59 protein-coding genes (2 of these 59 cut by a window edge) are annotated in these 55,235 nt (G+C 64.9%); 15 read left to right on the forward strand and 44 right to left on the reverse strand.

Annotated features, from left to right (window positions below):
- The 16 genes from AC1DW2_RS25945 to blaBJP form a co-directional block, all read right to left on the reverse strand.
- A protein-coding gene (locus tag AC1DW2_RS25945; RefSeq protein WP_063981953.1) for a hypothetical protein crosses the window boundary here: on the reverse strand, nt 1-719 show its 5' portion. Its footprint begins 412 nt before the window's first position; only the first 719 of its 1,131 coding nucleotides appear in the window; it begins with the start codon at nt 717-719; the stop codon falls past the left edge of the window.
- 14 nt (nt 720-733) lie between these two features.
- Nucleotides 734-1,084 (reverse strand): hypothetical protein, encoded by a 351-nt coding sequence (locus AC1DW2_RS25950; RefSeq protein WP_063986204.1) that lies wholly within the window; start codon nt 1,082-1,084, stop codon nt 734-736.
- An 11-nt stretch (nt 1,085-1,095) separates the two neighbouring features.
- A complete protein-coding gene (locus AC1DW2_RS25955; protein WP_063981954.1) occupies nt 1,096-1,761 on the reverse strand; it encodes a hypothetical protein in 666 nt (221 codons plus the stop codon).
- Nucleotides 1,758-2,306, reverse strand: coding sequence for a hypothetical protein (locus tag AC1DW2_RS25960; RefSeq protein ID WP_063981955.1), 549 nt, complete (start codon nt 2,304-2,306; stop codon nt 1,758-1,760). The genes AC1DW2_RS25955 and AC1DW2_RS25960 overlap by 4 nt, the downstream gene beginning before the upstream one ends.
- A 3-nt stretch (nt 2,307-2,309) precedes the next feature.
- Entirely contained in the window at nt 2,310-4,655 is a 2,346-nt protein-coding gene (locus AC1DW2_RS25965; protein ID WP_063981956.1) for an eCIS core domain-containing protein, read from the reverse strand.
- Nucleotides 4,652-4,885, reverse strand: a complete 234-nt coding sequence (locus AC1DW2_RS25970; protein ID WP_063981957.1) for a hypothetical protein — start codon at nt 4,883-4,885, stop codon at nt 4,652-4,654. The genes AC1DW2_RS25965 and AC1DW2_RS25970 overlap by 4 nt, the downstream gene beginning before the upstream one ends.
- The gene (locus AC1DW2_RS25975) at nt 4,882-6,855 is read right to left on the reverse strand and encodes an ATP-binding protein (protein ID WP_231142752.1); all 1,974 of its coding nucleotides are present in this window, start codon (nt 6,853-6,855) and stop codon (nt 4,882-4,884) included. Before AC1DW2_RS25975 ends, AC1DW2_RS25970 begins: the two co-directional genes overlap by 4 nt.
- The gene (locus AC1DW2_RS25980) at nt 6,852-8,201 is read right to left on the reverse strand and encodes a Pvc16 family protein (protein ID WP_063981958.1); all 1,350 of its coding nucleotides are present in this window, start codon (nt 8,199-8,201) and stop codon (nt 6,852-6,854) included. Before AC1DW2_RS25980 ends, AC1DW2_RS25975 begins: the two co-directional genes overlap by 4 nt.
- Nucleotides 8,198-8,728, reverse strand: coding sequence for a KAR9 family protein (locus AC1DW2_RS25985; protein WP_187387983.1), 531 nt, complete (start codon nt 8,726-8,728; stop codon nt 8,198-8,200). The genes AC1DW2_RS25980 and AC1DW2_RS25985 overlap by 4 nt, the downstream gene beginning before the upstream one ends.
- 113 nt (nt 8,729-8,841) lie before the next feature.
- Nucleotides 8,842-9,546 (reverse strand): hypothetical protein, encoded by a 705-nt coding sequence (locus tag AC1DW2_RS25990; RefSeq protein WP_199877126.1) that lies wholly within the window; start codon nt 9,544-9,546, stop codon nt 8,842-8,844.
- Between the two features lie 8 nt (nt 9,547-9,554).
- Nucleotides 9,555-10,079 (reverse strand): phage tail protein, encoded by a 525-nt coding sequence (locus AC1DW2_RS25995; protein WP_063981960.1) that lies wholly within the window; start codon nt 10,077-10,079, stop codon nt 9,555-9,557.
- Between the two features lie 24 nt (nt 10,080-10,103).
- Entirely contained in the window at nt 10,104-11,624 is a 1,521-nt protein-coding gene (locus AC1DW2_RS26000; protein ID WP_063981961.1) for a phage tail sheath family protein, read from the reverse strand.
- A gap of 36 nt (nt 11,625-11,660) precedes the next feature.
- Nucleotides 11,661-12,029: a hypothetical protein gene (locus tag AC1DW2_RS26005; RefSeq protein ID WP_063981962.1), complete on the reverse strand. Its 369-nt coding sequence runs from the start codon at nt 12,027-12,029 to the stop codon at nt 11,661-11,663.
- A 244-nt stretch (nt 12,030-12,273) separates the two neighbouring features.
- Nucleotides 12,274-13,056 carry a LuxR C-terminal-related transcriptional regulator gene (locus AC1DW2_RS26010; RefSeq protein WP_063981963.1) on the reverse strand — a complete coding sequence of 261 codons (783 nt, stop codon included), beginning with the start codon at nt 13,054-13,056 and terminating at the stop codon, nt 12,274-12,276.
- 245 nt (nt 13,057-13,301) lie between these two features.
- Nucleotides 13,302-15,311: a putative bifunctional diguanylate cyclase/phosphodiesterase gene (locus AC1DW2_RS26015; protein ID WP_477007436.1), complete on the reverse strand. Its 2,010-nt coding sequence runs from the start codon at nt 15,309-15,311 to the stop codon at nt 13,302-13,304.
- Nucleotides 15,312-15,646: 335 nt separating this feature from the next.
- A complete protein-coding gene (blaBJP, locus tag AC1DW2_RS26020; RefSeq protein ID WP_063981965.1) occupies nt 15,647-16,531 on the reverse strand; it encodes a BJP family subclass B3 metallo-beta-lactamase in 885 nt (294 codons plus the stop codon).
- Between the two features lie 272 nt (nt 16,532-16,803).
- On the opposite strand from blaBJP, the gene AC1DW2_RS26025 reads away from it, so the two are divergent.
- A complete protein-coding gene (locus AC1DW2_RS26025) occupies nt 16,804-18,120 on the forward strand; it encodes an alpha/beta hydrolase (RefSeq protein WP_063981966.1) in 1,317 nt (438 codons plus the stop codon).
- A 19-nt stretch (nt 18,121-18,139) separates the two neighbouring features.
- On the opposite strand, the gene AC1DW2_RS26030 is transcribed toward AC1DW2_RS26025, so the two are convergent.
- Both AC1DW2_RS26030 and AC1DW2_RS26035 read right to left on the reverse strand, forming a co-directional pair.
- Nucleotides 18,140-18,418, reverse strand: coding sequence for a Plug domain-containing protein (locus tag AC1DW2_RS26030; RefSeq protein ID WP_187387984.1), 279 nt, complete (start codon nt 18,416-18,418; stop codon nt 18,140-18,142).
- Between the two features lie 63 nt (nt 18,419-18,481).
- Nucleotides 18,482-19,834 carry a hypothetical protein gene (locus AC1DW2_RS26035; protein ID WP_063981968.1) on the reverse strand — a complete coding sequence of 451 codons (1,353 nt, stop codon included), beginning with the start codon at nt 19,832-19,834 and terminating at the stop codon, nt 18,482-18,484.
- Nucleotides 19,835-19,959: 125 nt separating this feature from the next.
- Here AC1DW2_RS26035 and AC1DW2_RS26040 point away from each other — a divergent pair, with 125 nt between their 5' ends.
- Both AC1DW2_RS26040 and AC1DW2_RS26045 read left to right on the forward strand, forming a co-directional pair.
- Nucleotides 19,960-20,367, forward strand: a complete 408-nt coding sequence (locus AC1DW2_RS26040) for a hypothetical protein (RefSeq protein ID WP_187387985.1) — start codon at nt 19,960-19,962, stop codon at nt 20,365-20,367.
- A 179-nt stretch (nt 20,368-20,546) separates the two neighbouring features.
- A complete protein-coding gene (locus AC1DW2_RS26045) occupies nt 20,547-21,356 on the forward strand; it encodes an ABC transporter substrate-binding protein (RefSeq protein ID WP_063981970.1) in 810 nt (269 codons plus the stop codon).
- Here the strand turns inward: AC1DW2_RS26045 and AC1DW2_RS26050 are convergent.
- The 3 genes from AC1DW2_RS26050 to pstS form a co-directional block, all read right to left on the reverse strand.
- Nucleotides 21,330-22,028: an ABC transporter permease gene (locus AC1DW2_RS26050; protein WP_063981971.1), complete on the reverse strand. Its 699-nt coding sequence runs from the start codon at nt 22,026-22,028 to the stop codon at nt 21,330-21,332. The two genes, AC1DW2_RS26045 and AC1DW2_RS26050, sit on opposite strands and share 27 nt — an antisense overlap.
- A complete protein-coding gene (gene arsC / locus AC1DW2_RS26055; RefSeq protein WP_063981972.1) occupies nt 22,025-22,393 on the reverse strand; it encodes an arsenate reductase (glutaredoxin) in 369 nt (122 codons plus the stop codon). The genes AC1DW2_RS26050 and arsC overlap by 4 nt, the downstream gene beginning before the upstream one ends.
- 182 nt (nt 22,394-22,575) lie before the next feature.
- A complete protein-coding gene (gene pstS / locus AC1DW2_RS26060) occupies nt 22,576-23,631 on the reverse strand; it encodes a phosphate ABC transporter substrate-binding protein PstS (protein WP_187387986.1) in 1,056 nt (351 codons plus the stop codon).
- 244 nt (nt 23,632-23,875) lie between these two features.
- Between pstS and AC1DW2_RS26065 the strand changes: the two genes are divergently transcribed.
- The 4 genes from AC1DW2_RS26065 (at nt 23,876) to AC1DW2_RS26080 (ending at nt 28,150) form a co-directional block, all read left to right on the forward strand.
- Nucleotides 23,876-24,787 carry a 3-hydroxybutyryl-CoA dehydrogenase gene (locus tag AC1DW2_RS26065; RefSeq protein ID WP_354102673.1) on the forward strand — a complete coding sequence of 304 codons (912 nt, stop codon included), beginning with the start codon at nt 23,876-23,878 and terminating at the stop codon, nt 24,785-24,787.
- A gap of 135 nt (nt 24,788-24,922) precedes the next feature.
- Nucleotides 24,923-25,387, forward strand: a complete 465-nt coding sequence (locus AC1DW2_RS26070) for a group III truncated hemoglobin (protein WP_063981973.1) — start codon at nt 24,923-24,925, stop codon at nt 25,385-25,387.
- Nucleotides 25,388-25,651: 264 nt separating this feature from the next.
- Entirely contained in the window at nt 25,652-26,305 is a 654-nt protein-coding gene (locus tag AC1DW2_RS26075) for a QcrA and Rieske domain-containing protein (protein WP_063981974.1), read from the forward strand.
- A gap of 117 nt (nt 26,306-26,422) precedes the next feature.
- Nucleotides 26,423-28,150, forward strand: a complete 1,728-nt coding sequence (locus AC1DW2_RS26080) for a methanol/ethanol family PQQ-dependent dehydrogenase (RefSeq protein WP_231142740.1) — start codon at nt 26,423-26,425, stop codon at nt 28,148-28,150.
- A gap of 221 nt (nt 28,151-28,371) precedes the next feature.
- Here the strand turns inward: AC1DW2_RS26080 and AC1DW2_RS26085 are convergent, their stop codons facing one another.
- The 7 genes from AC1DW2_RS26085 to xoxF5 form a co-directional block, all read right to left on the reverse strand.
- Nucleotides 28,372-28,632 (reverse strand): hypothetical protein, encoded by a 261-nt coding sequence (locus tag AC1DW2_RS26085; protein ID WP_028151274.1) that lies wholly within the window; start codon nt 28,630-28,632, stop codon nt 28,372-28,374.
- Nucleotides 28,633-28,687: 55 nt separating this feature from the next.
- On the reverse strand, nt 28,688-31,000 hold the full coding sequence (locus AC1DW2_RS26090; protein WP_063981976.1) for a xanthine dehydrogenase family protein molybdopterin-binding subunit: 2,313 nt from the start codon (nt 30,998-31,000) through the stop codon (nt 28,688-28,690).
- Between the two features lies 1 nt (nt 31,001).
- Entirely contained in the window at nt 31,002-31,454 is a 453-nt protein-coding gene (locus tag AC1DW2_RS26095; RefSeq protein WP_014493612.1) for a (2Fe-2S)-binding protein, read from the reverse strand.
- 649 nt (nt 31,455-32,103) lie between these two features.
- A complete protein-coding gene (gene gfa / locus AC1DW2_RS26100) occupies nt 32,104-32,667 on the reverse strand; it encodes an S-(hydroxymethyl)glutathione synthase (RefSeq protein WP_063981977.1) in 564 nt (187 codons plus the stop codon).
- A gap of 33 nt (nt 32,668-32,700) precedes the next feature.
- A complete protein-coding gene (locus tag AC1DW2_RS26105; RefSeq protein ID WP_014493614.1) occupies nt 32,701-33,810 on the reverse strand; it encodes an S-(hydroxymethyl)glutathione dehydrogenase/class III alcohol dehydrogenase in 1,110 nt (369 codons plus the stop codon).
- 57 nt (nt 33,811-33,867) lie between these two features.
- A complete protein-coding gene (locus tag AC1DW2_RS26110) occupies nt 33,868-34,389 on the reverse strand; it encodes a c-type cytochrome, methanol metabolism-related (RefSeq protein WP_084795040.1) in 522 nt (173 codons plus the stop codon).
- An 81-nt stretch (nt 34,390-34,470) separates the two neighbouring features.
- Complete coding sequence (gene xoxF5 / locus AC1DW2_RS26115) at nt 34,471-36,282, reverse strand: lanthanide-dependent methanol dehydrogenase XoxF5 (RefSeq protein ID WP_063981978.1); 1,812 nt, start codon at nt 36,280-36,282, stop codon at nt 34,471-34,473.
- Nucleotides 36,283-36,795: 513 nt separating this feature from the next.
- Between xoxF5 and AC1DW2_RS26120 the strand changes: the two genes are divergently transcribed.
- The gene (locus tag AC1DW2_RS26120; RefSeq protein WP_014493617.1) at nt 36,796-37,764 is read left to right on the forward strand and encodes a helix-turn-helix domain-containing protein; all 969 of its coding nucleotides are present in this window, start codon (nt 36,796-36,798) and stop codon (nt 37,762-37,764) included.
- A gap of 40 nt (nt 37,765-37,804) precedes the next feature.
- Here the strand turns inward: AC1DW2_RS26120 and AC1DW2_RS26125 are convergent, their stop codons facing one another.
- The 6 genes from AC1DW2_RS26125 to AC1DW2_RS26150 form a co-directional block, all read right to left on the reverse strand.
- Complete coding sequence (locus AC1DW2_RS26125) at nt 37,805-38,230, reverse strand: hypothetical protein (protein WP_063981979.1); 426 nt, start codon at nt 38,228-38,230, stop codon at nt 37,805-37,807.
- Between the two features lie 134 nt (nt 38,231-38,364).
- Nucleotides 38,365-39,354, reverse strand: a complete 990-nt coding sequence (locus tag AC1DW2_RS26130) for a Bug family tripartite tricarboxylate transporter substrate binding protein (protein ID WP_477007437.1) — start codon at nt 39,352-39,354, stop codon at nt 38,365-38,367.
- 100 nt (nt 39,355-39,454) lie between these two features.
- The gene (locus AC1DW2_RS26135; protein WP_231142734.1) at nt 39,455-40,444 is read right to left on the reverse strand and encodes an FUSC family protein; all 990 of its coding nucleotides are present in this window, start codon (nt 40,442-40,444) and stop codon (nt 39,455-39,457) included.
- A 259-nt stretch (nt 40,445-40,703) separates the two neighbouring features.
- Nucleotides 40,704-41,633 (reverse strand): substrate-binding periplasmic protein, encoded by a 930-nt coding sequence (locus AC1DW2_RS26140; protein ID WP_063981982.1) that lies wholly within the window; start codon nt 41,631-41,633, stop codon nt 40,704-40,706.
- A complete protein-coding gene (locus tag AC1DW2_RS26145) occupies nt 41,630-41,986 on the reverse strand; it encodes a c-type cytochrome (protein ID WP_063981983.1) in 357 nt (118 codons plus the stop codon). The genes AC1DW2_RS26140 and AC1DW2_RS26145 overlap by 4 nt, the downstream gene beginning before the upstream one ends.
- 10 nt (nt 41,987-41,996) lie before the next feature.
- Nucleotides 41,997-43,661 carry a methanol/ethanol family PQQ-dependent dehydrogenase gene (locus AC1DW2_RS26150; RefSeq protein WP_063981984.1) on the reverse strand — a complete coding sequence of 555 codons (1,665 nt, stop codon included), beginning with the start codon at nt 43,659-43,661 and terminating at the stop codon, nt 41,997-41,999.
- Nucleotides 43,662-44,000: 339 nt separating this feature from the next.
- Between AC1DW2_RS26150 and AC1DW2_RS26155 the strand changes: the two genes are divergently transcribed.
- The 4 genes from AC1DW2_RS26155 to AC1DW2_RS26170 all read left to right on the forward strand — a co-directional run bounded on the left by AC1DW2_RS26155 (nt 44,001) and on the right by AC1DW2_RS26170 (nt 45,906).
- Complete coding sequence (locus AC1DW2_RS26155) at nt 44,001-44,393, forward strand: EF-hand domain-containing protein (protein WP_063981985.1); 393 nt, start codon at nt 44,001-44,003, stop codon at nt 44,391-44,393.
- 171 nt (nt 44,394-44,564) lie between these two features.
- A complete protein-coding gene (gene pqqA / locus AC1DW2_RS26160; protein WP_012029362.1) occupies nt 44,565-44,645 on the forward strand; it encodes a pyrroloquinoline quinone precursor peptide PqqA in 81 nt (26 codons plus the stop codon).
- A gap of 24 nt (nt 44,646-44,669) precedes the next feature.
- Nucleotides 44,670-45,572 carry a hypothetical protein gene (locus tag AC1DW2_RS26165; RefSeq protein WP_063981986.1) on the forward strand — a complete coding sequence of 301 codons (903 nt, stop codon included), beginning with the start codon at nt 44,670-44,672 and terminating at the stop codon, nt 45,570-45,572.
- 124 nt (nt 45,573-45,696) lie between these two features.
- Complete coding sequence (locus tag AC1DW2_RS26170) at nt 45,697-45,906, forward strand: hypothetical protein (protein WP_014493627.1); 210 nt, start codon at nt 45,697-45,699, stop codon at nt 45,904-45,906.
- A gap of 10 nt (nt 45,907-45,916) precedes the next feature.
- On the opposite strand, the gene AC1DW2_RS26175 is transcribed toward AC1DW2_RS26170, so the two are convergent.
- The 5 genes from AC1DW2_RS26175 to AC1DW2_RS26195 are packed head-to-tail and all read right to left on the reverse strand — an operon-like array spanning nt 45,917 to nt 49,551.
- Nucleotides 45,917-46,264: a hypothetical protein gene (locus AC1DW2_RS26175; protein WP_187387988.1), complete on the reverse strand. Its 348-nt coding sequence runs from the start codon at nt 46,262-46,264 to the stop codon at nt 45,917-45,919.
- A 26-nt stretch (nt 46,265-46,290) separates the two neighbouring features.
- Nucleotides 46,291-47,088 carry a pentapeptide repeat-containing protein gene (locus AC1DW2_RS26180; RefSeq protein ID WP_085405673.1) on the reverse strand — a complete coding sequence of 266 codons (798 nt, stop codon included), beginning with the start codon at nt 47,086-47,088 and terminating at the stop codon, nt 46,291-46,293.
- 46 nt (nt 47,089-47,134) lie between these two features.
- The gene (locus AC1DW2_RS26185) at nt 47,135-47,875 is read right to left on the reverse strand and encodes an ABC transporter ATP-binding protein (RefSeq protein WP_085405674.1); all 741 of its coding nucleotides are present in this window, start codon (nt 47,873-47,875) and stop codon (nt 47,135-47,137) included.
- Nucleotides 47,865-48,602 (reverse strand): ABC transporter permease, encoded by a 738-nt coding sequence (locus tag AC1DW2_RS26190; protein WP_038957639.1) that lies wholly within the window; start codon nt 48,600-48,602, stop codon nt 47,865-47,867. Before AC1DW2_RS26190 ends, AC1DW2_RS26185 begins: the two co-directional genes overlap by 11 nt.
- A gap of 1 nt (nt 48,603) precedes the next feature.
- A complete protein-coding gene (locus AC1DW2_RS26195; RefSeq protein ID WP_085405914.1) occupies nt 48,604-49,551 on the reverse strand; it encodes an ABC transporter substrate-binding protein in 948 nt (315 codons plus the stop codon).
- A 135-nt stretch (nt 49,552-49,686) separates the two neighbouring features.
- Between AC1DW2_RS26195 and AC1DW2_RS26200 the strand changes: the two genes are divergently transcribed.
- On the forward strand, nt 49,687-50,046 hold the full coding sequence (locus tag AC1DW2_RS26200; protein ID WP_014493633.1) for a hypothetical protein: 360 nt from the start codon (nt 49,687-49,689) through the stop codon (nt 50,044-50,046).
- A 158-nt stretch (nt 50,047-50,204) separates the two neighbouring features.
- Here the strand turns inward: AC1DW2_RS26200 and AC1DW2_RS26205 are convergent, their stop codons facing one another.
- Nucleotides 50,205-51,023 carry a quinoprotein dehydrogenase-associated SoxYZ-like carrier gene (locus AC1DW2_RS26205; protein ID WP_477007438.1) on the reverse strand — a complete coding sequence of 273 codons (819 nt, stop codon included), beginning with the start codon at nt 51,021-51,023 and terminating at the stop codon, nt 50,205-50,207.
- A 76-nt stretch (nt 51,024-51,099) separates the two neighbouring features.
- Nucleotides 51,100-52,026, reverse strand: coding sequence for a quinoprotein relay system zinc metallohydrolase 2 (locus AC1DW2_RS26210; protein ID WP_085405675.1), 927 nt, complete (start codon nt 52,024-52,026; stop codon nt 51,100-51,102).
- 129 nt (nt 52,027-52,155) lie between these two features.
- On the opposite strand from AC1DW2_RS26210, the gene AC1DW2_RS26215 reads away from it, so the two are divergent.
- Both AC1DW2_RS26215 and AC1DW2_RS26220 read left to right on the forward strand, forming a co-directional pair.
- The gene (locus tag AC1DW2_RS26215) at nt 52,156-53,037 is read left to right on the forward strand and encodes a substrate-binding domain-containing protein (protein WP_085405677.1); all 882 of its coding nucleotides are present in this window, start codon (nt 52,156-52,158) and stop codon (nt 53,035-53,037) included.
- A complete protein-coding gene (locus tag AC1DW2_RS26220) occupies nt 53,034-53,591 on the forward strand; it encodes a PQQ-dependent catabolism-associated CXXCW motif protein (protein ID WP_085405678.1) in 558 nt (185 codons plus the stop codon). Before AC1DW2_RS26215 ends, AC1DW2_RS26220 begins: the two co-directional genes overlap by 4 nt.
- A gap of 129 nt (nt 53,592-53,720) precedes the next feature.
- Here AC1DW2_RS26220 and AC1DW2_RS26225 read toward each other — a convergent pair whose 3' ends face one another.
- From AC1DW2_RS26225 to AC1DW2_RS26235, 3 genes are all read right to left on the reverse strand, one after another.
- A complete protein-coding gene (locus AC1DW2_RS26225) occupies nt 53,721-54,020 on the reverse strand; it encodes a copper-binding protein (RefSeq protein ID WP_477007439.1) in 300 nt (99 codons plus the stop codon).
- A gap of 139 nt (nt 54,021-54,159) precedes the next feature.
- Nucleotides 54,160-54,768 (reverse strand): hypothetical protein, encoded by a 609-nt coding sequence (locus AC1DW2_RS26230; RefSeq protein WP_063981996.1) that lies wholly within the window; start codon nt 54,766-54,768, stop codon nt 54,160-54,162.
- A protein-coding gene (locus tag AC1DW2_RS26235; RefSeq protein ID WP_085405679.1) for an ABC transporter permease crosses the window boundary here: on the reverse strand, nt 54,765-55,235 show its 3' portion. Its footprint extends 378 nt past the window's final position; 471 of the gene's 849 nt are visible here — the last part of the coding sequence; its start codon lies off the right edge, out of view; the stop codon is at nt 54,765-54,767. The genes AC1DW2_RS26230 and AC1DW2_RS26235 overlap by 4 nt, the downstream gene beginning before the upstream one ends.

Raw genomic sequence — 55,235 nt, forward strand, 5'->3', positions numbered from 1 at the left:
ACCTTGCGTTCCTTGTCGAAGTTGAACGAGATTTCCTCGACATTGGTGAGCGCGTCCATGTTGGTGGTGAGTGCCGGCTGCGGCGCGCCAAAGCGGATTTCCGGTCCCCAATAGGCCTTGGAGGCACCGGGCGCGGGACCGGCTTCGAGATAGAAGACGTAGCCGGCTTCACCCGCGAGCTTCTTGACGTAGGCGTAGTCGCTGCCCTTCTGCTGCGGGATCTGCTGGACCGGGATCGGCGGGATATCGAGCACGCTCGGGATCACCATCGGGATCACGCCGAGTGCTGCGTATTTGGCAAGGATGGCCAGCACGCGCACCGAGGGCGGCATCGCCGGGAAGGGCAGGCCCGGCAGCTCGATGATGTCCATCAGCGCCGACATGTCCTTGCCCTTGATCACCAGCTTGCCGACGCCGCCGCTGCCCGGCTGTGTCTCGACATTGGTGACCATGCCGTCGATGACGGACTCGGCCATGCCGTTGATGGTGACGATCAGCACCACGCGCAGCAGCGGCGGCAGCGCGCCGCCGCCGGCAAGCAGGAAGATGGTGCGCAGCGGCGAGCGCACCGGCAGGTCGAAAGTCAGCTCGAATCCGCTCTGCGCATCGCCCGATCCGATCTCGATCTTGGCATGGGTCAGCGTCTCCAGCACCTCGCGCGGCGCCGGCACCGGCGCCGGGCCGATCTGGAGCGAGAGCTGGACGCCACCCTGCATCATCGGGAATCGTCTCCCTAAAGCCCGTTCGGGCGCGGGATCTGCACGCGCTCACCGGGCGTGTCGGTGAGTTCGAGCGGATCGGTCACGACATTGGCGTCGGCGATCCGCCAATACAGTTCGGGGTCGCCAAGCGTTGCGGAGGCGAGCGTGTCGGGCCGGGCGCCGGCATTGACGATGTGTTCGCCGGCGATGCCGATGTCGCGCCCCTGGGGGATGAAGCGGCGCAGCACATAGGCGACACCGGGATCGTCGGCGCTGCGCTTGAGCCGTCCGATCGCGGTGCCGTGATAGCGGCTGTTCGGCGGAAAACTATTGTCCGGAAACGCGCCGGCATCGATCAACATCTGGACGGGATCCGAGGACATCATGTGCTCCGTCAGGGCAGGCTGGAAAGACCAAGCGAGGCCAGTGAGGCGCTCCCGGTCAGGCCGGCAAGCGTCTCGCGATTGCGCAGGTAATTGAGGAAGATGGTGCCGCCACGATGCGAGAAGCCGAGATCGTCGGTGCTCATCACATGCAGCCCGAGCGAGACCTTTGCGCGGATCGGATTGAGCGCGGGATCGAACGCTTCCTCGACGATGGAGAACTCGGCGACGCGCACCGGCGCGACCCGGTTCTTGCTCCAGACGAACAGAGTGAGCGGCGCCTCCGGCGGCAGGATCTCGAGCGTGCCGCCATCGGCCTGGCTTGCGATGCCGAGCAGATCGTCGACGCTCGGATTGACGAGCGCCTCGAGCACCGCGAGCTGCGGCGCGATGCCGAAGGCGACCGCATTGGCGTGCGCGTCGGGATCGGCGAGCTGGTCGGTAGCGTCGATCTCGGCGTCGAGCTTGATGGTCTCGATCGCGGGCCCTTTCAGCCGGAACGGTTGCGCCCGCCCGCCGGCCGAGCCGTCGCCGCCGGTGCCCTGCACCTGGTAGCTGCGGCTCAGCGTGTCCGGATTGTACTGGAGCGCGATCTGCCGTCGCACCGTGCCGCCGCCCGGCGCCAGCACCACGAGGCCGCCCTTGATCAGTTTTGGGGACGAGGTGAGGCCGGTCATGGCAGGCGATCCCCCGATGGGCCGCGCGACGGTGGCAGCCGTTTCATCTGAAGGTCGAGCCGCAAGTCGCGCTGATAGCGTTCAAGACTGCCCGGTGCGAACGCGGCAATCCGGAGCGTCGTATCGACGGCGCGGTTGACGTAGAGCGTCAGGCCCCGCTGCGCGTACACGTATTCATTGGCTTCGACCTCGAACGTCCCCTGGAACGAATTGAGCCTTGTCTCCGGCTCGCCGAGTGCGTCGAGCAACGACGGCAGCGGCTCGACGAGGACGACGTCGGTCGCATCGATCAGCACCACCGTGCCGTCGTTTGCCCATACCCGCGCGCCTCGCGCGAAGCCTGCGGCCGCGGCGTTGAACCAGTCGGTCCGGTGCCTGGCGCTGCCGAGCGCGCCCTGTCCATGCCAGGAGCGGTCGAGATCGAACACGGCTGCGACGTCGTCGAGGGAGGTCGGGTGCGCGAGGCCTGCGAACGAACGCAGGTCGCGGCCGGCGAGCAGCCGCAGCGGTGACAGAGCGAGATCCGACGGGCGCGCGGCTTGCATCGCTCAGCCTCCGATCTTCTTGACGTCGCCCTGGAAATAGGCGGCGTAGAGGTTGCGGATGCCGACGACGTTGACGAGCTTCACCGCCTCCGCATACGAGGAATAGCGTCGGCGTGATGCCGGCTGCACGGTGATCGGTTTGAGCTTTGCATATGCGGGGCCCTCAACCGCCTCGCGCAGCTTGGGATCGTTGACCCGCGGTGCGACATTCTCCCAGGCGATCTCGTCGAAGAGCGAATCGACGCCTTCGATCAGCGTATTGTTTTCGTTGGAGCCGTCGCCGAAAGTATTGGCGAAATTGTCGTATTCCGTGGTCCGCAGCGTGTGGATATATTCGTGGATCAGCGTCTGGAACATGTCCCACAGGAAATCGCGATCTTTGTCCGAGTCGGCCTTCTTGAAGATCTGGATGTTGATGTCGCCGAGATTGGCGGAGGCATCCCAGCCGCGGTCGATTTCGTTCAGCTTGTCGACCTGCGCGGCCGTGCTGGTGAAGTCGTCGGCGATCTGGTCGAGGATGATCGCCTCGTCGCCCACGGGATTGTTGCTGGCATCGAAATGCGGTGAGGCATTGAGCTTGCGATTGATGGCGCGCACGCGGTCGTTGGCCTGAAAGAAATACCGCATCAGCGCCTTCGCCTTGTCGCGCTTCTCGGTGCTGTCCATGCCCGCGAGCTCGGCCTCGGTCTCGGCGAACAGGTCGTGGATGTTGCCGCGCGCGCCGAGCGTATCGGCTTTCAGCTCGGGATGCTTCGACTGGTCGTAGTACTCGCCGAACACCTTGTCGGTTTCGTCCTTGCTGGCCTTGCCGATCCGCTCGAACTCCGCAAGCTGGTGCACCTTGTTCGGATCGCCGTGCTCCGCGGTCCCCTTGTCCTTGACCATTTCATCCCAGTAGTCCTGGATCATGCCGGGCATCAGCAGGCGCAAGGCGTCGTCGTACTTCTTCTTGCCCGCCGGGGAGTTGTCGAATGGCAGCGGGCTGCTGGGGTCGGGCCTCAGCGCCACCGCGATGTCTGCCTTCTTCGCGGCATCGGGTTCGACCGTCGTCGACAGATCGCCGGCGCTGGTGATCAGCGTGACGTCGCGGAACACGCCCTGAAGCATGACGTCGTATTTGTCGAGGATCCTTTCCGTCGCGTCAGCCTGCTGTTTGAGCGTTGCTTTCTTCGCCGGATCGCTTTCGTCCTCGGCCTGGTCGCTGAGGAGGTCGAACCGGCGGGCGATGTCGGCGCGCTCGCGGCCGAGTTCCTCCGTGGCCTTCGCCCGCTCGGCCGGCGCGAGCGCGAACACCTCCGCGGCGATGGTGGCGACCTCGTCGTGGCCCGCTGCCGTCGCAATCCGGATCTTGATGGCCATGGCATCGTAGGCGAAGGTCGGCGCGCCCTTGCCCGGTTCGCCCAGCGGCTCGACGTCGCCCTTGGCGAGCGCGTCGCGTCCGCCGCGAAAGCGGGTTGCGAAGAAGCGCTTCAACCTCTTGTACTCGGCGCCGTCGATGTCGGATTCGAGCTCGGTGACGCTGAGTTTGCCTGAACCGAACATGATCCTCAGTGCGGCGATATCGCTCAGCTCGAGCAGGTCGAGGATCGCGTTCTCGTCGTCATCAAGTGTGGGGCCGTCCTGCATCTCCAGGATCAACAGCGCCTTTTGGACTGGATCGAGCTTGAACTCGGCCTGGCCGGCTTTCCACCGACGGACGATCGCACGCGCCTTGTTGTCGCTGTCGAAGCTGCCTTCGATCGCGGCGGACTTGGTGATCTTTTCGAGATAGGCGAGCAGCTCCTTGTCGCCGAAATTGCCCTCGGCGCCGAAGAACACGGCGATCGATTCGTACCAGGCGAGCCGCTGCACCGCCGCCGGCGACACGGTCGCGCCGCGCTGCTGCACGACATGGGCGAGCTCGTGCGCCAGAATGTGCCGGCCACGTGGGCTTTGCGGATTGTATGCGCCGTCGCCGAACACGATGTGGGCGCCCGCGGTGTAGGCGGTTGCGCGGATCGCACGGGCCGAGGCTGCGGCCTGCGCGTCGGTGTGGATCCGCACATAGCTGAAGTCGGACCGGAATTGGCGTTCCATCGTCTCGCGTGTCGGAGCGCCGAGTGGCGAGCCTGCCGATCCGACCACCGCGGATACCGCGCCCGGCGCGGCCTGTCCCGTCGTGCCAGCAGAGCGTGGAAGCGGCGACAGCACCGGGGCCGGGCCAGCCGGCTGCGATGGCCGCAGGGCGTTCTCGGCCGCGTGCTCGGCTTCGCTCTCGAAGCGGTCGCGGGCCGGACGAAGCTCGAGCGAAGGCGCATGGGCCGGCGAGGATTGCTTCGGCACTGCCTTTGGTGCGGCATGCACGGTCATAGCTTGCCTCGCGGAGCGCCGGCGCCGGATGTCGTGGTCAATCGTGCCGCGATCCGATCGGCGACGGCGCGCGGCGCCTCGGCATGGACGGCGCTCGCCTCGTTGGCGGACCCCGTGAGCCGCTGTTGCAAGGCCTGTCCGATTGCGTCGGCAAGTCCCGCAGCTTCGGAGTGTCGCGACGCATCGACGACGAGACGTCCAATCCGGATATCGATAGCGGCGTGTTTCATGGCCCGACTCCCGGCCAAGGCCGCTCGAGCTTGGAGAACTCGGCACGCACCGCGGCATTGATCGCGTCCTGCTCGATCCGTCCGCCGCCGGCGGCGGCCAGGAAGGCGGCGTTAAGCGCGATGGCGCGGATGTTGCCGCCGGTCAGTTGCAGTCTGGCGAGGCCTGCGAAATCCACCTCGCCGAGCGGTGCATCGGAGGGGAACTGCATGCGCCACAATGTTTCGCGCGCGGCAGCGTCAGGGTAGGGGAACTGGACCACGTAGCGGATGCGGCGCAGGAAGGCGCGGTCGAGCGCGCTCTTCATGTTGGTGGTGAGGATCACGAGCCCGCGATAGGTCTCGATCCGCTGCAAGAGGTAGGCGATCTCGATATTAGCGAAGCGGTCATGGCTATCGCGCACCTCGCTGCGCTTGCCGAACAGCGCATCGGCCTCGTCGAACAGCAGGATGGCGCCGCTGGTCTCCGCGGCCTCGAACAGCCGGCTCAGATTCTTCTCGGTCTCGCCGATATATTTGCTGACCACGCTGGCAAGATCGATGCGGTAGAGATCAAGTGCGGCCGCGCTCGCGATCGCTTCGGCCGCGTAGGTCTTGCCGGTGCCGGATTCGCCGGCGAACAGCGCGGCGGTTCCGAGCCCGCGGCCGTTATGCGCGGCAAAGCCCCAGTCGCCATGGACGCGCGGCCGGTGCTGCAATTCATTCGCGATGGCGCGGAGCTGCGCGGTTACCACCGGGGGCGCGACCAGGTCGTCGAAGCCAACGCGGCTGTCGATCCGCTGCGCCAGCGTGTCAAGCCCGCCGCGCACCGCGGCGCGGCAGAGCCGCCATACCGCCGGCCCGAGCAGAGCGGGATCGGCCTGGGTCTCGGCGAGGGCTTCGGTGACCACGAGGCGYAGGTCGGCGGCGGGGACGTCGAACTGCCGCAGCGCCGGGCGCAGCGCGGCTGCGAGCGCGGCGGCCTGCTCGCGCGTAAGCCCGCGCAAGGCTGCGACCTGCCGCGCGGCGGCCGGGGCATCGGCGACCTGGAGCCGCAGCATGCGGCGCTGCCGCAGTCGCGACAAGCGGGCCGGCTCCGGCGCGTTGAGCACGATCGCGGGTCCCATCAGATGGGCGAGCAGCGTCATCGCATGCGCCTCGGCATCCGCCGCCTCGATCGGGCGGTCGAGCTCGAGCGCGATGATGGCATCCGAGAGCGCGGCCTCGCGGTCGAGCAGACGGGCGATCTCGGCGAGCTCGCGCGGATCGTGCGGCAGGTCGCGGGCGTGCAACCACAGGCCGTTCGCACCGAGGCAGGCGAGCGCGGCGCGCGCGAGGTCGCGCTGCGGCTCGATCTCGCCGCGAGCGTGACCCAGGGTGGCCAGGGCGGCCGCGCCCGTGCCGAGCGCGTGCGCGATCGTGTTCGCCTGTGGTGTATCGGGCTCGATGGATCCGACCGGCTCGCAGCGAACGAGCCCGATCAGGCGGGCATCCATCGCGGGGAGGCCGGTCAGGTAGTGCAGCACGCGCTCGTCGATCTGGATCGGGCGGCGCGGCGGCGCCTCGCGGCCCTCGCATGCGATCAGGCGCCAGCGCCGCAACGGCCGGAGCGGCGAGAGCGCATCCCAATGTGGTTCGCTCAGCATCTGCATGGCGAAATTGAACGTCGGCTGCGTGCTCGCGATGGCTTCGGGCGCTTGCGCCATCGCCACGCCGACGAGGCGACGCAGCGCACTGTCGAGCTCGACGCCGGCCGCGAGCAGCACGACGTCGCGCTCGAACGCCGACAGGCCGAACAGCTTGGTCAGCGCCTCGAGCGCGGGCTCGAAATCATCGGCGCATTCCGGCGGAGGCGGCTCGGCGTTGGCCGATGTATCGCGCAACTGCCGTGCGAGGCGCCCGCGCAGCGCAGCGAACTGCGCCGCCAGCCAATGCTGGTTGCGGCTGGCCCAATCGAGCACGGGCTGCGCTTGCGGTCTGTCGTGCATGTTCATGGCGGCACGCTCAGGGTTTGCGAGGCATCGAAAGCGGGCGCATCGCCGCTGAGATCGAGCAGGAGGCTGTCGACGCCGTCGATGCGCAACCGCGCCGGATAGGCCCCGGCGGGAAGCGTCGCGGGGAAGTCGAACACCAGCGGATCGGTGGCCGCGCTGCGCGGTTTGGCGGTGGCTTCCGCCGTGCCGAGGACGAGGCTCGCGCGCTGCCGCGGCTGCACCTGCGGCCGCGAGAATAGGGTGGCCGTGACGCGCAGCGGCGCAGTCTTGCGCAGCACGGTCGCTGCGGACAGCGAAAGTCCGGCATCGGCTACAATGACCAGTGCTGGGGCGATGACCAGGGCCACCGCGTTGGTCTCGCGCTCATTGGCTTCGCCGGCCGGCAGCAGGCGCAGCGTGAGGCTCCATTGCCCCGGCGCGAGCGCTGCCTGCGCGGCAGCATCGTTCGGCAGCGTCACGGTGAGCTCGGTGCCGTCGTCGTTGGGTGCGCCCGGCACCAGTTCAAAAGGCGCCGGAAATAGCGGGTGCGCCAGCCGCACATGAAAATTGCTGCCGCTGAGGCGAATGCCGGAGAGCGCCACGGGCTCGCCAAGCCGTGCGCCGGCCTGCTTGTTCTGCGGCGTCGCCGCAAACAGCGTCGGCAGCGGAGGCAACGTGTCGGGATTGACGACGACGCCGCGGTCGCGCTTGGTCGCGGGATCGATGATCCCGCGCGACAGCACCGGCAGCGGCGAGACTGCGGGCTTCGTGGCTTCGATCAGCACCACCGACACCACATAGGCGGCCGTCGGCCGGTAATGCGACTGGATGGCCGCCCATAGTCGTGACATCTCCTCCGGCCCCATCACAGCCGGCGTGATCTTGATCAACTCGGCCTGATCGGCAAGGTCGGCGGCAGCGAGCGCCTGGAACGCTGGCGGCAGCATCGCGACGTCGAGCGGATTGGGATTGAGCGCGCGCTGCACCGCGGCGCGATCGAGCACCGGGCGCTCGTGCAACAGATGCATCCCATAGCCGAGCAGGATTTCGGCCTGGCAGTCGACCCGCGCGTAGGCCGTCAGCAGATAGTGCAGGTCGAGTGCGAGCGGTGCGTTGGTCAGTCGCTCGCCGCTGGTCGAGGACCGCGACGGCAGGGAGCGGTTGCGCCAGCCCGGGTTCGGCGTCACCTGATGCAGGAACAGATTGAGCCGCGGCTGCTCTTCAGGGCTGGCGAGGTCGATCGTGTCGGGCGCAACCGCACTGACATTGACGGTGCCGCCGACCGCGGGCCCGGCCTCGATCAGCCCGTTGTCGAGCAGGTTGCGCAGCACTGCGCTGACCGCGCCGATCGCGAGCGGCGAACTCATGCGCGGCCTCCGGGTCCAGGGCGGCGCAGATAGTCGGATAGCGACACCGACGGCTTTGATGCGGGCTTAACGGCGCGTGCCGTGCGTGGGGGCTCCGGCGAGCGGATGTCGATGCGGTCGATCGTCACCTTGATCACCGGCGGTGTCTCGCGCCGGCGCTGCGCCTGGCCGGCGAGCACGGTCTGGCCGAGCGGAAGCGCCGGCGGTGTTGCAGCTTCGTTTCGGGGGCGGGGCGTGTCGCGCAAGACCGTGTCACGCGGCTGTGTGCCGCGCGGCGGATCGCGCGGGTCGGCAGGCAGAGGGGCATCGACAGGCGATCTCGACGGCGCGTCGGTCGATTGAAGCGGCGGCGCGGCAGCTGCGACCTTGGCCTCGAGACGCAACGGTGCGCCTTCGTTGTCCGGCTCCATTTGTCTGCGCTGCGGCGCCTGCACGCCAGTGGCAGGATCGTCTGCGCCGGTGATGTTCGGCAATGCCGCCGGCGAGGATGCCGGTGTCTGCCTTTCATCCCGTGTCGTCTCGTGCATCGGAGCATCGTCATTCCGGGGCGGGGCGGCAAAACGCGGCGGCAGGGCAACGCGTGCCGCGCCGGGAATCGGTTCGCAGCGGCCGATGCGTGCAAGATTTTGCAGGAGGCCCGTCATGACGCGCCCGCAAGTTGCAGGTAGGCGGCGCGGCGGGTGTGCGGCAATGCCAGCACCTCGGCTTCGCTCCAGCCATATTCGCGCGCGAGCGCGTCGACTTCGAGCAGGGTACGCTCGGCCGCCGCCTGCACCTCGGCCCAGAGCGCCGGCGCGATGTCGATCACGGCCTGCCAGGCGTGGCCGCAATCGGGGCAGTCGAGCGCAAAACTGAGCACCGCTCCGGGATCGCAACGTTCGAGCTCGGCTTCGACCCTATGCAGGATGTCCTGCGCGGCCGGCGGCGCGTCACCGAGGCAGCGCGCGAGCAACAGTTTTGCCGCGGCGGCGGAATCGCAGGTCGCGGCGAGGCTTGCAAGATCGGAAAGCGTCGGCAGCCGCAGCGCCAGCTCGCGGCCCCCGTTCGTGATACGCGGCGGCACGGCGTCAGCCGGTGGTGCAAGTCCGTCCGCGAGCACTGCGCTGTCCGCCGTGAACTCGCAGTCGGTGTGACAGGTGGGGCAGGCGGCGCGCAGCCGCCACGGCGCGCCGAACAATCGCGTGCGCAAGGCCAGCAGAGCGGCATTGCCTGTGCCGATCGAGTCCGTCGGCGCTGCGCCCGCCGCCGCGAACAAGGCATCGTCGCGCTGGCGCTGCGCGCGGCCGGCGGCCCGGTCCCACATCGCCAGGATGTCCTGCTCGCGTTGTGCGGTGGCGGAGAGCATGAGCGGTCTCAGGCCGGATCGGTGAAAGTGGGCTCGGACGGCTCGGCGACGGCTTGATCGCGCTCCCATCCCTCGTTCTCCAGCTTGATGTGCTGGATCGCCACCGCATTGGCGTTGGCGTCGAGATCGGGTAGCGACTGGTATTCGGAGACCCAGCAGCGGTAGATCTTGTAGGCGAGCGCGAGCTGCCCGGCTTCGTTATAGACCTCGAGGATGATGTCCTTGCGGAAATCCTTCAGCGAGACCTCGGCGCCAAGTCCTGCGCCGAAATGCCAGACCTTGTTGGCCCATTTCTCGAACTCGGTGTCGTGGGTGACACCGCGATCGAGCGTGATCGCCTCGAACTTGCTGCGGCCGGGCGACTTGCGTCCCGTCGAGGGATCACCGCCCTCGCGGTGCTCGACCACCTCGGTGGTGCGTTTCAGCGCCGACACCTTGCTGATGCCGGCGACGTAGCGGCCGTCCCATTTCACGCGGAACTTGAAGTTCTTGTAGGGATCGAAGCGCTGCGGATTGACCGAGAACTGTGCCATTTGCTTGCCTCAGGTGTCTTTGCCTCAGGTTGGAATGTCGCCGGCGATCTGCTGGATCTTGATGACGACGAACTCGGCGGGCTTCAGCGGCGCGAAGCCGACGATGATGTTGACGATGCCGAGATTGATGTCGGCCTGCGTCGTGCTCTCGCGGTCGCATTTGACGAAATAGGCCTCGCGCGGCGAGCGGCCCTGGAACGCGCCCTGCCGGAACAGGCCCTGCAAGAAGGCGCCGATGTTGAGCCTGATCTGCGCCCAGAGCGGTTCGTCATTGGGCTCGAACACCACCCATTGCGTGCCGCGGTAGAGGCTCTCCTCCAGGAACAGCGCCATGCGCCGTACCGGAACGTATTTCCATTCCGAGCCGCGGTCGTTCTGGCCGTGCAGCGTGCGCGCGCCCCAGACCACGTTGCCGTAGACCGGCAGCGTGCGCAGGCAGTTGACGCCGATCGGATTGAGTTGGCCGTTCTCGGCGTCGCTCAAGCTCAACGCGAAGCCGACGCCGCCGTTGACGCTGGCATCGGTGCCGGCCGGCGCCTTCCAGACCCCGCGCGTGGCGTCGGTTCGGGCGTAGACGCCGGCGACGAAGCCGCAAGGTGGAAAGTCGCGCACGACGCCGGATTGCAGTGGATCGGCCTGCATCACCCACGGGTAGTACAGCGCGGAGAAATTGCCGTCCGAGCCGGTCAGGCCGGCCTCGCCGTTGGCGCCGCTCATGTTGGCGACGGTCTCGTTCTGGAGGCTGTCGATGATCAGGAACGCACGGCGGACGTGGCAGCGTTGCTGTAGCTTGGCGAGTGCGCCCTGGGTTGTTGAATTGACGTTGGTGAGGCCGGGCACGCAGACCAGGTTGAAGATGTCGATACGATCGACGATCCCGCCGGTCGCGAACAGCGGATCGATCGCGCTGACGAACGGACCGTCATTGGCGGAGAGGACCGTGCCATCGGCTCCGCCCGCAAGTGGTTTCGTGGCCGGGGTCGGGACCGTCGTTGACGCCGTGGTCAGCTTGTCCATGAAGGCGGAGCGGCCGTTGACGACGCTCGGCGCGTAGCGCGGATCCGCCTTGTTCATCGACAGGTCCTGGAACGTCTCCACGATGTCAGTGCTCGGCGACGGGCCGATGACGTCGAGCCGGAAGCGGGTGCTGTCGTCCGCGCGTAGCGTCAGTCGGACGCTGTAGGAGTTGGCCCACAGACCCGGCGAACTCGCCTCGATACCGAGATCGTTGATCGCGCAGGTCGCGGTCTTCGCGTCGTTGGCGGGCGTTCCCGAATTGAACAGCGCGATCCGCACGACGTAGGCGTCGCTGCCGCCGTTGTCGAAGAATTGGCGCACGGCGTAGCCGAGATTGGCGCGGCGGTCGAGCCCGCCATAGGCGCGCTCATAGTCGGCAAAGCTCGAGATGCGCACGGCACGGTCAACGGGGCCGCGCGGCGCCCAGCCGATGAACAGCGCGATCGACGTCGCCACGCCCGAGATCGAGCGCACGCCGCTGGAGATTTCCTCGATATAGACGCCGGGTTGCAGAAGGGCTGAGGGCATGTCGGCTCCTGTGATTTGGCGGTCCGTCTTCCTTGGTCAGACCGCGGCGATGGTCTTGCCCAGCCGGCGCGCGCGCCGCTGGCGCGGCCTGCGCCTCGGGCCGGGCGGATCCCGAATGGCTTCCGACAGGGATTGCGTCGTGATCTCGGTGATGGCCGTGCGGTGCGGCCGCAGCTCGTAGAGCGCGCCGCTTTCGCCGCTTGCGACGATGGTGACGACCTTCATCCGCGGCCGACTGTGCAGAAGGCTTGCGAGGCTGTCGCGCTCGTCCGGTGCCTTCTGCGCCACCACGAGAACGTCGGCCCGGGTGCGGCGTGCCTCCGCCGCCAGATTGGCGTCGTCACTCGTCCCGACTATGGACAACGCCGGATCTTTCGCGACGACATGCTCGAGAAGATCGGTCATCAGCCTCGGAAATCCCGCAATGAGGATGCGTCTCTGTCGCAATGGCCACCTTTGCGGTGAGCCTTGCACAAGGCGCGACGGCGCGACTGAGCCAAAAGGTCTAGCGAGGATGGAGCTGATGGTCCGGACCATGCCCGCGGTGGTGAGACCGCGATGACGCAAACGGGCGCGCGCTTCACCGCGACATGGCGGCTTCGCGCGCGATGCCGGCCCGTGCCGGCTCGGAGGATCTAGGCCGAAAGGTCTAGCGGGTCTGGATCCGCGACGATGCAGGCGCGGGCGCGCCGTTCGCGTGCAGATGCTTGCTGATCTCGCCGCGCCGGCGAATCTGCAATTTGCTGAGCACGTTGTGCATGTGGTTCTTCACCGTCGAATTGCGGATCCGCAAGGCTCGTGCGATCTCTTTGTTCGACAGCCCTTCGCCGACGAAGCGAATGATCTCGTGCTCGCGTGGTGTCAGCGTGTCGACGCCGGCGGCCGGCGCTCGCGTGACGGTCCGCGCGGAGAGCAGCGCGAGCCGGCCGAACAGGGCGGCGGCGACTTTGGGTGAGCACACGAGCTCGTCGCGCATCGCGTTACGGACGGCGGCGACGACGTCGCTGATCGAACCCTCGCGCAGCACGAAGCCGGACACGCCGGCCTCTGCGCAGGCCAGGATGTCCTGCTCGGCCTCGGCGACCGCAATGGCGACGACCTTCAACGCCGGCGTCAGCGCGCGGCAGGCTGCCGATTGCTGCAAGCCCTGCGGCGTCGCTATGTCGACCAGCAGCACCTGCGCGCCGCTGTCGACGACTTGCTCAGGCAGGGTCGCAAGATCGCCGTGTCCGGCGATGCGTAAGCATTCCTGCCGGGCCAGGCAGGAACTGAGGCCTTCGCAGAGCAGGCGCACATCGCTGAGGATGAAGAGGCTGATGGGTATGAGGCTGCCGCCGTCCGGCTCGGCGGGCGGCGGTGATGCATGCGAAGCGGTGAGGTGGGAATGCGGCGGGGCGTGGCGCCCTGCCGAAAATGACGCATTGGACGACATGCCTGCCTCCCGATTGCCAACTCACAACCGTGTTTGCCGCCGCGCCCAGTTGAAGGCCACCAAGATCAAAAAGTTGTATATTAAATATCTTTCCCCTTGAAATTGAGTATCGCGCGTTTTGGCGTCGCTGACAAGCACCGACACGGCATCCCGGCATGTCGGGGGCGTTTCGACGCATGTGAAGCGGACGATTGACAGGCAGCAATTTAATTTATCAGCGCTACGCGTGCGTAGAGATCTGGACTTCAGGCCACGATCTTGGCGCCGGCGTCGCCGAGACGCTGGCGTTCCTTTGCGAGATAGTCGCCGATCGCATCGCCCGACATCGGCTTTGCGAAGTAGTAGCCCTGGATGAAGTCGCATCCCAGGCGGCGCAGGCTGTCGAGCTGGGCGCGGGTTTCGACGCCCTCGGCGACGCAGGCGATCTCCATGTCGTCGCACAGGCCGGCGAGAGACTTGATGATCTTGTGACTCACCGGATTTTCGTTGATGTCGGCGACGAAGCTGCGGTCGATCTTGATCTTGTCGAGCGGCAGCCGATGCACGTGGCTCAGCGAGGAATAGCCGGTGCCGAAATCGTCCAGTGAAATGCCGCAGCCCATTGCCTTCAGCGTCGCGATCGACTGCTGCGCGCGCACGAAGTCGAAGGTGACGGCGGTCTCGGTGATCTCGAAGTCGATCCGGTGCGGCGGCAACCCGCTTCTCTCGATGATCGAGATCAGCGGCAGAATGCCCTCGGCTGCGCAGACATCGTGAGCGGAGAGGTTGAACGACAGGCGGATGTGGTCGGGCCAGGTCCTTGCCGTCGCGAGCGCGCGGACCAGCAGCGCCTGCGTCAGCGGCCGGATCAGGCCGATGCGCTCTGCGGCCGGAATGAAGTCGGCCGGCGAGACTAGGCCGAGGCGGGAGCTGCGCCAGCGCGCCAGGACTTCGAAGCCGGCGGTGTGCTCGCTCATCGCGTCCACGATCGGCTGGAACACCAGGTCCATCTCGGTGCTGAAATCGGCGGTGCGGAGCAAGTTCTCGATGACGCCGCGGCTGCGGATCTCGGCCTCGAGCTCGCTCGAGAAGATCACGGTGCGGCCGCGCAGATGGCGCTTGGCGTGATAGAGCGAGTAGTCGGCGCATTCATAGAGAGCTTCGGCGCTGGTCGCCGAGCTTGGGAACAGCGCGAAGCCGATCGAGCAGGACAGCCCGGTATGGGCGGTGTCGAGCTGGTAGGGCAGCTTGACCTGTTCGCCGATGCGCTGGCCGAGCCGCATCAAATCGTCATCTTCAGGATCGCCGCACACCACGAGGCCGAACTCGTCGCCGCCGAGCCGGGCAAATTCCACTCGCTGCGGGCCGAAGCCTTCGCAAACTTCGCGGATGCGGCGCCCGGCTTCGATCAGGACGCGATCGCCGACCGAGTGGCCGTAATTGTCGTTGATCGGCTTGAAGCCGTCGAGATCGATGATCCCCACCGCGACGCGAACGCGCCTGCGCTCGGCGTCGGTAAAGGCGCTCGACAGCTCGGCGAAGAAGCGGCGGCGGTTCGGCAGCTCGGTGAGGGAMTCGAGATTGGCGAGGCGGAAGTTCTCGTCCGAGAGCGCTTGCGTCGCCGCCTGCTGCGCCAGCAGCGATTTGCGGCTCGAGACGAGATCGGCGAAGTCGCGATAGTAGATGAACAGCACCGTCACCATCGCGCCGGAGACGAGAAGGTTGTTGACCGCGATCGCCTTCAGCGTCGGTTCGCCGGTGGCCCAGAAGAACAGCACATAGGGAACGTCGACGACGAGCGTCACGATCAGCGCCGCGGAACGCAGATGCATCAGCGAAAAGATGCAGCCGATCACGGTCACCGCCATGTAGAAGGCGACCTGGCTCTTGGCGAAGGCATCGCCGTAAGGGTACAGCGCAAAGGACCATGCGGTGAAGCCGGCGCCGATCGGCAATGTCATCCAGTTGGTGGCGCGCAGATTGCGCAGGATATCGGCATCGCTGCGCACGAGGTGCCGCTGGCGTAGCCACCAGAAGGTCCGAAGCGCGGCGAGCACGGTGAGCACGCTCGGCACGATCATCGTCAGCCAGTCCGGCGCCACGTTGACATAGGTATAGGCAACCGCGATCGTGTTGCTCATCAGGATGAAATAGAGCAGCGGGATCTGCTTCGAGAAGGCGTCGAACTGCGCGCGCGTCAGGTCCGGGTTGTCGGCCGGCACGCGAAACAGCCGCATCGCAGCGGCGAGCTGAGACTTCAAATTGACGACAGGCATTGCAATACGCGCCCCGGATCCCTTCAAAACGGCGGCGATCTTGCACGACGGGGGTAAAGGTCGCGTTAGGTGGGGCTGCACGAAAAGCCAGCGCAGGTTGCGCGCGGCCACGGGATTTTCCAGCCGCGTGCATTGGTGAGACCGTGTTAAGGATATCCGGCGGCCGAGGCGCGTGTCTCAGGCACACCTTGCCCGCAGCCACCCGCAGCTACGATCCGCTAACCATGCGAGACCTTGGCTTTCACATCGGCGACGGCGCATGGCCGCGCGGTCAGCCGACGCACGTGCTTCACCTCTCCCCGCGGAAGGAGAGGTGAAGAGAGGACAAATGGCCGTTATTTCTTCTCCAACGCCGCCGTCTGCTTGGTGAGTTGCTTGTCGAAATCCTCCGACAGGCTGGTTGCGTAGGTTGCGAGCTCGTCCGGCTTGACGAACGGGTTCGGTGCGCCGTCCTTCATCTCCGCACGCTTGGCCTGCATGCCATAGACTTCCGGATGCGGTCCGAGCAGCACGTCGATCTTCATCGCCTTGGCCTTGGCGAAGGTCGCGCGGTAATCATCAACGATGCCGGCATAGGTCGGCTGGCCGACCAGCCGGTTCAGCGCCACCGTGCCGCTGCAGAAGAACAGCACCTCGCGGTCCTGGCCACCGTCCTTGACGGTCATCTCCCAGCTCGTACAGCCCGGCGAGTGGCCGGGCGTTGCATGCGCCGTCAGCGTGGTGTCGCCGAGCGTGACCTTGTCGCCTTCCTTCACCGCGCGGTCGACCTTCACCGCCGGAAAGGCGAGGTCCTCGTTCTTCTCGTCGCCTGGATAGTAGCCGCCTTCGAGCAGCGGTTTGTCGCGCTCACCGGCAACGAGCTGCGCGCCGGTCTCCTTCTTGATCTCGGCGAAGCCGCCGGTGTGGTCGAGATGCGCATGCGTGTTGAGGATGATCTTGATGTCCGCGACCTTGAGGCCGAGCTTCGCGATGTGCTCCTCGATCATGCCGGTCGACTGGGGCATCGCCGTGTCCATCAGGATCAGGCCCTGCGATGTCTTGATGACATAAACGGCAATGCCGTCGGTTCCGACATAATAGATGTTGCCGATCAGCTGGAACGGATCGAATGGCGCCGTCCATTTCTGCATGACCGCTGTCAGGAAATCCTTGATGGTCTGCGCCTGTGCGCCGGTTGCGAGGAACGCCAGCGCACATAGCGTGGCCGCGAGCTTCTTCATAGGTTGCCTCCCGAAGTGTTCTTGTTCATTTTGACCGTGCGCGCCTTTTGCTTGGCACGGCGCGGTGCGCAAGCAACGTCGCGCGAGCTGCGGCAGCAACGGCCTCGTATCCGGAAATATTCATGGGCATGCACGGAATAACGGTCGCCGTTCGGTTTGAGCATGGCGGCTATCGCTGGAATGCGGCCGCTTGCTGTTTGACCGCGCGCAGGCGGCCCGCCATACTTTGCGTCAAGGCGAGCCAGAAAGACTTGTCGGCACCGGGAGCTGAAATGACCAATTCATTCTCCGTCCTCGCAGGGACGCTGATTTCCCTCGTCTGCTTCACTTCAATTGCACTGTCGCAGCCGGCCTGCGTCACCCAGAACATGGCCGTGCCGCCCGGGGCCAACACCACCGATAAGGCGGCACGGTTCTTCATCGACACGACGGGCCTCGACTTCAAGACGGCGCCGCCGACGCGCGATCCCTCGAACCCCAACTATCCGCGCGCGACCGAGCTACCCGACGGAACGCTGCCGCCGTCCGGCGCCGAGGGCAATTTCATCATCGGGCCCACCCACAATCCCGCGCCGGAGACGATTGCGAAGGAAGGCGTGCCACGCGGCACGACAAAATCCTTCACGCTGACGTCGAAGGACAGCACGATCTACAATCCCGGCCTGATCCGCGACGACGTCGCCGGCTGCACCAATTCCTCGATCATGACGACCGTCACCGCGCCGGATGACAAGTCGCACATGATCGTCACCACCAGCCATCCTGGAATCTGGTCGCGCACGATCGACGTCTACGTGCCGGCGCAATATGTGCGCGGCACCGAGGCGCCGTTCATCGTGGTCGGCGACGGCGGCTCCAACGCCTACAAGGACCTCGCCACGACGCTCGATAATCTGATCGCGCAGCGCCGCGTGCCACCGATGATCGCGATCCAGATCGGCAACGGCGGCCAGGACGCGCAGGGCAGCCAGCGCGGCCGCGAATACGATGCGGTGTCAGGCGACTATGCGCAATTCGTCGAGCGCGAGGTGCTGCCGCTGGTCGAGAAGAACGCCGACGTCAAGTTGACCAAAAACCCCGACGGGCGCGCGACCATGGGCCTGAGCTCGAGCGGTGTGGCGGCCTTCACCATGGCGTGGTTCTATCCCGATCTCTATCGCCGCGTGCTGGCGTTCTCGCCGACGATGGTCAACCAGCAATGGCCGCACGATCCGTCGCTGCGTGGCGGCGCCTGGGAATATCACAGCGCATGGACGGGGCCGGCCGGTCCCAACCTCATATCAAAGGCCGGCGTGCTCACGCCGGCCGAGCCGCCCGGCGTGCCGCTGATCGTCGCCGCGCCGGCGAAGCCGATCCGCTTCTGGTTCTTCGGCGGCGACCAGGACCTGTTCTATCCGAACCCCACCATTCCCGACGGCATGCACGACTGGACCCTGTCGAACGCGCTGATGGCGAAGGTGCTGGCGGAGAAGGGCTACCACTACCAGTTCCTGTTCGTGCGCAACGCCAAACATGTCGACCGGCCGACGATCGCGCAAACGCTGCCGTCGGCGCTGGAGTGGGTCTGGAAGGGCTATCCGATCCCCTGAACGCGAAGTCGCGCGAAATCTAGCGGCCAATCCCTATCGTCACGCCGGCGGTCGAGCGCATGGCGTCCCGGAGGGTCGTCGCGTTCATGTCGTCAAGGATCTGACGTGTCAGCACGGTGGTCTGGCCGGGCGTGTTGAGGATCGTCTCGCCGCGCGAGGTCGAGAGCCGGTCGGCCTTGTAGGGCGCGGCCCGATCGGTGGCGGGCGCATGGTGCGGGCGTTTACCGGACGCCGCAAAGGCCCCTTGCGAGATGCAGAGGGCGGCGATCACGATCAGGCGCAATGATCTTGCGGGCATGCGGCCTCCCATGTCCAAGCCGTCAGCCTAGCATATGGCGGGCATGGTCGCAGAGGACAAGGGTCAGGCGAGAGCGGCCCGGCGCTCCCGTACCGGTTCGCGGGGCCGGTCGGGGTTACGCGGCTCGGCGAGCCGGGTAAAGCTGCGCTGACCCGCCGACGCGGGCGCCTCGACGACGACGCCCTCGCAGACGATCTGCCCGTCCAGCATCCTGAATTCGAGCTTGTCGTAGCGTGGCATGGTCTCGCCGGGCGCGGGCGGCAGCAGCTCGACGCGGCCCTGGATGTTCAGCGTGGCGTCGCCGGCGCCGTGAAGCCGCGGATTCCACATCCTGATCCCGGTCTCCGTCCAGCGCTGCCGGATCAACGTGGCGCGGTCGACGGGTTCCACGACCTTTGCGCGCGTCTTCGGAGCGCTGGGGATCACCGGAGCGGGAGACTCGAGGACCGGCTCCGGCGCGACATGCGTGACGGCGCTCGCTGTGTCGGCGGAGGGACCCTCCGTTGCGATCGGGGCGGGATCGTTGGCCGGGACCGGCTCGATCTCCATTGCGACGACAGAGATGGCAACGCTGTCGATGCTGTTCCCGGAGACCTCCCCCGCCGAGACGTCGCTGTCCGCAAGCGCGACACACGTGTCCTCCACGACAGTCGGCTCCACATCAGCGACGTCGGAGGAGGTATCGTCGTTGACGGCGAGAACGGGGGCATCAACCGGAGCGGTCTCGATGTCGATAGACGAGACCGGCGTCTCCTCTGCGACGACGAGCTCCACCTCGGCCGAGAGGTCGGGAGATGGATCGCTGCCGATGACGGGCTCGGAAACGTTGGCCTGCCGGCTCTCGGCCTCGACAGGCGACAGCCGCGCCTCTTCAACGATGACGGGTTCAACGATCTCCGGAAGTTCCACAGGTGGGTCGCTGATGACGAGCTCGGGTGCACCGACCGGCTCACTCTCGATCTCGACAACCGGGACCGGTGTCTCTTCTACGACAACGGGTGCGACGCTGGTCTCAAGCTCCGCGGGCGGATCGCTGCTGACGAGCACAACGGCCTCGCTCTCCACCTCGACTGATGAGACCGAAACCTCTTCGACGACGATCGACTCGACCTCTGTCGGCGCTTCCAAGGATGAATCATCGGCGACGCTGATATCAGTTGACGCTGCGGACGGGCTCTCCGGGATGACAGAGATAGCGGCGCCATCTTCGGCGACCGGAGCCGCAACGGTGATCTCGGTGTCACTGGGCTGCGGGTTGGTGCTGATGCCGTCGGGAGCCGGAACGGCTTCTGCGATGTTGGCGACGATTGCGGGCGAATCGCTTGCCGCGATCGGCGCGACATCGATGCTGCCGCCGTGAGGCAAGGGCCTAAGCCGGGTGAACGCCCATTTCACCGCGGGAATGCGGCGCAGCAACGATATCAGTCTCGAAAGCACAGGGAGTTGTCCAAGAGGTACTCGGCGTGAAGCAATCGCTGATTCGCCAGCAATGCAAAAAACTGCCCCGGCCGTCACATCGATGTCAATGTAGGTGGGACCAATTGCAGAACATCCGTGCGTCCACCGCGCGGGAAAGGGCAACGCGACTGCCGTGTCGGATGCGACAATGCACCACCGCCGGGTTGCGAGCGGTCGCGCCTAGGATGGGCGGGACAGCAACGCAAAGCACGCGCATGTCCGATCCTCCCGACGACAGGATCGTTCCGATCCGCTCGTTGCAAGGCGCCCGGCTCGACGAGCGCTTTGACGCAACGCTTGCGGACCTCGAGGCGCGCCGCGATGAGCTCGTGCAAATCATCTCGCGTCTCACCGACGGCTTGAGCGTGATCGATCAGGCCGCCGCTGGCGGATCAGCCCAGTCGGCGCGCGATCTGCTCGATCTGCTGGCCACGGTCAAAGCCCAGCTGAACGAGGTGACGGCCATCATCGAAAAGCTGCGGTCGTCCTGAAGCTCCGGCGACAAGCTTTGGGTTGCCTGGCAAGAGCAGTGGATGAAGGAGCCGGACCCGCAGGGCTACCGCAACGTCATGCGGTACTGCCCCGGCCGTTGATCCTGCGCCGAACGTCGGACTTCCCTGCGCCATCCTTCCCGCCTAAGTTCAAACGTCTGGGGAGTGAGGACAACGCAATGAGAAAGCTTGCCGCCATCGCAGCGGTTCTGTTCTGGTCGACATGCGCATTCGCGCAGGATCGCACCATCACCGTGGCCTCGACGACGTCGACGGAACAGTCGGGCCTGTTTGGTTACCTGCTGCCGTTGTTCTCGAAGGCGGAGGGCATCGAGGTGAAGGTCGTTGCCGTCGGCACCGGCCAGGCGCTCGATATCGGGCGGCGCGGCGACGCCGACGTGGTGTTCGTGCATGACAGGCCGGCCGAGGACAAGTTCATGTCCGAGGGGCAGGGCGTGAAGCGCTTCGATGTCATGTACAATGACTTCATCATCGTTGGTCCGAAGAGCGATCCCGCAAAGATCGCCGGCGGCAAGGACGTCACGGATGCGCTGCGCAAGATCGCGGCGGCAAAGGCAACCTTCATTTCGCGCGGCGACAAGTCCGGCACGCATGCGGCCGAGCTGAGATTGTGGAAGGAGGCGGGCGTCGATATCGGCGGCGGCAAGGACAGCTGGTATCGCGAGATCGGCCAGGGCATGGGTCCGGCGCTGAACATGGCCTCGTCGTCGAACGCCTATCTCCTGTCGGACCGTGGCACCTGGCTGTCGTTCAAGAACCGGGGCGAGCTTGCCGTCCTGACCGAGGGCGACAAGCGGCTGTTCAACCAGTATGGCGTCATGCTGGTGAATCCGGCGACGCATGCGAACGTGAAGGCGAAGGACGGACAGGCCTTCATCGACTGGCTGGTCTCGCCGAAGGGGCAGGATGCGATCGCCGGCTACAAGGTCGGCGGCGAGCAGCTATTTTTCCCCAACGCGTCCCACTAGCAGGAAGGCGACGGTCGACACCGCCACGCTGAGCGCGAGCAGGATCAGCCCGAGCCCGAGTGCCAGCGGCAGGTCGCCCTTGCTGGTCTCCAGTGCGATCGCCGTCGTCATCGTGCGCGTGAAGCCGCGGATGTTGCCACCGACGATGATGATGGCGCCGACCTCGGCGATCGCGCGTCCGAAAGCCGCGAGAAAGGCCGTCAGCAGCGACGTTCGGCCGAGCGCGAACAGCAAGCCGATGCTGCGCAGTATCGATAGTCCGTCGATCCGCGCGAGGTCGCCATACTCGGCCCAGAGCAGGCTTGCCGGCCGGTGCACCAGCGCGACCACGATCGGGGTCGCGAGCAGGGTCTGCGCGATCACCATGGCGGTCGGCGTGAACAACAGTCCGGCTGCTCCGAGCGGGCCGGACCGCGACAGCAGAAGATAGAGCGCAAGCCCGACCACGACCGGCGGAAGGCCGAGCAACGCATTGGTCAATACGATGACGACCTGTCGCCCGCGGAATCGGGTGATCGCGAGCAGGGCCCCGAAGGGCGCGCCGATCAGCAGCGCGACGATGCCGGCGGTGAGGCTGACACGAACCGACAGCGCGACGATGCCGAGCAGCTCGGCGTCGGCCTCGCCGATCAGCGTGAGCGCGGCGCCGATGGATCGCGCGAAATCGTTCATCCGGCCGGACGCTGTTGCGCCGGCAGGAGATCAAGCACCAGATCCGAAGGGCGGCAAAGCCTGACGCCGTTCGGGGTCACCACGATCGGCCTGTTGATCAGGATCGGATGTACCATCATCGCTTCGAGCCGCTGGTCATCCGCCAGTGCCGGGTTGTCGAGCCCGAGCTCCGTATCGGGCGCCGCCTTTTCGCGGACCGCCTCGCGCACCGAAATCCCCATGCGCGCGAGCTGCTGCAACAAGGTACGCGAAGGTGGCGTCTTCAAATATTCGACCGCGTGCGGCTCGATGCCGGCACTCCTGATTGTGGCAAGCGCGCTGCGCGACGTGCCGCAATCGGGATTGTGGTAGATGATCACGTCCATTCGAAAGCCCCCGGGCCTGGACCTTCGCGCGTTCTCGCCGCTGCGAGCCGGCAACAGGCCTTCCGCGGGACTAAATCACGATTCACGGCGAGATTTCCAGAAGGATCGCGGTCGCGTGGCTGGCACTGGGAACGTGGATGCCCGGGACAGGCCCGGGCATGACGGCCGCTCGTTTCCAAGCTTCAGCGCTTGACGTTAGCCGAGGCCGAGACCGTGGGGTTTGTCTCGATGCTCTGCTGCCAATAGCGTTCGATCTGGTTGACCAGGGCAGGCGGAAGCGGCACGTAATTGAGCGTCTCGGCCTGGGCCTTTCCGTTCTCCAACGACCAGCGGATGAAGTCGATGGCCGCTGCCGATCGTTCCTCGGATTTCGGCGCCTTCGGCATCAGTACGAACGTCGTGGCCGTGATCGGGTAGGCGTCTTCGCCGGGCGCGTTGGTGAGCACGAGGTGGAAATCCTTCTCCGCCTTCCAGTCCGCACTCGAGGCCGCTGCCTGGAACGATGCGGCGTCGGGGACGACGAAATTTCCGGCGCTGTTCTGCACGACGCCAAATGAGATTCTATCTAGCCGTTGCAGCGCGTAAGTGTATTCGAGATAGCCGATCGAACCGGGCACGAGGCTGACGAGCGAGGCGACGCCGTCATTGCCCTTGCCGCCGAGACCAAGTGGCCACTCGACCGAGGTGCCTTCGCCCACGCTCGTCTTCCACTGCGTGCTGACCTTCGAGAGGTAGTTCGACCAGTTGAACGTCGTGCCGGATCCGTCGATGCGATGAACCACCGTGATCGCAGTGTTCGGCAGCCTGATGTCGGGGTTGATCGCGCGAATGGCCGGATCGTTCCATGATTTCAGCTTGCCGAGATAGATGTCGGCGAGCATCTGGCCGGTGAAGCGGATCTGGCCGGGTTTGACTCCATCGATATTGACGACCGGTACGACGCCCCCGATCACGATCGGGAATTGCATCATGCCGAGCCTCTCCAGTTCCTTGGGATCAAACGGCATGTCGCTTGCGCCGAAGTCGACGGCCTCTTTCTTGATCAGGCCGACGCCGATGCTCGAGCCGACCGCCTGATAGCTGACGGTGTTGCCGGTCTTCGTCTTGTATGCGTCGATCCATTTCGCCATCACGGGCGAAACGAAGGTTGAGCCGGCTCCCTTGGTCTCGGCCGCCAGGCTTTGCGTGGCGACGAGCAGAGCGGTGAAGAGTACGGGGAGAGTTAGGTGCTTCATCATAGGGCCGAGCCTAGCAGGCCGGGCGCGAGGCAGATGTGGCCTGTGTCACAAAGACGTCTTGGCCAGCTGCTCGCTGGCGCGCCCCTCGCCCCCTGCAGCGGCCGGGCAAAATGCGAACAAATCAGCTCGCCGGGGCATCAAATCGCACCTCTCCGCGGCGGAAGAGCGGCTTTATTCCCGCCCGGGATGCTTTAAGGAGAGGCAGGATCAGGTCGCACCCGCCCGGTGGCGGTGCTAGACCCTGATGCAGGAACAATGGGGCCGGGCCGTCTGGCACGCCCGCAAGGATGAAGGATACGAGGCAATGATCAACACGGTTGGCATCATCGGGGCAGGGACCATGGGGAACGGCATCGCGCAGATTTGTGCCGCGGCCGGGCTCTCGGTCGTGATGGTCGACATCTCCGATGCGGCGGTGAACCGCGGGCTGTCGACCGTCGGCGGTAGCCTCGAGCGCCTGGTCAAGAAGGAGAAGATGTCGGCTGCCGATCGCGAGGCGGCTCTCAAGCGCATCACCGGCACCACCGATCGCGCGAAGCTCGCCGATTGCGACCTCGTTATCGAGGCCGCGACCGAGAACGAGGAGCTCAAGGTCAAGATCCTGAAGGACCTCTGCGCCACGCTGTCGCCGCGCACGCTGCTCGCGACCAACACCTCCTCGATCTCGATCACGAAGCTTGCCGCCGCAACCGATCGTCCCGATCGCTTCATCGGCATGCACTTCTTCAACCCGGCGCCGGTGATGGCGCTGCTGGAACTCATCCGCGGCCTGCAGACCTCCGACGACACCCACGCCAAGGCGCTGGATTTCGCCAAGCGGGTCGGCAAGGTGGCGATCACGGCCAAGAACAGCCCCGGCTTCGCCGTCAATCGCATCCTGTGCCCGATGATCAACGAGGCGATCTTTGCGCTCCAGGAAGGGATCGCGACCGCCGAGGAGATCGATGCCGGCATGAAGCTCGGCTGCAACCATCCGATCGGGCCGCTGGCGCTCGCCGATCTCGTCGGGCTCGACACCATGCTCTCGGTGATGGAGGTCTTCTATAAGGGCTTCAATGACCCCAAATATCGTCCGGCCCCCTTGCTCAAGGAAATGGTCGATGCCGGCCATCTCGGCCGCAAGACCGGCCAGGGCTTCTACACTTACGGTGCCTGATGGCGCCGGCGGCGGGTGCCCAGCATCCGCCGCCCGATCCCCGCAATTTGCGCTGCGACAAAGACGCCGCGCGCAATTGGCCCGACAATGTCGAACGGGCGGCCCGCGGGAACAAATGAACGGATAACGAAGGACATGTCGGATCGACTGAAGGCCGAGCGCGAGGCGGCGGCCGCGCGGCGGAACCTGCTGACCCAGGATGCGATCGAGCGCACCGGGATCACCGAGGAGATGATCGGGGAGCTCGTCACCCGCTTCTACGGACGCGTGCGCGAGGATGCGCTGCTGGGGCCGGTCTTTGCGATCGTGCAGAATTGGGACGAGCATCTCGCCAAACTCAAGGATTTCTGGTCGTCGGTCGTGCTGATGAGCGGCCGCTACCATGGTTCGCCGATGCGGGCGCATGTGCCGCTCAGCCTGGTCGGCGATCATTTCGACCGCTGGCTCGATCTGTTCGAGCAGACCGCGCGCGAGGTCTGTCCGCCGCCGGCGGCCGCGCTCTTCATCGACAAGGCGCGACGCATCGCCGACAGTTTTGAGATGGCGTCGGCGACCATCGCCGGCCGTATCGCTGCGCCGCGTCACGTGCTCCGGTCCTGACGACAGCAAATCTGCCTGTAAAACGTGCAGTTGTGTCGCTCTGAGGTTGCGCTGCGCGGCTAATAACGCGTTGCACCAATTCCCGCATCATCGGTCTGATCTGCAAAATCATCATGCCGATCGCGCGACGCGACGTTGCAATTGCAAATATGCGCTGGAACGCATTCATTTGCGTTCAACCAAAGCGAGCAAAGACATATTGATGCGCTGCGGCGCCAACTCTCCGCCTTTTTTTCGGCAGAGTTCCAGCGCCTGCTAACGTGCATGTCGCGCGCATCATTCAACACCACTCCCTCATCGTCCGAGAGCACCGCGGAGTCTGAAGTCGACGCGGGTACAGAACAGACGCGGCGAACGCTGCTGCTTGGCGCGCTCGCCACGACCGCCTGCCTTGGTTGTTCCACGCAGACGCGCGCGGGCGAGGATCCGCCAGGCTCCGATGAACGTCCGCAGAAGGGTGATCTGCTCGTCTTCTCCGAAGGCGACCAGGAGGGAAAGCTCATCACTGCGGCCGATCTCCCGGCCGGTGGACCGCCGGTCCATGCGTGGCCGAAGGATCCCAACACATCGGTGGTGCGCAGCGCATCGCGCCTCAACGAAATCCTGATCATCCGGCTCGATCCCGCCGAGCTCGACGAGAAGACCCGCGCGCGGGCCGTCGATGGCATCCTGGCCTATTCGGCGATCTGCTCGCATGCAGGCTGTCCCGTCACTGCCTGGGTCAAGAGCGATGTCGGCGACAAGGACGTGTTCAAGTGCATGTGTCACAACTCCGAATACGATCCCCGCGAGGGCGCGCAGGTCGTGTTCGGACCGGCGCCGCGGCGGCTTGCCGCGCTGCCGCTCGCGCTCGCTGACGGTTCGCTCAGCGTCGCCGGCAACTTCATCGGAAAGGTAGGTGGCGTGCAGCCAGGATGACGGACGGTGCGGGTTGTGCCCGCGTCACGAGAGGCCGCATCCGCCGATGGGCGGACGACGGGACGAACGACAAGAATGCAAAACAAGAATTCAAACGGATGAAAAAGGGGAACGTTCATGACCAGGAAGCAATGGTTACTGTCCGGCTTCGTCGCCTTCACGTGCCTTGTCTCGACCGTCGCCGTCGCCGGCCCGATCGAGAACTACGCGCCGGTCACCCAGCAGCGGCTGGAAAATCCGGAACCCGGCAACTGGATGCTCTATCGGCGCACCTATGACGGACAGGGCTACAGCCCGCTCGACCAGATCAACACCTCGAACGTCAAGAATCTCACACCGGTCTGGACCTTTGCCACCGGCGTGGTCGAAGGCCACGAGGCGCCGCCGATCGTCAACAATGGCGTGATGTTCGTAACGACCCCGATGGGGCAGGTGATCGCGCTGAACGCGAAGACCGGCGACGAATATTGGCGCTACAAGCGGCAGCTTCCCGACGACCTCTTTCAGCTGCATCCGACCAACCGCGGCGTCGGTCTCTGGGAGGACAAGCTTTATCTCGCCACCACCGACGACCATGTCGTCGCGCTCGACGCCAAGACCGGCAAGGTGGTGTGGGACACCAAGGTGCAGGACTACAAGAAGGGCCAGTACATGACCCTGATGCCGCTTGTCGTCGAGGGCAAGGTCATCGTCGGAGGCTCCGGCGGTGAACTCGGCGTGCGCGGTTACGTCGCCGCATACGATGCCAAGGACGGCAAGGAGTTGTGGCGCACCTTCACCATCCCCGGCGAGGGCGAGCCCGGTCACGATACCTGGCAGGGCGACGACTGGAAGACCGGCGGTGGCTCCGCCTGGATGACCGGCAATTACGACAAGGACACCAAGACGATCTATTGGGGCGTCGGTAACGCCGCGCCATGGCCTGGCGAGACGCATCCCGGCGACAATCTCTACACCTCCTCGGTGCTCGCGCTCGATCCCAGCAATGGGAAGATCAAGACCTACCACCAGTACCACCAGAACGATTCCTGGGACTGGGACGAGGTCGAAGCACCGATCCTGGTCGACCTGCAACGCGACGGTCGCACCATCAAGAGCCTGATCCATCCGGGCCGCGACGCGATCTTCTGGGTGCTCGAGCGCACCCCGACCAAGATCAACTACGTCGCAGGCTGGCCCTTCGTCGCGACCGATGTCTGGAAGGGCATCGACGCCGAGAGCGGCAAGCCGATCGTCGATCCTGCGCACAAGCCGGTCATCGGCAAGCGGGTCGAGTTCTGTCCGTCGCTGTGGGGTGGCAAGGACTGGCCGTCGGCGGCCTACAGCCAGAGGACCGGCCTCGTCTACGTGCCCGCCAACGAGAATTTCTGCGGCGGCTTCACCGGAGAGAAGGTTCCGCTCAAGGCGGGCGAACTCTGGCTCGGCACCAAGCCGGAGGACATCGGCCTAACGACGAAGCCCGGCGCCGATCATTTCGGCGAACTCCAGGCTTGGGATCCCGCCACCGGCAAGAAGGTGTGGCAGCACAATTTCCCGAAATCGCAGTTGTTCGGTTCGGTAACGGCGACGGCAGGCGATCTCGTCTTCGTCGGCGGCACCAACGACCGCAACTTCCGCGCCTTCCACGCCAAGACCGGCGAACTCTTGTGGGAGCAGAAGACCAACTCCGGCATCATGGGCATGCCGGTGTCCTATGAGATCGACGGCACGCAATACATCTCGATCCAGTCGGGGTGGGGCGTGGACGCGCAACGCATCCAGGATGCGCTCGCGACCAACAATATCGGCATCGAATCCAATGTGCCGCAGGGCGGCGTGATCTGGGTGTTCGCGCTGAAGAAATAAGCTCCGCGGGCGAATCGAAGGAAGCGGAGCGTCAGGGGGCAAATGCGGCGGACGGCAACGTCCGCCGCATTTTGCGTGTGCGGTGCTCGCGCCACGAACCCGTCATGCCCGGGCTTGTCCCGGGCATCCACGTTCTTCGTGCCGCGGCAGAGGTCGTGGATGGCCGGGACAAGCCCGGCCATGACGGCGAGCGGCGGTTTGTGGGCGCAGGCGCTGGACCGCTACTTCCCCTGCCGATCAACCTTGTCCTTTTCCTTCTGGTTCATCTCCTGAACCTTCGGATCGGAGCTGGTCTGCCCGGTGGTCTGTGTGGTCGAAGGCGGCGGGGCTCCGGCGTTGGGAAGCGAGTTCTGCTCCGGCGCGGTGGGGCGCGTGGCGGTGGTCGGCGGGGTGGTGTTGCTTTGAGCGAACGCAGCCGTGGTCGTCATGAAAAAGGCGCCCGACAGCAACGAGACTGCGAGCGCCTTTGAGATGTTGGTCATCGATCTGCTCCTGTCAGATCGATGGAAACGGCGCGAGGCCGCTCAATGTTCCGCCTTAAGCCTCCAATTGCTTACCGAGCGGAAGGCTGCGGATACGCTTTCCGGTCGCGGCGAAGATCGCGTTCGTCAGCGCGGGTGCGAACGGCGGAACACCGGGCTCGCCGACGCCGCTCGGCGGCGTGTCGGGTCCGGGCGGGACGATGTAGACGTTGGTTACAAGAGGAGATTCATCCATCCTGAGGACCTGGAAGTCGTCGAAGTTCTTCTGCTCCACCTTGCCGTCCTTGAAGGTGATCGCGCCGTATTTGGCGACGCTCAGCCCCATGATCGCCGCGCCCTCCATCTGCGAGGCGATGCGCTCGGGATTGACATAAGTGCCGCAGTCGATCGCGGTGTCGACCCGCGGCACCGTCAGCTTGCCCTTCTCGTCGACGGCCACCTCGACGATGGTCGCGATGTAGCTGACGAAGCTGCGGTGCACGGCAATGCCGAGGCCATGGCCTTTCGGTACCTGACGGCCCCATTCGCCCTTCTCGGCGACCAGCTCGACCACCTTGCGGAGACGCGCGGTGTCGATCGGGTAGCTGTCATAGGGCTCGCCGTAGTTCCACATGTCCTTCACCGCCGGCTTGACGATGCGGGGACTGCCGATCAGCGCGAGCAACGTCTCCTTCTGGTCGCGCCCGGTCGCCTGCGCGATCTCGCCGACCATCGACTGCACCGCAAAGGCCCGCGGGATGTTCGAGACCGAACGGAACCAGCCGATGCGGGTGAACGCCGCGGCTTCCGGGTTCTCGCAGGAGATGTTGGCGATCTCGAACGGCATGTCGACGAGGCCCATGCCGAGCTCGAAGGGTGCCTGGTGGTTTGCACCCGCGGCGAAGGTCGAGGCGATGCTCGGGGCCACGCTGCGGTGGCGCCAGGCGATCACCTTGCCGTTCTTGTCGAGCCCTGCCTCGATCCGCTCGACCGAGACGGTGTGCAGGAAGTCGTGACGGACGTCGTCCTCGCGCGTCCATTGCACCTTCACCGGCGCGCCGAGCTCCTTCGACAGCAGCGCGGCCTCGAGCGCGAAGTCGCATTTCGACTTGCGGCCGAAACCGCCGCCGAGCAGCGTGACATTCACCGTGACGTTGTCCTCGGGAATGCCGAGCGTCTTGGCGACGTCCTCGCGGGTGCCGCCGGGACTCTGCACCGGCGCCCAGATCTCCGCTTTGTCACCCTTGACGTCGGCGACCGCCACCGGCGGCTCCATGCTGACATGGGCGAGGTGCGGCAGATAGTATTCGCCGACGACGACCTTGTCGGCGCTCTTCAGCGCAGCGTCTGCGTCACCCTCCTGGCGTACGACGAGGCCCGGTTTGCGCGAGGCTTCCTCGAGCTCCTTGCGATAGGCGACCGAGTCGTATTTGCCGTTGGCGCCGTCGTCCCAGGTCAGCTTCAGCGCGTCACGGCCCTTGATCGCCGCGCCGGTGTTGCGCGCGATCACCGCGACGCCGCCGAGCGGCTGGAATTTCGACGGCCACGGCCAGCCGCGCACCTGCATCACCTTCTCGACGCCGGGGACCTTCAGCGCCGCGTCCGGATCGAACGAGACCAGCTTGCCGCCGGTCACCGGCGGGCGTGCGATGACCGCATATTTCATGCCTGGCAGGCGTACGTCGGCGCCGTAGCGCGCCTTGCCGGTGGTGATGTCGTGGAGATCGACGATGCTGATCTGGCCCTTGCCGAGATAACGGAAGTCCTTGGGGTCCTTCAGCTTGAGGCCTTCGATGCTCGGCACCGATTCTTTGGCTGCGTCCGCGGCGAGTTCGCCGAAGCCGAGCTTGCGGCCGCTGGCGCTGTGGACGACCTCGTGGTTGACGGCCTTGACCTCGGTCGCCGGCACGCCCCAGCGCTTGGCCGCGGCCTGCTCCAGCATGGTGCGGGCGGAGGCACCGATCTGGCGCATCGGGATCAGATAATGCCGCGTGCTGCGGGAGCCATCGGTGTCCTGGTTGCCGAACTTGACCTCGTCGCCATGGGCCTGCTGCACTTTGACCCTGGACCAGTCAGCCTCCATCTCCTCGGCGACGATCAGCGGAAGGCTGGTGCGCACGCCGGTGCCCATTTCGGCACGATGGGCGAGGATGGTGACGGTGCCGTCGGGCGCAACCGCGACGAAGACGCGGGGATCGACCACGACGCCGTGCGGCATCTTGCCGGCGCCGGTCTCGTAGGCAAACGCCTGGCGCGACATCACGGGGGCGGCGAGCACGAAGCCGCCGGTGATGCCGAGCCCCTTCAGGATGCTGCGGCGCGAGACCTTCTCGACCCGAATGTTCTTCTCGAAGCCACGAAGCTTCCCGGGTTTATCGATGAAATTCATGTCACACTCCCGTCGATGCGAGATGGACTGCGTTCTCGATGCGCTGGTAGCAGCCGCAACGGCAGATGTTGCCGGCCATCGCTTCGCGGATCTGGTCGTGTGACGGCTTGGGATTCTCCATCAACAGCGCGGCGGCCTGCATGATCTGGCCAGCCTGGCAGAAGCCGCATTGGGGCACGTTGACCTGGCGCCAGGCCTTCTGGACGGGGTGGTCGCCGTTCGGATGCAGCCCTTCGATGGTGGTCACCTCGCGCCCGGCGACGTCGTTGATCGACGTGATGCAGGAACGCACGGCCTCCTTGTCGACGATGACGGTGCAGGCGCCGCACAGGGCCTGGCCGCAGCCGAACTTGGTGCCGGTCAGGCCGGCCTCGTCACGCAAGAACCAGAGTAGCGGGAGATCCGGGTCGCCGTCCCAGCTCTGTTCCTGGCCGTTGATCTTCACCTTGATCATGATGGTCCCTCGCTCTTCATAAGCTTGTCGATTGAACATTGCCGACACAGGTCGGCGCACTGCCCGTTTCGTCGTGTCGTCGCATCCCGGCCTGTTCTCCTGCGCGGGCAGATCCCGGCAGCAAGCAGGAATGCGAATCGTGATGTCCGGATGTGCTCGATACCTCCCGTCTTATTCTTGATTGATTGAATTCGCGCGGCATCGTGACGACGCGACCGTAGCAGAGACCGCGCCGGCCCGGCGTTCACAGCCGGGTGTTGTTGAAGGGAAAAGTTGCAACGAAGGTTTGTCAAAAGCAGGGCGCGGCATCACGCCCCTGCGCCTGCGAAATGTGCACGACGAAAAAAGCTTCGTCCGGCAGAGACTGCGCGGACGAAGCAGGATGCCTCAGTCGAGGGAGGGAGAACGCAGCGGCGCGGACTTCGAGGGGGAAGTGGGCGGCACTGCGCAGTCATTCAGAGACCAGGACTGAGGAGCTCATCTGAGGAGCTCATGGCGCTCGCGTCTGCCTCGTGCGATGCGGCGGCATCGCAGCGATTTGGTCGAGGGCCGGACCGTCCGGCTCGCTGGCGATGGTCGGGGCCAGCGAGCGGACGGGCACGGCGAAGGTCTGACGGCCTTGTTCAGGCGGCCTTGTCAGGCAGCCTTGTCAGGCAGCCTTGGCTTTCGCCACGTGGGTCGCGATCGCGTCCATCAGCGCCGGCGATAGGCAGTCATAGGGCTCGAGCCCGATTTCCTTCAGCCGCGAGCGGATGCCTGCCATCTGTTCCGGCTTCACGCCGGATTCAATCACGGAGGAGACGAAGGCGGCGAATTGCGGCGCCTGCGAGCCCTGCTCCTGGAACAGCTCGGGATGGATGAAGTCGAGGCCGTAGAACGGATGGCCCTTGTTCTCGATGCGGCCGTACATGTGGGTGCCGCAAGCCTTGCAGGCGTGCCGCTGGATCACCGCCGAGGGATCGACGATCTGGAGCTTGTCGCCGTTCTCGGTCACGCTGACGTTCTGGCGCGGCACCACGGCGACCACCGAGAAATTCGCGCCTTGCGGCTTCCAGCACTTGGTGCAGCCGCAGGCGTGGTTGTGGGCGACGTCGCCCTTCACGGCGACCTTGACCGGGTGGTCCGTGCATTTGCAAACCAGTGTGCCGCCGGCAAAGCTGCCGCTGCCCTGTTTGACGCCGTTATCGATCGAGGGATGGAGTGCAACAGTCATGGGTCGATCCTCCTTGGGTGTGACGCTTTCGAGCTAGAACACAACGACTGAACGGATGGATTTGCCCTCGTGCATGAGGTCAAAACCCTTGTTGATCTCCTCGAGCTTGAGCACGTGGGTGATCATCGGATCGATCTGGATCTTTCCGTTCATGTACCAGTCGACGATCTTGGGCACGTCGGTGCGGCCGCGCGCGCCGCCGAAGGCCGTGCCGCGCCAGTTGCGCCCGGTGACGAGCTGGAACGGGCGGGTGGCGATCTCCTTGCCGGATTCGGCAACGCCGATGATGATCGAGGTGCCCCAGCCGCGATGGCAGGCTTCCAGCGCCTGGCGCATCACGGTGGTGTTGCCGGTGCAATCGAAGGTGTAGTCGGCACCACCGTCGGTCAGGTTGACCAGATGCGCGACGATGTCGCCGGTGATCTTCTTGGGGTTGACGAACTCGGTCATGCCGAACCGGCGGCCCCAATCCTCCTTGGAGTCGTTGATGTCGACGCCGATGATCTTGTCGGCGCCGGCCATCTTGGCGCCCTGGATCACGTTGAGGCCGATGCCGCCGAGGCCGAACACGACCACGTTGGAGCCCGGCGTGACCTTGGCGGTGTTGACGACGGCGCCGACGCCGGTGGTGACGCCGCAGCCGATGTAGCAGCTCTTGTCGAACGGCGCGTCCTCGCGGATCTTGGCGACGGCGATCTCCGGCAGCACGGTGAAGTTCGAGAAGGTCGAGCAGCCCATGTAGTGGTAGACCGGCTTGCCCTTGTAGGAGAAGCGGCTGGTGCCATCAGGCATCACGCCCTTGCCCTGCGTCGCGCGAATCGCGGTGCAGAGATTGGTCTTCTGGCTCAGGCAGCTTTTGCACTGCCGGCACTCCGGCGTGTAGAGCGGGATGACGTGGTCGCCCGGTTTCACCGAGGTCACGCCCGGTCCGATCTCGCGGATGATACCGGCGCCCTCATGACCCAGGATCGACGGGAAGATTCCTTCGCTGTCGAAGCCGTCGAGCGTGTAGGCGTCGGTATGGCAGATGCCCGTCGCCTTGATCTCGACCAGGACTTCGCCGGCCTTCGGTCCTTCCAGATCGACTTCGACGATCTCGAGTGGTTTCTTGGCTTCGAAAGCAACGGCGGCACGTGTCTTCATCGTAAACTCCTCAAATTCTCGCAGGACGCCACGAGGTGGTATCGGTCCTGGTAACCTTCATTTCTTGCCCATGCAGGCGTCTTCCGCCTTGGTGTAGGTCTCGTTCTTCTCATCCTTCTTGGAGGGACGTTGACGGCCCCACGCCTCGTCGGAGCGGGCGCGCAGATAGACGTAGAGATCGTCCATGTAGCAGGCGACGTTCGGGTTGTCGCCGAAGGCAGGCATGACGTTCTCCTGCGCGGTCGAGATGTTCTTGCGACCGGAGGCGACGACGCCGAGGAAGTCGCCGTAGCTCATGGTCTTGACCGAATCCTTCAACGCCGGTGCGTAGGTGGATCCCATGCCGTCGGGGCCATGGCAGACGTGGCAGTCGGAGTGATAGCGGCGATATCCGGAATAGGTGAACCAGTCCACGGTGCCGTCGGCCGAAATCTTGTAGGTCGGGTTTCCTTCCTTATCGAGCCACTTTCCGTCGTCTTCCTTCTTGACGGCGGCCGGGTCGCCCGGACCGTCCGCAACGGCAATTCCCCCCGAGGTCACGAAGATGGTCGCAGCGATGACAAAGCAGATTTTACGCAAGAGATGATCCTCGAAGGCGTTCGGTGGAGACGAGCCGGCGCGTGGAGTTGATCCACGCGCCGGAGCGACACGAAGGTGAGGCTAGTTCGCCGCTGGCAGCGAGAACACGGTCAGCGTACCGCCGAGTGCCGTGTAGTTGCTGAGAGCCGCGTAGCCACCGACTGCGCCGAGACCGGCGGTCGGATCGGTCAGACCAGCTGCCAGACCGATACCGGCCCAGCCGCCCACGCCGGAGAGCACTGCGACATACTGCTTGCCGCCGTTCTCATAGGTGGTGACGTTGCCGATGATGCCGGAGGGAGTCTTGAACTTGTAGAGCTCCTTACCGGTCTTGGCGTCGACCGCCTTCAGGTAGCCTTCGAGCGTGCCGTAGAACACCACGCCGCCGGCGGTTGCGAGCGCACCCGACCAGACCGAGAACTGCTCCTTGTTCGACCAGACGATCTTGCCGGTCTTGCCGTCCCAGGCGATGAAATTACCCATATGGGTTTCACCCTGCGGCGGATACATCGAGAGCGTCGCACCCACATAGGGCTGGCCCGCGGTGTAGCTCACCTTGAACGGCTCGTAGTCCATGCAGACGTGGTTGGTCGGAACGTAGAACAGCTGCGTGTCCGGCGAGTAGGCTGCCGGCTGCTCGTCCTTGGTACCGAGCGCGGCCGGGCAGATGCCCTTGGTGTTGTGATCCTCGCCGCCCTTTTCAGTCGAGGCCGCGTCGAGAACCTTCGGGCGGCCATAGGTCGGTGAGTTCTTGTCCATGTCGACGCCGGAGGTCCAGTTCACCTTCGGGTCGTATTTCTCGGCGACCAGCAGTTCGCCGGTGACACGATCCATCGTGTAGGCGAGGCCGTTGCGGTCGAAATGGGTCAGCAGCTTGCGCGGTTGGCCGTTGATCGACTGATCCGAGAGGATCATTTCGTTGACGCCGTCATAATCCCACTCATCGTGCGGCGTCATCTGGTAGACCCACTTGGCCACGCCGGTGTCGGCATTGCGGGCCCAGATCGTCATCGACCATTTGTTGTCGCCTGGACGTTGCTTCGGGTTCCAGGTCGAGGGATTGCCTGATCCGTAATAGATCAGGTTCAGCTCAGGATCAAAGGAGATCCAGCCCCAGGTGGCGCCGCCGCCAATCTTCCACTGATCGCCCTGCCAGGTCTTGAGGCTGGAGTCCTTGCCGACCGGCTTGCCGAGAGCGGTGGTCTTCTCGGCATCGACCAGGATTTGATCATCAGGCCCTCCCGAGTAACCGCGCCAAGCCAACTTGCCCGTTTTGAGATCGTAAGCCGTCATGTGAGCCTGGACGCCAAACTCGCCACCGGAAATGCCAACCAGGACCTTGTCCTTGACGACGAGCGCCGCAGAGGTTCCGGTCTCGCCCTTAGTGGGATCGCCGTTCTTCACAGACCAGGCGACCTGGCCGGTCTTGGCGTCGAGCGCAACCAGTGTGGTGTCAGCCTGATGCAGGATGATCTTGCCGTCGCCGTAAGACAGGCCGCGGTTGACCGTGTCGCAGCACATCACCGGGATGACGTTCGGATCCTGCTTCGGCTCGTACTTCCAGATGATCTTGTTCTCGTTGGAAAGGTCAAGAGCATAGACCTTGTTCGGGAACGGTGTATGGACGTACATCACGTTGCCGATGATCAGCGGGCCGCCTTCGTGGCCGCGCAGCACGCCGGTGGAGAAGGTCCAGGCGACCTGGAGCTTGCCTACGTTTTGTGCGTTGATCTGGTTCAGCTTGGAATAGCGGGTATTGGCGTAGTCGCCCGCCGGCATGACCCAGTCTTTGGGATTCTGCGACATCTTGATCAGCTCGTCATTGGCTGACGCGCTGCCGACGGCGAGCATCGCCGCGGAGCCAAGATAGGTCGCCATTAGCACCTTGCGCATAGTCATTCCTCCGTTGGTCTCGTTTATTGTTTCCGAAGCATTGCTTAATCACCGGGCTTCTCGTCCGGCGTCTGCTCGTGCAGGGCGGTCACGTTTGGGACCAGAAACGATGCTGTGCTGTTTCCTCCTCCGGATGAGAGCTACGGGTCCACGTGCAGGAGAGGCCCGTTTTTGTTGTTCCTGCCGCAATCCCTAACGACTTCGTCATCGGGAAACTTGCCCAAGAGGGAAGCCGGTTTGCTTGACAGCGCACGGACGCAAAGTTTTTGATTTTGCAGTAGCGAATTCAGCGGCTTCCGCGCGCCTTCGCGGCGCCTTCGGCGCTCAGGTTCCCCTTGACGGCGCTGCAACTAAGGCGGAGGATTAACCGTCAAGGGTGGCAATGGAACGATCGCGCTCGTTGCAAGAGACCGCTCAAATTCGAGGTAAACGTCACGCAATCATGGCTGAGGGCTCCAGCAGCGCTGGTTGCGATTCGCGTCGAATCTGCAGATGAAACCAGCGGCTGGATTAATGTCCGACACCATTCACACGCTCTCGACGACCGGCCTGACGCCGAAGCGGCAGATCCAGAGCTGGATCGACGGGCTGACAAGCCTGTGTGGGCATTTCGACGTCGATCCGCTCGAGGCGTCCTCGCTCGAGGGCCGCATCGACTACACGAGCGTCTCGCGCCTGAAGCTCTGCCAGATCGAGGTCAGCCAGCATCGCATCGCGCACACGCTGGCGCGCGCCAAGGCCAACGAACACCCGTACATCAAGATCCACTTCCAGACCTACGGCGTGTCCTATTTCGAGCAGGAAGGCCGCCACATCGAGCTGAACCCGGGCGACATCATCGCCTATGACGTCTCGTGTCCGCATTCCATCATCAGCCCCGCCTTCACCCGCCACGACGTGGTGATCGTGCCGAAGGCCTTGCTGCGCGACCGTGGATTCCCGTCGCAGCGGATGCCGGCCTGCAAATTGTCGGCGAAGACCGGGACGGGGAGGATCGCCCATGATTTCGTCCATGCCACCTTCGACGAGGCGGCCAAGCTGTCGGCGAACAGCGCGGTCGGTGTCGCCGATTCGCTGATCGACCTCTTGCTGTTGCCGTTGCGCGAAGCGGACACGATGTTCGATCGCGTCGGGCCCGAGGCAATGTACGTGCGCGCACAATTCTTCATCCGCGAGCACCTGCGCGATCCGGATCTGTGCATCGACCAGATCTCCGCCGAGCTCGGCTGCTCCAAGCGCTATCTGCACATGCTGTTCTCCGAGCGCGGCACCACGGTGAGCGACTACATCTGGCAGGCGCGCTTGCAGAATTGTCGCCAGGAGCTCGAGGCGCACGGCGGCAAGACCATCACCGATGTCGCCTTCTCCTGGGGCTTCTCCAGCTCATCGCATTTCAGCCGCGTGTTCCGGAAATATTTTGGCGTGGTGCCGTCCTCGATCCACAAGGCCCAGCAGGGCGCCGCGGCCTCGGGCGAGCATTAGGCGAGCGCCGCAGCCGACGCAGGCCGCGCGGCGATATCTCTCAGGCCGATATGGCGACGTAGGGAATGCTGGTCACGAGAGCGACCAGCAGCACCGCGTTGCCCAGCATGCCGCTCCAATGCAGCCGGCGCAGCCGGTGCGGGGCCTCAGCATCACCTGCGTCCCTCGCGCGGAGCTGGTCGTCGATCCGTTGCATGAACCAGCGGCGTCCCCAGATCGCCAGGGCCGCGAGCAGGCCGACGCCCATCGCGGCGACCAGGCGACCGTCGAGCAGGAAAGCCAGCGCCCCGATCACGCCGGCGACGCGCATCACCAGAAAATGGGCGTTGAACATCCCACGCAATAGCTGGGCGACGGGCTGGATATCGAGCTTCACCAGCAGGAAGGCGGGCGAGGCCAGCGTGAAGTAGCCCATCGGAAAGAGCAGAGTGATCATGACGGCAACGGCGACGCCATCCGGTGTCATGCGATCGGCCTTTCTTGTCCGCCGGTGAGGGGGCCGGCACCGGCGCACAATCATAGCGGGAAAATGCGCTTCCGACACTAGGCTTTGGTCGGATGCCGGGCTCCGATGGGACAGCCCCGTGCGCCGCGGAAGGTTCAGGCCGGCTCGAGGCCGAGCGACCGCGCGCTCTCGATCCAGATCGGCAACTCGTGCTGATACAGGGCATTGGTCTCCTTGAAGCCGATGGCCGGCTCGAGCACGAAGGTCGCGAGAACCTCCTTCACCTTCGGATCGCTGTTGGCGGCGACGCAGAGCGCCGCCAGGCGGTCGACCACCGGCTGCGGCGTCGCCTTCGGCACGGCCCAGCCGGAGAAGCCGCTCACGGTGAAGAATTTCGACGTTGCGCCCTGCTCCGGGAGGGTCTTGATGGCTGGGATCGCGTCGACCTTCTTCGAATGCACGGCGAACACGGTGCCACGGTCGCTTTGCAGGACGGACTGCGCCGCCGTGTAGCTGCCCATTGCGGCATCGAGCGTGCCTTCCAGCATCCCCGTCCACATCGGCGCTTCGCCGCGGTAGTGAACCGGCTCGATGGAAAGACCGTACTGCTTGTTGAGCTCGTTGATCGTCATGTGCGGGGCCGAGCCCGCGCTATAGGTGCCGAAGTTGACCTTGCCGCTCTTGCGCGCGAAGGCGACGAAATCCTCCAGCGTCTTGACCCCGGTCTTGGGGTTTGCGACCAGCAACAGGCCGGCGCCCGGAATGACGCTGACCAGCGTCAGATCCTTGTCCATGTCGTAGCCGGGATTCTTCATCACGACCCGGTTCATGATGTAGGTGGTCGAGATCGAGCACAGGATGGTGTGGCCGTCGGGCTCGGCGCGGGCGACCTCTGCGGTGCCGATCGCGCCGGAGGCGCCGGGCTTGTTCTCGACCACGACGGTCTTACCGACCTGCGTGGAGATGAATTCGCCATAGGCGCGCGCGAGCAAAGCGGTCTGTCCGCCGGCGGGATAGCTGCAAATCATGCGGATCTGCCGCGAGGGCCAACTGCCTTGCGCCGAGGCGCCGCGCGCGACGAAGGGCATCGCGATTGCACTGGTACCGGCGGCGATGAAGTGGCGGCGATCGAATTTTGCGGGCATGATTCCCTCCTGATTTTTGCCGACCCTACTGCATCAGGCTGGGGTGGTAGGCGAGACAGATTGGCGCATTCGACAAGGCCGCGCGGTGCCCATTTGCGCGTCATCCGGGCGATCGGGTCTTCCGCATCACCCGCAGCCAGACGATCTCGGTCAGGGCCACCGCAATCAGGCCGAACGTGCCGCCGATCAGCACGTTGACGATGCGCTCCTCGGCGATGCCGCTGGCGCCGCCGGCAAAGGATGCGGCGAGCGCGATGAAGCAGCAGCGCAGGCCGAAGCCGACGATGTAGCGGGAGAACGAGATCAGGGTGAGGGTGGCCGCGAGAATCGCGATGGCGTAGCCGACGCGGCTTTGCGGCAGTGCAAGGCCCGCGAGAAAGCCGAGCGGCGCGCCGATGAAGGCGCCGATCGCCCGCTGCTTCAGCTTGCCGGTGGACGCCGTGAGGTCGCCGACCACGACGCTTGCGGCCGACCACATCACCCATTGCCCCTGCGCGAGGTTGAAGATCTCGACCAGGGCGGCTGCGGCAAAGACCGCCATAGCGGTTGCCGCGGCGGGCAGAAACCAGTCGGTCGCGGGCGGTCCGAACGAGGTCGCGGCATTGCCGCGCTGCCGCTGGTCGTAAATCTGGATCGCGCAGACGAGCGCCAGCGCGATCGGAGAGGAGGCGATGACCACGCCGGCATGACGTATCGCTTCCTCGGCGCTCACGCCCTCCCGCACCTCGCAGGCGAGATAGACGGCGGGGATGAAAACCCAATTGCCGAGCGTGCGGAAATGTTCGCCATAGCGCGTTCCCGCCACCGCAAGGAAGCCGGCGAGCGCCGTCAGCACCACGAATAGCGGCTTGACCGGAGCTGCAAGGAAAAGCGCGGCAAAGGTGACGAGGATGGCGAGATAATGCCACGCGACGACTTTTGGCGGAAAGTGCTGCCTGAGCGCCGGAATCAGCAGCGAGACCGCGACGAGCCCCAGGTTCAGCAGCGCCGTCTCGCGCGAGATGAAATAGGCGGCGACCATCGGACCGACGACGATCAGCGCGCGCAGCAGTTCGCTGGTCTTGACTTCGCGGGAGAGGAGATCACGCAAGTTGGTGGCGGAGGGAGTCGTGGGGGGATTCACGGGGCACCAAAGGGGCGAACGAAACACGATGCATACCACGGAAATGTGGTCGGCACTTTGGCGTGTGGAGCGACGGTCGCGCCACACCCTCGCTGTCATCGCCCGGCTTGACCAGGCGATCCAGTATTCCAGAGGCGCTTGCGATTGAATCGAGAGGCCGCAGCGTACTGGATGCCCCGCCTTCGCGGGGCATGACACCGGTGATGTGACGGCACGTGTGGCTACCTCACCGCTGAATGATCTTCGTCCAGACATCGCCGAGGATCGCAGGCTCGCGCGGTGGCAGATAGGTGAGGCCGGCCTGCTTGCCGAATTCGGCGATCTTGCCCTCGGCGGCAAGGCTGGTCAGCGTCTTGTTGACCGCGTCGATCAGTGCGCCGTCGCTGGCGAGCCCGACATAGCCGCGATTGGCGCCGATCGGATAATAATAGCCCGACGCGGTGATCGTCGTGTCGGGATGCGCGGCGCGGTGGGCATCGAAGCGGCCGAGGTCGATCAGCGTCGCGTCATAGTCGCCGCGCTGGAGCGCGCCGAGGAGATCGTCGCGGCCGGGGACGAGATGGGTGATGCTGTCGATCAGGCGGCCCTTTTCGAAGGTCATCAGGATGGCATCGCCCAGCGAGCCGCTCTCGATCGCAAGGCGAAGGCCGCCGAGATCGCCGATGTCGCCGATCTTGCGGCCCTGCGCTTTCGGCCCGAGTACCACCGTCATCGGCGAATAGACGTAAGGCTGGCTGGGCACAAGCACGCCGAGCGCGACGCGGCGGCGCCGGTCGTCGCGCGTGGCCCCGGCGAAGTCGGGCAAGCGTGCCGTCTTCATGCCGGGCTTGACGAGGGAATCCGTCGTCAACGCATAGCCGCCGACCAGCGAGCAGCGCCCATCGGAGAGCAAGGCGTTGGCCTCGAGCTGCGGGCTCGAATCCTCGTCCAGCTTGCTCTCGAACCACTGGATCTTCAGCGGCCGGCCGATCCGGTCCGCGATCGCCTGCGCCAGCAGCACGTCGAAGCCTGAATCCGGCTTGCCCTTGTGATGCACCGAGAGCGGAGGCCGGTCCTCATCGAGGCAAACCTTCAGCGGCTCCTCGGCCGCGCGCGAGGCGGTAGTCGCCGCCGCGAGGATCGCGGCAACGCTCCATGCGGCGAGCCAGGGTCTCATGGCTTTCTCCTGCTCGAGACGAAGGCCCAGAGATTGCCGATCTCGTCGTCGCTCAAAATGTCGGCCCAGGGCGGCATCTTGTTGTTCTTGCCGTTCTTCACCGTCGTGACGAAGCGCGTCTTGTCGTCGGGAAAGGCGCGCAGGTCCGGCGTGATGGTGCCAGAATTCATCATGTTGGGGCCGTGGCAGTGCGAGCATTTCGAAGTATAGGTCGACTTGCCATAGTCGATCTGTGCCTGCACGGGATTGCCGGTTGCATCGTCCGCGGCACGAACGGTCGCCGCAAGCGCGACCGTCAGCACCGCGACGGTGGCGATCGTCGCCACCGTCTTGTGAGATATGTCCTTCAGCATCGGGCCGTGGTTATTGCTTGACCGCAAAAACCCACAGCGAGCCGCCGGGCGGCACCTTGGCAAGCCGCTCGTCGCCGGAGAACAGCGAGTAGACGCCGCCATAGCCGGAGGTGACGGCAACGTACTGCACGCCATCCTGCTGCCAGGTCACCGGTTGTCCCTCGATGCCGGAACCGGTCTGGAACTGCCAGAGCTTCTTGCCGGTGTCGGCGTCGAAGGCCTCGAACTCGCCTGTCAGTGCGCCCGAGAACACGATGCCGCCTGCGGTCGACAGCACGCCCGAGAAGCGCGGGATGTCGCTTGGCGCTTCCCACTTGGCCTTGCCGGTCATGGGATCGATCGCCTTCAGATGACCGCGCGGGCCGTCACCCCACTCCCAGAGGTCGGTGAGGTCCATGCCGAGATACCATTCGCCCTGCTTGAAGGTGACGGGCTCGGTCTTGTACCTGCCGCCGAAGGCGAGCGTGTTGGCATAGGCCAATCCGGTCTGCGGATTGAACGACATCGGCTCCCAGTTCTTGCCGCCGAGGATCGACGGATAGACGGTGACCTTCTTACCGTCGCGCGCGTCCTTCGAGACGTCGGTCTCGATCGGCTTGCCGGTCTTCATGTCGATGCCGGTTGCCCAATTCACCTTCACGTAAGGATTGGCCGCGAGCAGCTTTCCGTTGGTGCGGTCGAGCACATAGAAGAAGCCGTTGCGGTTGGCGTCCATCAGCACCTTGGTCGGCTTGCCCTCGACATTCATGTCGGCGAGGACCATCTCGGCCACCGAGTCATAGTCGAACGGATTGTTCGGCGAGAACTGGTAGTGCCACTTGATCTTGCCGGTCTTGGGATCCATCGCCAGCACGGAGCAGGTGTAGAGGTTGTCGCCGGGACGCACCGCCGAGTTGAACGGTCCGGGATTGCCGATGCCCCAATAGACCGTGTTGAGCTCGGGATCGTAGGACCCGGTGATCCAGGTCGAGCCGCCGCCGAGCTTCCAGGTGTCGCCCTTCCAGGTGTCGCCGCCGGGCTCGTCCGGCGAGGGGATCGAATGGGTACGCCAGAGATGCTTGCCCGTCGCCGGGTCCCAGCCGTCGATGAAGCCGCGGGTGCCGAACTCGGCGCCGGAGATGCCGGTGATGACGACACCGTCGGCGACCAGCGGCGCCACCGTCATCGAATAGCCTTCCTTGATGTCGGCCGCCTTCTGCCGCCACAGCTCCTTGCCGTCCTTGGCATCGAGCGCGATCACGTTGGCGTCGAGCGTGGTACGGAAGACCTTGCCGTCATAGAGCGCGGCGCCGCGGTTGATGATGCCGCAGCAGACGATGCGCGGCGTCTCGGTGGGATACTCGACCTTGGATTTCCAGATCTGCTTGCCGGTCTTGGCGTCGACCGCCATGGTGGCGTTGTGCGAGGTCACGTAGATCACGCCCTGGTACACCAGCGGCTGCGATTCCTCGCTGCGATCGTCGTTGAAACTGTAGTTCCAGACCGGGACGAGATTCTTGACGGTGTCCTTGTTGACCTGGTTCAGCGTCGAGAAGCGCTGCAGATTGTAGCCCATCCCGTAATTGAGAACGTTCGATGTATCGGTCGCACCCTTGACCAGCTGCTCGGTGGTCTGGGCGTTTGCACACGTCGATGCAAGCATGACGAGGCTCGCGGCCATCGCAAAGCGTTTCATCCGTTCCTCCCAATATGCGCGCCTTTTGACGCTGCGGCAGCAACACTCCGCCCGAACGCAAAACACGTCAATACGAAAGTGGTAAGTGCGTCGCCGATATGTTGGATGCCAGATGCCGGTCACCTGACAGAAACCTGACAACCCACTTTCACTTGTGCGCAGACGCTGAAAAAATTCCGTGGCATGAAGCGGAGGCGGCTTCGGCCGCTCTGCTCGGGCCGTCGGGTTCCGCGAGTTGTGCAGTGCGCAGGTTGCAATTCCGGACTTGAACCGGGGCTCGCTTGTAGACTTATGTCGTTTCGATCCCCTGCGAATCGGGGGGCTGGTCAGGAGGGTTTGATGATTTCACGTCGCTCAGTTGCGCTTGCGCTCACGATTGCAGTGCTGTCCGGTCCAGCTTGGGCTGCTTCCGGCAACGCCGTAAAGATGTTCGACACCGACAATGACGGCACGCTCGATCTCGCCGAGGTGAAGAAGGCGGCCGCCGCGCTGTTCGCAAAGCTCGATCCCGATCACGACGGCACGCTTGACGCGCGCGAATTGCGCGGACGGTTAACGGCGAAGGAACTCGCCGCCGCCGATCCCGATCGCGACGGGACTCTCACGCTCGACGAATATCTCGCGGTGGTGGAGCAGCGCTTCAACGCAGCGAATCCCGACAAGGACGGAACGCTGGATGCGAAGGAGCTGAACTCGCGCGCCGGCCGCGCGCTGCTGCGCTTGTTGCGGTGAGAGACGCGGCGCTTGACTGGGAGCGAAGGCGATTTGCCCGAGAGGGAAATTCGCGAGCATAATGCGACAGTTCGCTGTGTTTGCGCTTCGATTCCAGGCTTGCGCTGCACCTGACGCAGCCCTAGGTTTTGCCCCGCGCGATGTCGCGCTCAATACCCTTGGGAGACCCGAATGGCTTGGAAAGCTCCGAAGATCGTGGAAGTGCCGGTCGGCATGGAAATCAACATGTACGCCTGCGCTGCGCGCAAGTAAGACTGACGACCTGCCGCGGCTTCGATGGCGAACGCCGTCGAAGCCGTGGTAGTGTTCGCAATGCGCCTTGGAGCCCACACGATCTGGACGGCAATTGCGTTCGGTGTTGCGCTTGCACCGGCGTGTGTCAGTGCCGAAGAGAGCTTCGATACCGAGCACATCTTCGGCTTCATGATCGGCACCGACGTCGGCAATCCCGGCGAGCGCGAATTCCAGACTCAGACCACGGGACGCTTCGGCAAGGGCGGCACCTATCGCGCCCTCCAGCAGGAGGTCGAGATCGAAGTCGTGCCGCTGCCGAACTTCCGTATCGAGGTCGGCGGCACCGCCACGCTGCATGACATCACCGGCGTTCCCGATATCGACGACCGCCGCCAGTTCAATTTCCAGGGCGCCTCGCTCGACCTGCGTTACCGCCTGCTCGACCGCGGGCGCGCACCATTCGGATTGACTGTCGCCGCCGAACTCCATGGCGATCGCATCGACGAGACCAGCGGCGCGAAGGGGCGGATGTACGGCACCGATTTCACGCTCGCTTTCGACCGCGAGCTGGTCCCGAACTTCGTCATCGGCGCGCTCAATTTGATCTATCAGCCGGAATGGGCGCGCTTCGAGGTGGCAGGTCTGTCCGAGAAGAGTTCGACGATCGGGGCGGCGTTTGGCGGCTTGGTGCGCGTGCGCCCCAATTTTCTGCTCGGTGGGGAGATGCGCTACTTCCGCCAGTATGAGGGCATCGGCCTCGGTGAGCTCTCGGGGCAGGCGCTGTTTGTCGGTCCGACCGCCTATTTCCAGCTATCGGAGAAGTCGCGGCTCACCCTGAGCTGGAGCATGCAGGCCTGGGGCCGCCCGGCCGGATCGGGCGGCAATCTCGACCTCGTCAATTTCGAGCGTCATCAGGCGCGATTGGTGTTCGGGGTAAACTTCTAGGTGTTTGTTCCGCCTCTGCCCGCGCGCTGGGAGAGGGAACATCCCGTCCGTTCGAAACTTCCCGCTCCTCGGAACGTAATCTTTCGTGCTAATCTCGATTGTCCCCTTGCGACAGGATTCCGGCATGAACCCGATTGACCTGGTGGTGACTGTGTGTGCGGTGCTCTCGCCTGCGACCTGCGAGGAGCAGCATCTGGTGTTCAACTTTGCGGGGTCGCCGAGGCAATGCGTGATGGCTGCGCCGCCCTATATCGCGCAATGGGTCGGCGACCATCCGAAGTGGCAGGCGGTGCGGTGGCGCTGCGAATATCCGCACCCGAACGACAAGGCGTGAGCCGCCTTCGTTATTTCGAGCAGTCCTTCAGGTCTTTGTCGGCGATCGAGAACACCGCGTCCGCCTTGATCTCGATGTCGCGGACGATGCACTGCCGCGCATTGGGATAGCTGACCCTGGCGTCATAGCGGCCGGGTTCGACGCCGGTGATGCGCAGCCGCTCGTCGTGGTCGACCTCCTTGTCCTTGTCGTTCAGGCACTGGTTCGGGCCCCACTCGGTCTTGCCGGCGGGCGAGAGCTGGAAGCCGGAGATCGTCTCCGTCGTCAAATTCCAGAGCCGGATGCCCTTGCCCTTGCTTTGGGCGGCGGCTTCGCCGGCCAACGTCAACAACGCGATCAAAGCCAGAAACCAACGCATCAGCCGATCCTCCCAAAGGCGACCTGTTATTCCCTGATCAGGCGCTCGCGGTTCTTTGCCTTGTCGAAATTCCTGGCGCGGTCAAGGCCGATCGGCGCGATCAGCTTCGCCGAGGCAAGATCAGCGCCCTCGAAATCGGCGTCAGTGACGGTGGCTCCGGTCAGGTCGGCGCCGCCGAGCTGAGCATTTTTGAGCGATGCGCCGGTCAGGTCGGCTCCCTTGAGGGAGGCAAATTCGAGATCGACGCGCGACAGGTCGGCATTGCGCGCGTTCAACCCTTCCAGATTGGCGGATCGCAGCACGGCGCGCATCAGCCCCATCGACTGGTTGCGCATATCGGCGCCAAGATGCGCGTTCGCAATCGAGGCGCCGATCAGGCTTGCGCCGGTGAGGTCGGCCGCGATGCGAGCACCGGCCAGGTCCGCGCCGTCCAGACGCGCGCGCGCCATCTGCGAGGCGAACAGATTGGCGCCCTTCAGGCTCGCGCCCGCGAGATCAGCGTCCAGCAGCCACGCCTGATCGAGGATCGCCTGATCAAGACGGGCACCGGCGAGTTTCGTCTTGTTGAGTCGTGCCGCACGGAGAATCGCCGTGGAAAGGTCGAGACCCGAGAGATCGAGCCCCGACAACCGCTTGCCGGTGAAATCGGCCGGCGCCCCGGGGCTGGCTTTGGCCAGGATGGCCTCGACCTCCTGCCGGCTCATTTCCGCGGAGACCATCGCGGGTGACGTGAGGTCGACGTCACGCATCATGTCCTGCGCGCTCGCCATGGTCGCGACGAGAGCGAGGCCAAGCGTCATGAGGGCGACCATTCGCTTCATCATCAGGCTCCGCTACGGGCCCTGTTTAGCACGCGCTTTGCGTCGCTGCCTATGAGGCATCACGCCCGGCGTGTTCGCCGCCATGTTCGCCTTGGATTCTCGCCACGAGGCCCGCCCTGACCGCGGCGATCTCTGCGTCGCCGCGTGCGCCACGCGGGATGCTGATGGGCACCTCTGCCAGAATTCGCGCCGGCTGCGGCGACAGGAAGAACAAGCGGTCGCCAAGGCGGATCGCATCGTCGAGGCTGTGGGTGACGAGCAGCGTCATCATGGGGCGGCTTGCGACCAGCGTCGCGATCTCGTCGCGCAGGCGGCCGGCGAGCGCGTCGTCGAGCGAGGCGAGGGGCTCGTCGAGCACGAGCAGATCGGGCTCGACCGCGAAGGCGCGGGCCAGCGCGACGCGCCGGGCAAGACCCAGCGACAATTCGCCGGGAAAGTGGCTGCGATGCGCCTCCAGCTCCAGGATCCTGAACAGCTCCGACAGCTTCGCCTCGGAGATGCCAGGAGCTGCAAGCCGCACATTCTGCTCGACCGAGCGCCACGGCAGCAGCCGCGGCTCCTGGAACACCATCCCGATCCGCGCTTCCGGTGGACGCGCGATGGTCCCGTGGAAATCGCGGTCGAGCCCGAGGATGATGCGCAGCATCGTGCTCTTGCCGCAGCCGGAGGGGCCGATCAAAACGCCGACCTCACCGGATTGAAGCGCGAAGCTGACCGGGGCCAGCACCTCGTGCGTTTCGCCCGCGGCACTCCTGAACGTCTTTCCGGAGATATCGACTTCAAGCCGCACGGGGCCGCCACCGGGTTGCGCGGGCTTCGAACGGCTGCACCAGCAAGGTTTCGATGACGAGCACGACGGCCGCGAAGGTGAGCGAATAGGCCAGCAGTCGCGGCGTGTCGAACAGCTGGAAGGCGACGCCGATCTCGAAGCCGACGCCGTTCGGCCGTCCCAGCAGCTCGGCCACCAGCACGATCTTCCATACCAGCGATAATCCGGAGCGGGCCGAGGCTGCGATATAGGGCGCAAGCTGCGGCAGCACGACGTGGCGGAACGCACGCCAGCGCGGCATCGCGAACACGGTGGCCATCTCGTCCAGCGAACGGTCGAGCGCACGCGTGCCCTCGCGCAAGGTGACGATGGCGGTCGGCAGCTTGTTGATGGCGATCGCCGCGATCGCGGCCGCTTCGGTCAGGCCGGCCCAGATATAGGCGAGCACGATCACGACCAGCGCCGGCAGGTTCAGCAGCAGGATCAACCAGGGATCGCCGAGCCGGTCGGCGAGCTTCACCCGCCCCATCAAATAGCCGATGGCACTGCCGAGCGACATCGCCAGCACGAAGGCGAGCGCGACGCGCGCCAGCGTGGCGCCGAGATGCAGGAACAGGGCGCCGCTCGATGCTTCCGCGATGATGACGTTGAGCACGGCAGGCGGGGAGGGCAGCTTTGCGCCGCCAACGAACAGCGCCGCAATCCACCAGGTCGCGAGGAACAGGGAAAACGAGAGAAGACGCAGCACCTCAGTCTCCGGGGACTGCGTGATAGAAGGTGCCGGGATCGAGCTCGGCCGCCGGCCCGACCAGGTCACGTCCGCCGATCTCGGCGAGCACGCGATAGAGCACGCGCGCATCCGCCTCCTCGTCCACGATGCTCCGGCGCGGAATGCCGTCGCGATAGCGGTCGCGGTAGGTCTTGAGGATGGCCGGATCGCTCGCGCCGGTGAGCGGCGCGATCTTCTCCCACGCGGCGTCCGAGGTGACCAGCAGCTGCTTGGCCTTGCGGGTCATCGCAATGAAACGCGCCACCGCATCGCGGTGGCTTGCGGCCCAGCTCTCGTCGAAGACATAACCGACCGCGGATACCGCGCCCTTGGCCCCCAGCTTCGGCAAAATGTCCTCGATGCCGGCGAGGCGGCGAAAGCCCTTGGCCTCGAGCTGCGCACAGAAATTCCAGAAGTTGAGGCTCGCATCCATCTCGCCATCGAGCGCCTTGGCGGCAATCAAGGGCGGCGCGCCATAGACGATGCTCGCGTCCGACTTCAGGTCGATGCCGTCCTGCTTCATCCGCGCCTGCAGCAGCAGCCAGCTCTTGTCGATCGCGCCGCCGCCGACGCCGAGCTTGCGGCCCTTGAGGTCGGCCAGCGTCTTGAGCGGCGACGAGGCCGGCACCATCACCGCGCCGAGCGCGCTGGAATAGGGATAGAAGGTGAGCTTGGCGCCGAGCACGCGCTCGCGCGACACCCACAGCCAGTCGGACAGGATGATGTCGGCACTCCCGGCGCGCAGGGCGATCTTGCCGGCCTCGGGGCTCGCGAGCTCGGTGACGTCGAGCGACAGATTGGCTTCCTTGTCGAGCCCGCCGGCGCGGATTGCGGCCAGCTCCCAGGAGAATGTTCCGGTCTTCTGCACTGCAAGGCGGATCGTATCCGCGGCGCGGCCGGGGACGGCGAGCGCCAGCGCCAGCGTCATCGCGAGCGCCAATGTTCGTCCAGGCGCTCTCAAACCAAGTGCTCTCATCACCTTGTGAGCCGTTTCCTCGAAGGGAGTGCTTTTCATGACAATACGCATAGCATAGCTTTCGTCGCAACCAGCGGGAGGACGCTCATGAATCTGGCGGGACAGCTACGACCGATTGTCGCCGCATTGGCGGTGTGGGCTGCGACCGTCTACGCCGCGCGTGCCGAGGAGGCCAACGATTATCCGACCTCGGCGCGTGCCGAATACGTCTATGGCTGCATGAAGGCTAATGGCGAGAGCCGGCAGTCGATCGAGCAATGCTCCTGCTCGATCGACGTGGTGGCCTCGATCGTGTCCTATGACCGTTACGTCACCGCCGAGACGGCGCTGAGCATGTCCCAAGTGCGCGGCAATCTCGGCGTCCAGTTTCGTACGTCCGAGCAGGCGAATTCGGCGGTGAATGATCTCAGGCGCGCGCAGGCGGAAGCCGAGGTGAGGTGTTTCTGACGGCTAGCTTCACGCCAACCGTAGTTGTCATGCCCGGGCTTGTCCCGGGCATCCACGTTCTTAGGATAGGCGCGAAGTCCGTGGATGGCCGGGACATAGGCGAGCAAAGCGACGCCGTCCTTCGGACGGCTATGCCCGGCCATGACGATCGAGAGACCTCACGTCCCCGGCTTCTCCACATCCCATTCATTGCGGAACACGTGCCCGTCCGTGTCCTTCGCCTCCGCACGGAATCGCTTGGCGCCATTTGACACATACGTGAAGCGAAGGTTCGGATCTTCCGAGATCGAGATGCCGCCCTCCATCGACAGCACGGGGCTGTCGTCCTGCGTCAGCTTCAGCTGGTGGACGAAGAAGGCGGGGACGTAGAGCTGCGTGACCTGATCCATTTGCAGCCCGGAATTGTTGGGATGGCCGATCATGATCTGCGCCTCGCGGACGCGGCTGGCCGGTGCCTCCTCGCGCGCGAATTGCCGGTAGCGCATCTGGCCGAGCCGGTTCCTGGCTTCCTCGATGTTCTTTCCTGCCGGCGCCGAGCAGCCGCCTGAGGCCTTCACATAGGTCTTGGCGACGTAGAGCTGGCCGTCGCTGAGCTCGGCAACCGCGTGGACGTCGGTATAGTTGTTGACGCGCACGCGCGTGGAGATCTCGGTGACGTTGGCATCTGCGCCGAGCTCGAACTTCGCTGCCATCGGCGCGGGGTTGCGGTCGATCACCAGCGTGATCGAACGGATGCGGCGGCTATCCGCGGGCGACAGTTTGCTGCGCAGGGTCACCGGCACGATCGCCGCGTCCTCGGCGCGATAGGGCATCTCGATGCCGATGACGTCGTTGCCGTCGTTGATCGGACGGTTGCTGAAGATGTCCTGCACCAGGCCCGGCCAGGGATCGTAAGCCTCCTCGGCGCTCGCCGGCACAGCGAAGGCGATGCCAAGCAATGCGGCGATCAGGGGCAGGCGGCGTGTGCATCCCGTCATGGTCGTGGTTCCGTGCGGACGAAGCAGTTTTCTCTGGGGCGGCGCAGCCGATCCCCCGTCCAGCGTAGCGCGTCCACTACTCCCATTCAATTTCCGAAAATGCTGCGGTTGCGTTGCGAGCATTGTAGTCGTCGAACAATTGCCAATGCGGCCGTTCCGATGCGGCCGCCTTGTCGGCGGCAGTCCGGATCGGCTCGCCCTTCTTGTTCGACGCCCGGACGTCCGCCAGCAGGGTCGTGAGATAACGCCGCTCGTCGCCGAGCGCGGCAGGCCAGTCGCTCACAGGCCCGTGACCCGGCACGACGCGCTGCGCCGGAATTTTATCGAGTTCCCCGAGCGTGCCGAGCCAGCCGCGGATGCTGCCGTCCATCACCGGAATATGGCGGAGGAAGACGAGATCGCCCGCGAACAGCGTCTTGCTGGTCTCGTCGAACACGGTCAGATCGTTGTCGCTGTGCCCGGTCGGCCAGGCCCGCAAGGTGAGGCGGCGCGACCCGAGATCGAGCGTCAGGGTATCAACGACGAGCAGGGTGGGCGGCACGATCTTCACGGGATCGATCAGTTCGCTACCCATGATGCGTCTAAAATTGTCGAGATAATACGGCCCGCGCGTCGCCAGCGCCTGCGGCAGCTTGCTGTGGCCGACGAAGCTGGTTCCCTCTGCGGCAAAGGCCGCATTGCCGAAGACATGGTCGGGATGGCCATGGGTGTTGATGACGTAGCGGATCGGCTTGGATGTGCGAGCCCGCACCGCCGCCAGCAGCGCGTCGCCCTCACGGAGGCTGCCGCCGGTGTCGATCACGGCCACCGCATCCTCGCCGACGATAAAGCCGACATTGGCGATGTCGCCTTCGTTCTCGCGGGTCATGAGGGCGGTGGTCCCGGAGTGCACGAAGATTCCCGGTGCGACTTCGCTCACAGGCAATTCGGCTGCCCCGGCGCGTGCTAGCGTTGCTGTCCCCAGCAGGGACAGGGCTGCGATCAAGGAAGCGATGCGAGACACTTTTCCGCCTCAGTTCAGATGGCTTGCCGCACTGCACTGCAACAAACCAAAGCCAACACAAAGTTTGGCAAAGCATGGCGCGTCATGCGTTGCATGGCTAGCATTCAAACAAACCGAGGAGGAAGCGCGATGACGGAGGCCGGGCGACATCGTCGCTGGTTGTTTTCACTGTGGGTCCTGGTGGCATCCTGCGCATTCGGCGACGTCGCCATTGCGCAGACCAGCGAGACCGGCGACCTCTCGTTCGAGCTGGTCGATCCAAAAGTGCTGCGCGTCTGTGCAGACCCGCGCAATCTGCCGTTCTCGAACGAGAAGGGCGAGGGGTTCGAGAACAAGCTCGCCGAGCTGCTCGCAGACAAGCTCCAGAAGAAGCTCGACTACGTCTTCTTCCCGCAGGCCACCGGCTTCGTGCGGATGACGCTGGGCGCGCATCGCTGCGACGTCATCATGGGATTTCCGCAAGGCGACGATCTCGTGCAGGGCACCAATCCCTATTATCGCACGTCATACGCGCTGGTCGCGAAAACAGGCAGCGGGCTCGATGAAGTCGATACGCTCGAAGACCCGAAGTTGAAAGGCAAGCATGTCGGCATCGTCGCCGGCACGCCGCCGGCCACCAACATGGCGATCGCCGGCCTGATGGGCGATGCAAAACCCTATCCCCTGATGATCGACACGCGCTTCGACAACTCCGCGCAGGCGATGGTCGACGACCTCGTCGCCGGCAAGATCGACGCAGGCGTGCTGTGGGGTCCGATGGCCGGGTATTATGCGAAGAAGGCCGGCTCGTTGCATGTCACGCCGCTGGTGAAGGAAACCACAGGGCCAAAGCTGGTCTATCGCATCGGCATGGGCGTGCGCCCCGCCGACCAGAACTGGAAGCGGCAGCTCAACAAGCTGATCCAGGAGAACCAGGGCGAGATCAACAAGATCCTGATCGACTTCGGCGTGCCGCTGCTCGACGAGAGCGACAAGCCGCTCGGCGCGGAGACGGCCAAGAAGACGCCATGAGGCGGCGCGTTGCCGCTGTGCTGGTTGCCGCCATTCTGGTGGCGCCGGCGTTGGCGCAGCAGCAGGAGCCGTTCGAGCCCGAGGGGTATCGCTCCGACAATTACCGCGCGCCGGTGCCGGCGACGCTCACTGGCGCGCGCGTGCTGACGACTGCGGAGGCCGAAGCAATCTGGCGTGCGAAGAGCGGCGCCTTCATCGACGTGCTGCCGCGCGCGCCGAAGCCGAAGAACCTTCCCGAAGGCACCGTCTGGCGCGATATGCCGCGAAAAAACATACCGGGCAGCACCTGGCTGCCGGACACCGGCTACGGCGTGCTGCCGCCCGCCATGGACGATTATTTCCAGCGCGGCCTCGCCCACGCCGCGCGCGGCGACAAGGCTGCGCTGCTCGTGATCTATTGCCTGGCCGACTGCTGGATGTCCTGGAACGCCGCCAAGCGCGCCTTGGCTTACGGTTATGCCAACGTCGCCTGGTACCCCGACGGCACAGATGGTTGGGAGCGCGCAAACCTTCCGACCGAGGAGATGCACCCGCAGCCGCGGCCAGAGCAGTAGGTACAGGTCGTCATGCCCGGACTTGTCCCGGGCATCCACGTTCTTCAATCCGCGTGGTTGGGCGTGGATGGCCGGGACAAGCCCGGCCATGACGCCGTGCGGCGCGCGGGGACAGGTGAAGATGCAGGGTTACTGCTTCTGCAGCTTGGTCAGCGTGCCCGTACCGTTATTGTCGGTCGCCGAGTACGTCACCMTGTCGCCGGCATGGACGGCATCCAGCATTGCGGCGTCCTTGGCCTTGTACTCCTGAAGCGTGCCGGCGCCGCCTGCGCTGCCGCCGACCGTGCCCTTCTGTGTCTGCTGGATCGAGATCGTGCTGTTGAGCCGGTCGATTCTGGTGACCATCCCGGTCATGTCGTCAGCAAAAGCAGGGGACGCAAGCGTGCTGATGGCTGCAGCGCATGCGAAGATGAATTTTGTTGTTCCCATCGAGGCCTCCCGACGTCTTGGAGTTCACGTCGACAAGCCATCCTAGAGCGATTTGGTTCCGGCTGATAGCGCGGCAAAGGGTAACGATGGCGCTGATATCGCGGGAACCTTCCGAAAGTCGTCGTCAGCGAGGCTGACGCTATTCCATTTCCTGCTGGATCACGCGTCCGAGAGCGAACAGGCGCTGGTCAATCGCGGTCGGAACCTCGCAGACGAACCGCACCACCTTGTGGCGATCTTCGAAAATGCGGGTTTCCCAGATCAACTGGTTGCTGAGCGCATCGACCTTTGCGTCGTCGCGTGGTGTCGCGCTCTGGAGCGCCTGGAGCTGGATCGACTCCTCGCGGATCTTGTCGGCCGCCTCGCGCTGTTTGCGGCTGACGCGTTCGAGCCCGTTCATGACCTGCGAGCGCTGGGCGTTGAGCGTGTCGAACAAGCCGGCGAACAACAGCTTGGCGTTCGCCGTCTTGTCAGCGGCGGAGCCGGCCAAAAACTCCTTCACCGACTTCTCGGCCTCGTCCATCGGCGTCTTCCGCGCTGACAGTTTTGAGACCAGCGCGGTGACCTTTGCGTCGTCCTTCCATTTGGTCTCGGCGTCGTCGAGTGCGGGACCGGCCCAGACGGCGGCGAGCGAGATGTCCGGCACCTTGGCCTGCGTGCAAGGCCAGTTGGGATAGCGTGGATCGGCGGCGCACGCAGCCGTGCTCGCAACGGCGAGCGCAAAAGCGGCCATGGCCAGAACCTTCATCCTTCGCCTCCCGCAGGGCCCCGTCGCGCCAGCCCGCGCGAGGGATCATAGGCCAGAATCGCGCCGATCATGAAGACGATTGTGCAGGCCGCCACCACCGCCAGCGAGATCCAGTTGATTTGCCCGTAGAATGCAAAACGGATCAGTTCGACCGCATGGGTGAACGGGTTGGCCTGGCAGAGATAGTAGAGATAGGGGCTGCCCTCCTGCACCCGCCAGAGCGGGTAGAGCGCGGAGGAGGCGAAGAACATCGGAAAGATCACGAAGTTCATTACGCCGGCAAAACTCTCGAGTTGCTTGATGCCCGAGGAGATCAGCATGCCGAGCGAGCCCAGCATCAGTCCGGACAGGATCAGCGCCGGCAGCACGGTGAGATAGCCGATGGGGGGAGGGGTGATGTCCCAGAACCAGGCGATCAGCAGGAACGCATAGACCTGGAGCAGCGACACCGCGGTGCCCGCCAGCAG

This window comes from Bradyrhizobium sp. P3_C3 (assembly GCF_056402655.1).

Coding starts and splice junctions, on each gene's coding strand:
- AC1DW2_RS26000 (WP_063981961.1), bottom strand. CDS start 11,624: ATGCCCTCAGCCCTTCTGCAACCCGGCGTCTATATCGAGGAAATCTCC.
- AC1DW2_RS26085 (WP_028151274.1), bottom strand. CDS start 28,632: ATGACCAACATCTCAAAGGCGCTCGCAGTCTCGTTGCTGTCGGGCGCC.
- AC1DW2_RS26180 (WP_085405673.1), bottom strand. CDS start 47,088: ATGATGAAGCGAATGGTCGCCCTCATGACGCTTGGCCTCGCTCTCGTC.
- AC1DW2_RS26105 (WP_014493614.1), bottom strand. CDS start 33,810: ATGAAGACACGTGCCGCCGTTGCTTTCGAAGCCAAGAAACCACTCGAG.
- AC1DW2_RS25965 (WP_063981956.1), bottom strand. CDS start 4,655: ATGACCGTGCATGCCGCACCAAAGGCAGTGCCGAAGCAATCCTCGCCG.
- AC1DW2_RS26125 (WP_063981979.1), bottom strand. CDS start 38,230: ATGACACCGGATGGCGTCGCCGTTGCCGTCATGATCACTCTGCTCTTT.
- AC1DW2_RS26145 (WP_063981983.1), bottom strand. CDS start 41,986: ATGCTGAAGGACATATCTCACAAGACGGTGGCGACGATCGCCACCGTC.
- AC1DW2_RS25990 (WP_199877126.1), bottom strand. CDS start 9,546: ATGCTCTCCGCCACCGCACAACGCGAGCAGGACATCCTGGCGATGTGG.
- AC1DW2_RS26230 (WP_063981996.1), bottom strand. CDS start 54,768: ATGAAGGTTCTGGCCATGGCCGCTTTTGCGCTCGCCGTTGCGAGCACG.
- AC1DW2_RS25960 (WP_063981955.1), bottom strand. CDS start 2,306: ATGCAAGCCGCGCGCCCGTCGGATCTCGCTCTGTCACCGCTGCGGCTG.
- AC1DW2_RS26200 (WP_014493633.1), top strand. CDS start 49,687: ATGAATCTGGCGGGACAGCTACGACCGATTGTCGCCGCATTGGCGGTG.
- pstS (WP_187387986.1), bottom strand. CDS start 23,631: ATGATGAAGCACCTAACTCTCCCCGTACTCTTCACCGCTCTGCTCGTC.
- pqqA (WP_012029362.1), top strand. CDS start 44,565: ATGGCTTGGAAAGCTCCGAAGATCGTGGAAGTGCCGGTCGGCATGGAA.
- AC1DW2_RS26215 (WP_085405677.1), top strand. CDS start 52,156: ATGACGGAGGCCGGGCGACATCGTCGCTGGTTGTTTTCACTGTGGGTC.
- AC1DW2_RS25955 (WP_063981954.1), bottom strand. CDS start 1,761: ATGACCGGCCTCACCTCGTCCCCAAAACTGATCAAGGGCGGCCTCGTG.
- AC1DW2_RS26150 (WP_063981984.1), bottom strand. CDS start 43,661: ATGAAACGCTTTGCGATGGCCGCGAGCCTCGTCATGCTTGCATCGACG.
- gfa (WP_063981977.1), bottom strand. CDS start 32,667: ATGACTGTTGCACTCCATCCCTCGATCGATAACGGCGTCAAACAGGGC.
- AC1DW2_RS26130 (WP_477007437.1), bottom strand. CDS start 39,354: ATGCCCGCAAAATTCGATCGCCGCCACTTCATCGCCGCCGGTACCAGT.
- AC1DW2_RS26080 (WP_231142740.1), top strand. CDS start 26,423: ATGACCAGGAAGCAATGGTTACTGTCCGGCTTCGTCGCCTTCACGTGC.
- AC1DW2_RS26140 (WP_063981982.1), bottom strand. CDS start 41,633: ATGAGACCCTGGCTCGCCGCATGGAGCGTTGCCGCGATCCTCGCGGCG.
- blaBJP (WP_063981965.1), bottom strand. CDS start 16,531: ATGAAGAAGCTCGCGGCCACGCTATGTGCGCTGGCGTTCCTCGCAACC.
- AC1DW2_RS25985 (WP_187387983.1), bottom strand. CDS start 8,728: ATGCACGAGACGACACGGGATGAAAGGCAGACACCGGCATCCTCGCCG.
- AC1DW2_RS25950 (WP_063986204.1), bottom strand. CDS start 1,084: ATGTCCTCGGATCCCGTCCAGATGTTGATCGATGCCGGCGCGTTTCCG.
- AC1DW2_RS26045 (WP_063981970.1), top strand. CDS start 20,547: ATGAGAAAGCTTGCCGCCATCGCAGCGGTTCTGTTCTGGTCGACATGC.
- AC1DW2_RS25980 (WP_063981958.1), bottom strand. CDS start 8,201: ATGAGTTCGCCGCTCGCGATCGGCGCGGTCAGCGCAGTGCTGCGCAAC.
- AC1DW2_RS26165 (WP_063981986.1), top strand. CDS start 44,670: ATGGCGAACGCCGTCGAAGCCGTGGTAGTGTTCGCAATGCGCCTTGGA.
- AC1DW2_RS26205 (WP_477007438.1), bottom strand. CDS start 51,023: ATGACGGGATGCACACGCCGCCTGCCCCTGATCGCCGCATTGCTTGGC.
- AC1DW2_RS26025 (WP_063981966.1), top strand. CDS start 16,804: ATGACCAATTCATTCTCCGTCCTCGCAGGGACGCTGATTTCCCTCGTC.
- AC1DW2_RS26120 (WP_014493617.1), top strand. CDS start 36,796: ATGTCCGACACCATTCACACGCTCTCGACGACCGGCCTGACGCCGAAG.
- AC1DW2_RS26075 (WP_063981974.1), top strand. CDS start 25,652: ATGTCGCGCGCATCATTCAACACCACTCCCTCATCGTCCGAGAGCACC.
- AC1DW2_RS26090 (WP_063981976.1), bottom strand. CDS start 31,000: ATGAATTTCATCGATAAACCCGGGAAGCTTCGTGGCTTCGAGAAGAAC.
- xoxF5 (WP_063981978.1), bottom strand. CDS start 36,282: ATGCGCAAGGTGCTAATGGCGACCTATCTTGGCTCCGCGGCGATGCTC.
- AC1DW2_RS26195 (WP_085405914.1), bottom strand. CDS start 49,551: ATGACGCTGGCGCTGGCGCTCGCCGTCCCCGGCCGCGCCGCGGATACG.
- AC1DW2_RS25970 (WP_063981957.1), bottom strand. CDS start 4,885: ATGAAACACGCCGCTATCGATATCCGGATTGGACGTCTCGTCGTCGAT.
- AC1DW2_RS26155 (WP_063981985.1), top strand. CDS start 44,001: ATGATTTCACGTCGCTCAGTTGCGCTTGCGCTCACGATTGCAGTGCTG.
- AC1DW2_RS26170 (WP_014493627.1), top strand. CDS start 45,697: ATGAACCCGATTGACCTGGTGGTGACTGTGTGTGCGGTGCTCTCGCCT.
- AC1DW2_RS26220 (WP_085405678.1), top strand. CDS start 53,034: ATGAGGCGGCGCGTTGCCGCTGTGCTGGTTGCCGCCATTCTGGTGGCG.
- AC1DW2_RS26065 (WP_354102673.1), top strand. CDS start 23,876: ATGCAGGAACAATGGGGCCGGGCCGTCTGGCACGCCCGCAAGGATGAA.
- AC1DW2_RS26070 (WP_063981973.1), top strand. CDS start 24,923: ATGTCGGATCGACTGAAGGCCGAGCGCGAGGCGGCGGCCGCGCGGCGG.
- AC1DW2_RS26175 (WP_187387988.1), bottom strand. CDS start 46,264: ATGCGTTGGTTTCTGGCTTTGATCGCGTTGTTGACGTTGGCCGGCGAA.
- AC1DW2_RS26030 (WP_187387984.1), bottom strand. CDS start 18,418: ATGCCCGCAAGATCATTGCGCCTGATCGTGATCGCCGCCCTCTGCATC.
- AC1DW2_RS26095 (WP_014493612.1), bottom strand. CDS start 31,454: ATGATCAAGGTGAAGATCAACGGCCAGGAACAGAGCTGGGACGGCGAC.
- AC1DW2_RS25995 (WP_063981960.1), bottom strand. CDS start 10,079: ATGGCACAGTTCTCGGTCAATCCGCAGCGCTTCGATCCCTACAAGAAC.
- AC1DW2_RS26050 (WP_063981971.1), bottom strand. CDS start 22,028: ATGAACGATTTCGCGCGATCCATCGGCGCCGCGCTCACGCTGATCGGC.
- arsC (WP_063981972.1), bottom strand. CDS start 22,393: ATGGACGTGATCATCTACCACAATCCCGATTGCGGCACGTCGCGCAGC.
- AC1DW2_RS26005 (WP_063981962.1), bottom strand. CDS start 12,029: ATGACCGATCTTCTCGAGCATGTCGTCGCGAAAGATCCGGCGTTGTCC.
- AC1DW2_RS26010 (WP_063981963.1), bottom strand. CDS start 13,056: ATGTCGTCCAATGCGTCATTTTCGGCAGGGCGCCACGCCCCGCCGCAT.